Source organism: uncultured Paraglaciecola sp., assembly GCF_913058035.1.
In the GTDB taxonomy this organism is placed as follows: Bacteria; Pseudomonadota; Gammaproteobacteria; order Enterobacterales; family Alteromonadaceae; genus Paraglaciecola.
This window is the reverse complement of the sequence record NZ_CAJXPA010000002.1, coordinates 1-57,671: the sequence shown is the minus strand read 5'-3', so window position 1 is coordinate 57,671 and position 57,671 is coordinate 1. Positions and strand designations below refer to the sequence as shown.

Here is a 57,671-nt window from a genome sequence, read left to right as displayed (position 1 = left end):
GAACACAAGACCAACGATACTGTCTGATAACGAGCGATATAACATCAAACTGATAAATCCATTGGGGCACAAAAACAATTGTTCGAGGTAACCTTTTTGAGTATCTTCAACCACACTTTTTGTGATTGAGCCGTAAGCACCTGCTGCAAATGTCCAAAGTAAATAACCAAACAATAATCCATCTAAAGATTGGCCGTCGCCTTGTTCCAGCACAAAACTTTTGATGCCATAAAAAAGCCCTAAGAAGACACCAGTGATAAAAATTAATCCACTTAGTGTTTCAAACCAGTATTGGCGCATTTCGTAGCACTGTAACCGCATTTCATTAACGAATAGGTGGGTGTTCATTTCACGTCCTTTTGTTGCACTAAGGTCTGATAGGCTTTTTCCATTGATAAACTATCAATTTGTAGCTGTAGCGGCTGAATATTATGTTCGTGCAAGTAGTGCAGCATCACCAAACTTTGCTCAGGGGATCCATAATTCACTTTGATGGTTTGCTGATCTAGTTGCAGATCAAAGCGACCAGCCCAGAGGTTATTCAATATAGACAGCTCTATTGGCTGTTTGAGCTCGATAGTAAGTTCATACTTAAACAAGCGTGCTTTAAGAGTATCTAGTGAGCCTTCAAACAATAACTTTCCGTGATCTAACACTACCACTCGGTCACAAATTTTGTCGATAAAGCCTAGGTCGTGACTGGTCACTAAAAACCCCTGCTCTGCAACCTCCACTCGATCTTTGATGATACGCTGCAGATCGTTAACCGTATTAAAATCCAAGCCAAGAGTGGGTTCGTCTAACAACACAAAGTCAGGTGAGTAACTTAACGCGCACAGTAACGCCGCTTTTTGTTTATTACCTGTGGAAAGCTTCATCACTTCTTTTTTAGCGTGTTCATCAAGCCCAAGCGCGGTGTGAAGTTTTTCGATGTTTTTTCGAATGGATGAACCTGAGAAGCCCCGTAACCGGGCAAAATAATCAGCGTTTTGTTTGGCTGTCAGACGCCAGTTAGTATTTCTACATCCCCCCAATACCGCCCCTATCTGTTTTAGAAAAGATGTCGACGTTCGGGTATCGATATTATCAATGAAAATCTCCCCTTGGTCCCATTCAATCAAACGACAAATCGATTGCACTGTTGTGGTTTTACCAGAGCCATTGGCACCCAATAGTGCAACCACTTCACCGCGATTCAAGCTAAACGATACATTCGAAAGTGCAGGTTCTGCTGCATAGGATTTGCTGAGTTCTTTCACTGCCAGCATACATCTGTCCCTAAAAATAAAGTGATTGTATGAGTAGTCCTTTAAAAATAATTTTTATTACAGATTATTTTTAAAGGACTATCAGCCCAAATTTAATCCAATATCATTCAATTCGTAAAAAGTTTTTAATACCAAAGAAGTTTTTTATGGTCATTTTTTGGGGATCCATTGCTGAGTCAAAATTGGCATTTAAAAACTCACCTTCTTGATAAAACTGCAGTTCAGCACTAGCAAAAAGTGGATGTTTTTTGCCATCAAATTGAATATGAAGTTGCCCTTTTTCCAGCAGTACCTTAGCTAAGGTATTAGATTGGCTGCCTCGGTACTGTCCAACAAACTGTAAAAGCTGTTCGTTGCTAATAGCCACCTTGGGCCTGGAAAAAACATAATGTAATCCCCACGTATTCCCGGCACTTTTTAAACTGGCATGACCTAAACCTGCAAGGCGTTCGAATTTGAAAGACAAACCTTTGAAAGACTGTTCTTCAAAAAAATCTGACAGTGCATCAAAGGCTGGCATAAAGTCATCGAATTCCCCTATTGCGGAATACAGCCTGATTGGATGAGTCAGTTTCTTCTCGGTGTAAACCTTGGCGTAAGAATAAAGATGATTAGCATCCCATCCTGATGCTGATGACGTTGGGATATAACCATGAAACAAATTAGGTTCATTGAACAGCGCATACAAAGTAAATAAGCCACCATATGAACTGCCCATTAATAATCGATTGTCATTGCTTTGATATTCACTGCCTATAAAAGGAATAAGCTCTTGTTTGATAAATTGCAAAAACTTCGCCGCACCACCAGAGTGGGGGACTCCAGTCATATTACTTGGGGTGAAGTCTCTAGCGCGTAATACATTTGGGTCGGGATTTTCACCGCCCCACTGAATACCGACTAAAATGGCTTCTGGTATAAAACCATCATAATAAGATTGCCCATAGGTAGAGACCATCAAAGGGAAATCCCATTGAGCGTCGAGAAAATAGATGACGGGATAAGTTTTATCTGATTGCCCATAACTGGCGGGTGTTTTAATCAGCAGTTGGTATTCTTGTTTGACAATATCAGATTGTAAAAGCCGCACGTGTGAATCAGCAATAGTCATTTCTGCATCATTCTCTGTGGCCTGTGCAGTGATGATATTCAGTAACATTAAGATAAAACCTAGGCAACACGTTCTCATATGTGATTCCAAATAAGGGGAGTGACGTATAAGTCTACCTTTGAAGACCAGGGTTTGTCAGTTCGATTTTATAGTTCGATATTATAGTTCGATTGTGTGTGACATAACGGTATTGCCAGACACATCTTTAATGCTCATGGTTAATTGTTTACCTGATAGTTCAATCACACCATAGTTTGCCTTGGCATAACTCTCCCCTACCCTATGTTGATTGGGGCTGACATTTTTCCATTCTTCAGTAAGGCCAGAGGCTGTCATTTCCCACAATAACTTTTGGTTATTTCGGGTTATTTGGCTGAATTCACTCCAATGAGTATCGCCACTAACAATCACCAAGTTATCTATTTGATATTTATCAAGCAAGGCTAAAAATCGTTGTCTTTCATGGGGTAAGTTTGCCCACGATTCCCATCCAGAAAACTCAGGTAGAAATTGTAAACTAGTCGCTAAAACACGCACATCTGCAGGTTGTTGTAATTGTTGTTCTAACCACTGCCATTGGGTTTCGCCAAGCATAGTGGTCGCTTCATCTTTGCTGGGTATATAAGGTCCTAAATCATTAGGTGCTTTGCTGAGCATATATTTAAGCCTGCCCACTGATTCAAGAGGGCTTCGATTCCAACGAAGGTCGGGCAATATGATCTGCACTGTTATATCGGCTTGAGTTAATACATGACTGGTATAAATACCATCGACTCTAGTGCGTCTTGGGCTATCTTTAGGCACATTAAAATAATCAAGCATAATCTGCCGAGACGCTTCTTTTTGTGGGTATTCTGAACCAGCATCATTTTCACCAAAGTCATGGTCATCCCATATACCAATAGTCAGAGTATTCGCCAACATGGTTTGCATTCCTGACGTTGCCCACTGTTTGGCATATTTGGCTTTTAACTCCTGCATATCTTCAGTATCGCCATAAACATTATCCCCAAGTAATACAAACAAATCGGCTCGCTCTTGGTTCATCGCTTGCCAGATAGGTTGAGGCTTATCCTGGTGTAAACATGAGCCAAATAGAATTTTAATCGGCACATCAGATACCTGCTTAGTCGCCACTGTTGAACTAATTGTGATCAAAAAGAAAATACAGATAGTGATACATTTCATGATGATTTACCTTTGTTTGATTATCGGCAAGGGTTGGCCAATGTCCGTTGCAAATTGCTGATAGTCGAATCCAAGCAACTGCACGGCAGTCGCCGCGACTTGATCCAAGGAGAAGTCTGAGGTCTGCTGGCTTTCAACTGATCCTTTCACATCTGGCCCCATGGCGGCTAGCCAAATCTGATCTGCACCGGGTATGCCATCCTGATATTGTTTTAATCCGTTTAAATAACCTTTCACAGCCTTTGGGCTGGCATGGTGTTGCCATGACTGTGCTGAGTCCCCACGACCGTGATCCACTGTAATAATCAGATTGGTATTGTTTTGGTACTGCTCCATTGATTGCAACAATGTCCACAACTGAGCAATAAATTTATCGGCTCGGTTAGCACCCCGCAAGTATTCAGGGTAATTACCTTGATGAGCAAAGTCATCTGTTTCACCTAGTGACACATACATCACTTTTGGCTGATGTGCCAAGATATATTCTTTAGTAAAACCCAAGGTAAAGGCATCTAAACGCACATTATGCCAAGGACTGGGGATCTGAGTTTGCAACGTATTTAACCATTGAGCTTTATCTGATAAACCTGCCCAATCGGCAGATTCAAAACCCGCATTAATAGGTAAACCACTGCGTGTCCGATTAATAATAGCAGGAAACACATCCCAACTGCCAAAAGCAGCGACTTTCCCTTGGTATTGTGATTGTTTGTTTAGCCATTCCAATATAGTGACATTGGGATTGTCGATGGCTTTATTTGAATCAATGTTCGGGTCAGCTTTTCCTGTTAACAACTCATTGTAACCTGGATACGAAAACCAATAACCATTGGTGACTTGCATCTGTGAACCAAGTTTACGATTACCTATTAAGACCCCTTCTTTTGCCAATACATTCCATAAAAAAGGCATCAACTTCTGACGTTTACTCTCAGCATTTGTGCCTGAAAACTGTTTAACTAATCCCGCTTTTTGTTCCTTAAATGTTTCTAAATCAAGCACATCATCCTGATACCCCTGAAATACTTCTTGCCAACGCAGTCCGTCAATACTGACCAGTATTAAATTATCGGCAGCTTTACTCGTTAAGACAAAACAACATAAACCAAAAAAAAAGATTAATTTCATTTCAAATTCACTCTTATTAGGCAAAAAAAAAGGACGAGCATAAGCTCGTCCCAAAAGGGCACACAGGAAAAATTTATTTAAAACGCGGCTTTTAGATTTAGGGCAACTGTACGAGGAGCTCCTATCCATGCTGCATTAGTGGCAATGGTACCAAGGTAACTTTCATCAAACAGGTTGTTGATGGTGAAGTTAATGTCAATCGACTCAACACTGCTGCCTAAGTCATCAATGGAAGTACCAAAGTAAAAATCACTGACGGTATACGCTTCTACAGCAGCAGTATTCGCTTGATTTATCCAACGTTCGCCAACATATTTGGTGCTTAGGCCAGCAGAATGGTTACCGCGTACCCAATCGATGCTGACTACACCCATTTGTTCAGCGGCACCGATTACGCCGTTACCTAAATACTCTGCGTCGGTATATTCTGAATCATTGTTGGTATATGACCCATACACGCTGAAGTTTTCAGAAAGTTGGTAGCTTAACGATGCTTCAAAGCCAGTCGACTCTATGCCACCGTCATTGATATAACCACCAGCAGCGGACTCTAAAAAGTCGATACCTGTTACAGTTTCATTACTCACAAAATTGATCCGGTCGTCAAATTTAGTGGCGTAATAAGTCAAGCTAGCGCTTACGTCTCTCGAAGAATAACGCAGACCCAGGTCGAAGTTGTCCGCAGTTTCTGGTTTAACCAAACTTAAATCAGAATCATCACGCTCTAGCACCGCATCTTTGATTGAAGCATAGTTTTGTGCAAAACCAGCGAACAACTCAAGACCGTTAACAGGTAAGGGTGCCACAAAACCGGCTGAGAAGAGTAAGTCTGAATCCGAAGATACGCCCTGATCGTTGCTTGCATTAAATCTGTCATTTTTCGACACATCAACAAAAAACTGCTTAATACCAAGGTGAGCTTTAGCAAAACCTAAATCAAGTTGGTCTTCAAGGTAAAACATCGTGGTTTCTACTGGGAATTCGCGATCATACTGAACCCAATAAGGGGTTTCATCAAAACGGTAACTAGTCGCCGAATCAATGATTTTCTGCCAGCTACGATTTTCATCACGCGTGTAATCTTCGTACCAGAAACCACCGCGTAGCGTATTGTCCATATCGGCTATACGCGCATCCCATATAAAGTCACCATTGATACCAATACGTGATTTTTCATAATTAGTCGTGCGATATGAACCGACTGGAATAGCGCCATCTGCAAAACAGTTTGGATCATAATTTAGATTTCTAGATTCGTCGACATCTGGCGTACTAGGATCATCGTTGCGACTTCCCCCATAAGGAAACGTCAATGATGCACAACTAGTCTTGTCACCAATAGGCAACGATACACCTCCCCTATCTACAAAGGTAATTTGGCCTAAAGCACCGCCACCATAAACAGTATTTCCTGATACCAATTCTGAATGTCCATTGCCTTCACCATCATCAACTAGATCAACTACATATTGTGGCACCCAATCACCACGACCTTCGTTATTGTGATAATAAACATTGGTACTAAAAGCTACTTCACCAACAGTAAAGTCAGCCTTCAGGTACGTAAAAAAGTTTTCTCTTAACGTAGACCAACCACGACGATAAGCTTGGTCTTGGTAAGGGATACCTGTCCACTCGCTAGTCAGTTGATCCCAGCTAGAATTTTGTTCAAATTGCGACAAACCATAGATACGTTGGTAATTGTCTTCATGGGTATCGTCGTAAGATGCATAAGCAGTCAAATTAACGTCACCGATTGTGCTAATCACTTTTGCAGCAAAATGGTCACGTACATTTTCAGCAGTTTGATCCATCCAGTCACTACTTTCTTGATTAGACAGACTGAACCATGCAAAAGTATCTTTTGCTATTTCGCCTGTTTCATAACGTGCAAAGAATTTTCTACCATCAAACTCGGCAAACGTAGTACTAACTATCAAACGCTCATTTACACCAGGCATTATAGTAACAAAATCAAGGGTGCCACCTAATGCTTCATGTGAACGAGAAGCAATATCTGCAGTACCTTGCGACACATCGACTCTGGCTAAGTTTTCGGTATCAATATAACGATTAGCTTTGGCGCCGCCACCATAATTGGAATTACCATTGGCAATGCCATCTACAGTCATGCCAATCTGCTGTTGAGATAAATCAACTTGGAAACCACGAATAGAAATACTGGTGGACCAATCGTCTGCACCAAAAGTATCACCTTCGTTTATTAATACCCCTGGCAAATTATCAATGGCAGCCAATACACTGGTCATGGATGTTTGCTGCTTCATCATTTCATCTGATGTTTGGTTGTTAGCATAAGATACGCTTCTACCAACAACTGTGATCGATTCCATATTTTCTTCTGATTCTTCTGCCGCTTGGACAGGCGCCATCAGTGCGCAGGTACCCAGTGCAACGGATATAGATAAAGCTAGGTTGGATAGTGTTTTTTTGCTCATTATGTATTGACCCATTTAATGTTTTTTCTGGGTCGTAATATGAATGGGTAATGTGAACCTGAGATGAACTTTTATTGACGCTTTGATGATAGTTTTACTGTATTTTTTAGGCAAACTAATGACATTTTTGTGTCATTAGTTTGTTTTTCAACCGAATGAATAATCACTATTTTTCAATAAAAAACGTGCCCCAGCCGTCATAATCTACATCATGTTTGATGGCAATAGCAAAAAGCTTGTCTGTATCTTGGTTGATTAATTTTGCATCCAGCATACGTTCGACCACGGCATCAAAACAAAAAACTTCTTCACCGTCTTCCAACTCTAACTCTTCGGCATCACCCACCTCGAAGCCGGCTTTAAAAGCATCAACAGCCGCTTTTTCTAATACGTCAAAGTCAGCGCTAGCAAAGTGATACTCAATGGTATGTGCTTGACTGGCATCACTCCCATCTTCAATCAATGCTTCGATAGTTTCTTGGTTAAACTCATGCCATTCTGCTAGTTCGGATGTGTCTTCTGAATTCATAATATATTCCTATGAGCTAACCGGATTACCCGATTTTGTTGTCTAATTCTGCGTCTACTTTTATAATCTGCTGTTGCATCTTTTGATGAAAGTACTCAGCGTTTTGTTTGATAGATTTATTTTCGTCCATAAACTCTGGCTCTGACAGTTCGATTAATAACGTGCCATTATCCCATCTATTAAGTTTAACTTTATCGTATAAGCGGCTAGCAGTAATGGTCACTATGGGTTCATTGGTGGCCTCAGCTATACGGAACGCACCTGTTTTAAAAGGTAACAATCCGCGCCCATAACTGCGTGTACCCTCAGGAAAAAACCACACAGACAAACGTTTTTTTTGAATTTTCTGCACAGTACCCTGTAAGGTATCATGGGCGCGACCCGAATTTTTACGGTCAATCATGATATTACCTGTTAACCAATATATCTGACCAACCACAGGGATCCACTTAAGGCTCTTTTTACCTACAGTTACTGTCCCTTTTTGCGTAGCGCCGCAGATAGTCAGTAAATCATAACTATTTTGGTGATTAGCAATGTAAACATATGGACCACCTTTTTTAACAGTATCAGGTACCCGGATTTCGATTTTTAATCCTAGTAAGCGTGAAACAGAACTATACAAAGCACCCGCAGCATGGACGTTGTCGCGATGAAAAGGCCTAACCAAACAAATCAATATAAGTAATAGGTTGATAAACAAAAAATAAAAGAATATCGCAATTATGCGTAACAGCGCTAACAATGCATAGCCTCATCGATTAAAAGGATGCAAAGTATACGCATATAATCCACTACCTAAAACACTTATACTATTTGATTTGCTAATGTGTATTTTAATATTTTTTGTAACAACACAAATATATGAATTAAATTCTTAATTAGCCGATACTAAAAAGGTAATTAAACACTTTTAATCCTTAAGGCTATTCATTCAATGCAAATGTTTAAACATGAAGATCTCGATGAAGATATTCTCACCGACCTGTTGGAAGAAATTAACGAACTTTATGAAGCCACTGAACAAACCTTAATTGAACTAGAGTTGAAGCCAGAAGATAACGAATTACAGCGTGCTCTATTTCGCTCAATCCATACAATTAAAGGTGACTTAGGCTTAGTCAATTTTTCTCCACTTATTCCACTTCTGCAATATGCCGAAGATCTTCTTGATTACTTACGTAAGGGGCAAATTAAATACACCAGTAATATGAGTGACTTGGTATTATTGATCATGGATAAGGTCAAAGTATTTGTGCAAAGCTGTATTCAAACCGGGCAAGCAGAATATGATAAGCAAATGTTTGAAAGACTTGTTGAGGCAATCAAACGCATTTCGCCTGAAAATGGTGTTGATCATGAACAACTATTAGCCAATGCGGTATTGATACTGGATCCTAGCCTTGACCTAGGCTCTGAACAAGACAATACAGCTGAAACCCTAACACCGAATGGACCTTCAAGCATAGCAACAACAGGTATACCAAAAACAATCACTGCTGAAGAACGTGAAGATCTGGTTTTCTTTCGTGAATTGATGAAACCGATAGAAAAACGCTCTATGTACTGGGAAGGTAGGGGCGATAGGATCGCCAAGCTTGCTGGCTATGTCAATAAAATTGCAGGTTCACCGATTAACGAAGTCCAACTTGCCGTTGCCTGTTATATGCACGATTTTGGTATGGCCTTTATGCCCGTTGCTGTTTTGCACAAACAAGAAAAACTGGAGGAAGTCGAATTTAATCTCATGCGCTCCCATGTTTACAAAAGTGCTCGCTTACTGGAAAACCTTAATCAATGGAATGAAGCGCGTAAAATTGTCATGCAGCATCACGAGCGCATTGATGGCAGTGGTTATCCGCTAGGAGTAAAGGAAGACGATATTTGCGAAGGTGCAAAACTGTTAGCTATTTTAGACACCTTTGACGCCATAACACATGCGCGAGCTTACGAGGCACATCTACGGATGCCTAAGAAAAAAGCAGTCATTGAAATTAACCGAATTGCTAAAGGACAGTTTTCTAGCAAGTGGATGCAAGTATTTAATAGCGGAATGGCTTCGTTGTTGACAAATTAAAGGGTAAAATAAAGGGCAAGATAAAGGGGAAATAGTTGTATTTTTTAGTCATAAGAGTCAATAAAAGCAATGTTGCAAGTTCTGACATGCTTAAGTTATTAATGACTCAACAAAATTTTATAACACTTTCCAAGTGATATTTTTTGTAACCTTTGCAACATCAGAGGCCACATTACTTAGGCCAAGAGGTTTCTTGTACTTTTTCGGCGAAGGTTTTTCTGCTGTTGTAAAAACTACCTGAGGTCTTTTTAAGATTAGAATATTGATCTCTACCAATATTTTCGCAACTAATGATGTCTTTAACTCGAATGACAACCAGATAATGACTCTGGTTGTCACAGTTAATTCACATATCCAATTCTTTTAGTTTTCTAGTCAGAGTATTTCTGCCCCACCCCAATCTCTTGGCTGCATCTTGTTTATGCCCATGGGTATAGTGTAAAGCGCGCTCTAACAATATACGCTCAAAGCTGGCGATAGCTTCATCCAAAATATTATTTTGACCAGATTGTAGTTGAACGTCAGCCCAATTGGCCAACAATGTTCGCCAATCCCCAGACTGAGTTGTTTTTTCTATAGACGTGGGTTGTTGATTTATCTCTGGTGGAAGATCATGAGGCAGCACGTCTTGTCCGCTAGCCATCACCGTTAACCAACGACACATATTTTCAAGCTGACGAACATTGCCGGGCCAAGGTAAGTTGGCAAGGATCTTTTTAGTCTCTTTATTAAGTGATTTTACCTCAACGGCTAGTTCTGCAGCCGCTTTTTGTAAGAAGTGTGCTGCCAATATGGGAATATCTTCACGTCTTTCACTTAGTGTTGGGATATGAATACGTATGACATTTAATCTGTGATATAAATCTTCTCGAAATTTACCTTCAGACACGCGTTGTTCCAAGTTTTGGTGAGTAGCAGCAATAATTCTGACATCTACCGTAACGGGGTTATGGCCTCCAACACGGTAGAATTGTCCATCTGCTAAGACACGCAATAGTCTGGTTTGCACGTCTAATGGCATGTCACCTATTTCATCTAAAAATAAGGTTCCTCCGTTGGCTTGTTCGAAACGCCCTTGTCTGGCTGCTTGGGCACCAGTGAATGCACCTTTTTCATGTCCAAATAATTCAGATTCAATCAAGTCGGCCGGTATTGCCGCCATGTTCAGAGCTATAAAAGTATTATCTGAACGAGGGCTATGACGATGAAGTGCGTGAGCGACTAACTCTTTACCTGTACCTGACTGGCCATTTATTAGCACACTAATACTTGAACGAGACAAGCGCCCTACTGCTCTGAACACCTCTTGCATAGCTGGTGCCTCACCAATTATCTCTGTCGCTTTTACCAGTTCAGGAGGCTGATTTTTAGTTGACTGTTCGCGAACATGCGTCAACGCACGTCGCACCAAGTTCACTGCTTCATCTATGTCGAAGGGTTTAGGTAGGTATTCAAATGCACCACTTTGGTAGGCATTCACTGCGCTATCTAGATCAGAATGGGCAGTCATAATAATTACTGGGATATTCTCAAAACGTTTATGCACTTCGCGTAATAAAACGATTCCATCCATTTGTGGCATACGAATATCTGACACAATAACTTCTGGAGGTTGTTCTGTTTCCAATTGCAGTAATAAGTCCTGAGGATTTTCAAAACTGAAACAAGGAATATTTGCTGCTTCCAACGCTTTTTGTAATACCCAACGAATCGAGCTGTCGTCATCGACTATCCATACTGGTTCTGCACTCATGTCTAGGGGTCCTTTTTATCAATGGGTATATATAAAATAAATTCTGTTCTACCCGGCCAACTATCCACTTCAATTTTCCCCCGGTGATGACCGATCAGAGTTTGGGATATAGATAGACCTAAACCGTTGCCTTCTTTTTTACTGGTCACCATAGGATAAAATAGTGTATTTTTTAGTTCTACAGGTATGCCTGGTCCGTTGTCGATAATTTGGATTTTCACGCACAATGGAAAACAAGCACCATGAATAATCACTTGGCGTTCAATTCTGGTAATTATTTGTATTTTGCCAACTACATTTTGTTGTTCCGACAACACTTGCACACTATTACGCACTATATTTAATGTGGCTTGTTGCATCATATCTTGATCAAGGTAGACGTCAGGAATACTCGGATCATAGTCCCTTGTAATCGCAATATTATGGCTAGGATCGAGTCGCACCAAAGTACATACTTTTTCAAGTACTTGATGCACGTTGTACCAGCCGAAACTTGGACGCAAGTTTGGTCCTAGTAATCGGTCCACTAAATTGGTAAGCCTGTCTGATTGCTCGATAATAACTTGAGTAAATTCTTCTAATTCATCGCTATGTAGCTGTTTAGCTAACAGTTGTGCAGCCCCTCTAATACCACCTAATGGATTTTTAATTTCGTGTGCCAAACCGCGGACTAACTCACTAGCAGCCTGCTGTTGGGCCCATTGTCGATTTTCTTGGCTAATTTTTTTCTGTTGTTCGACAAGTCTGATTTCGACTAATAGTTGGTTGTCCAGTATGCTAGTAATAGACACATCAGCTTGGGTATGTCGGCCGTCATTAAATTTAAAGGTGACTTCACTATCAGAGTAAACAACACCAAATTCCATTGAATTTTGAAATCGCTCAAAATCGAGACTTGATGAAGCAATAAAGTGATTAAGTGAACAACCAATTAACAAATTTAAGCTGCGTTCAAATACATCCTGTGCAGCATGATTGGCATATTGAACAATTAATTCACTGTTTAATACAACTACAGCAGTTGATAGGTTATCTAATAAATTTGTAGTAGTGATGGATTCAGACATAAACTCAACTTTCATGCATCTTTTTACGCATTTTTTTATGCACCTATAAAGTGCAAAGTATTATTTAGCTGCTGTGATATAGATACTATTTTTTATAAAATATCTTTATTTCATTAATTTGCATTGATCAGAGCAGAAGCTTTTTGCAGATAAAAGGTCTGCTGCTTTGACGATGCAAGGATCTTGCCTGAGTTGTCGAGAAAATTAACTTTAATTGTATGGGCGCCTCTATCCACACTTTCTAGTTGAAACTGACTTTTTGATTGAGTTTTAAATATCTGACCATCAAAAATTAATTGAAACTTTCCAGATTTTTTTGGTAAAACACTTACACTAATTTTTACCCCACCAGCATTATCACGTAATGTTTGTTCAGCCTCTGGTGAACGTATAAACACTGTGTATTGCACTTCGGGTCTGACTTTTTTTATACGGATATTTTGGGTCGCCGTTTGGCTTGAAGCATTATTTAAAGCTGGTATAACAACCGTATTTATTGAGGATAGATTGACTGGCACAGATCCTGGATTTTTAACATCGCTGTAAACCACACTGCCATCAGCCTTCACCGTTTTATACAGCACTTTTGCAGATACACTGATACATAGTAATAATAAACAAAAAATGTAAAATACACGCACAATCATATTCCTCCATACTAATGACTAAGTCGAAACCAAAATCATAAGCCTCATTGCTCGTAGTTCGAAGATAAGTGTAGCTTTATTATAGATAAAAAAAAGCCCGCAAAAGCGAGCTTGTTATTTATTTTAATAACTATCGAAGATAGGGGAATGACACTCCGTATCTATACGCTGTAGTACATGTCAAACTCAACTGGATGAGTTGTCATATTAAGAGTCTGTACTTCAGCCATCTTAAGTTCGATATAAGCATCAATCGATTCGTCAGACATAACACCACCGGTAGTTAAAAATTCACGGTCATTATTAAGGGCTTCCAAAGCTTGTTCAAATGAACTACAAACTTGAGGAATGGCAGCTGCCTCTTCTGCAGGCAAGTCATACAGATCTTTATCCATTGAATCACCAGGATGAATTTTGTTTTTGATACCATCAAGGCCAGCCATCAACATAGCAGTGAATGCTAGGTAAGGATTACCAGTTGGGTCAGGGAAACGCACTTCAATACGACGAGCCCTATCGCTAGTAACAAAAGGAATACGGATAGAAGCAGAACGGTTGCGTGCAGAATAAGCTAGCATAACAGGTGCTTCGAATCCTGGTACCAAACGCTTGTAAGAGTTGGTTGAAGCGTTAGTAAATGCGTTAATTGCGCGAGCATGTTTAATAATGCCGCCAATATAAAACAATGCCTCTTCAGACATTCCAGCGTATTTATCACCAGCAAAGATGTTTTTACCGTTTTTAGAAATAGACTGATGAACATGCATACCAGACCCATTATCTCCAACAAGGGGTTTTGGCATAAAGGTAGCGGTTTGTCCGTAAGCATGTGCAACGTTGTGTACCACATATTTGTATATTTGGACTTCATCAGCTTTCTTAACTAACGTGTTAAAAAGACATGCAATTTCGTTTTGACCTGCAGTCGCTACCTCATGGTGATGCGCTTCAACAGTTAATCCCATTTCTTCCATAACCATGCACATAGCAGCACGAGTATCGTGAGACGAGTCAACCGGTGGAACGGGGAAATATCCGCCTTTTACACCGGGGCGATGAGCCATATTACCTTCTTCAAACTCAGCACCTGAATTCCATTTGGCTTCACTAGAATCGATCTTGAAAAATGAACCTGACATATCAGTGTGAAAACGTACGTCATCGAACAAGAAAAATTCTGGCTCAGGTCCAAATAATGCAGTATCACCGATGCCAGTTGATATTAAATACTCTTCTGCGCGGCGAGCAACAGAACGTGGGTCACGGTCGTAACCTTGCATTGTCATAGGTTCTAAAATATCGCAACGGATGTTAATTTGTGTCTCTTCAGCGAACGGGTCAAGTACAGCAGTTTCGCCATCAGGCATTAAAATCATATCTGATTCATTAATGCCCTTCCAACCAAGGATAGAAGAACCATCAAACATTTTGCCTTCTTCGAAGAATTCTTCAGTCACTTGATGAGTAGGGATAGAAACGTGCTGTTCCTTACCCTTTGTATCGGTAAAACGTAAATCGACAAATTTAGCTTCGGTTTCTTTAATAAGGTCTAAGGCCTTTTGTGCTGACATGGTGTCCTCCAGATTAAAAGTGTAAATATATTATTGAGGGGTCAAACAACCCGGGTAAGTAAGCGTTCATTAACAAAGCGATTATCATGCCACATACCTAAGTGATTGGAATGCCTTTTGTTTATGTTTTTTTAGCATAGCGTAAACGAAAAAAAAAGCATGCTATGCACCATAATAAAGCATGAGTGCACCAAAGAAATGCCCACGCACCTAAACACTTCATTTTATTGCAATAATGTTAATAATAAGTTGACCAGTTGAGTGTGTTTTCTTTATTTAAAGCAATATGCATTTGAAGTTCGCTAAATGTTGGATAAAACTGTACAATCCGCGCCCATAAAATTTCAGTAATTTAGCTATATATAACTTTAAAAAGTTGAGCGTCTTAACTGACGGATATGTGGCCCTAAAAGAGAAAAAACAATGAGTTCATCAAATACCTCAGTCGAAAACTTGAGGAATATAGCTATTATAGCCCACGTTGACCACGGCAAAACCACCCTAGTTGATAAGTTATTACAACAGTCTGGCACTTTAGAAGAAAGCCGCGGCGTAGCCGAAGAGCGTGTGATGGACTCTAACGATATTGAAAAAGAGCGGGGGATTACTATTCTTGCGAAAAACACCGCAATTAAGTGGAACGAATACCGCATTAATATTGTAGATACACCTGGTCATGCTGATTTTGGTGGCGAAGTAGAACGTGTTATGTCTATGGCCGATTCAGTATTGTTACTAGTCGATGCGCAAGAAGGCCCTATGCCACAAACGCGTTTTGTAACACAAAAGGCGTTCGCTCAGGGTTTAAAGCCAATCGTTGTTATCAACAAAATTGATAAGCCAGGTGCACGTCCTGATTGGGTATTGGATCAAGTGTTTGATTTGTTTGACAACTTAGGCGCAACTGACGACCAACTAGATTTTCAAGTAGTATACGCATCAGCCATAAATGGTTGGGCTACCAACGATTTGGATGTCGCTAGTGATAATATGACGCCTTTGTTTGAAACGATTGTCAAACACGTTAAGGCACCTGATGCCGATGCTAACGGTCCACTTCAAATGCAAATGTCGCAACTTGATCACAACTCCTATGTAGGTGTAATCGGTATAGGTCGTATTACTCGTGGTTCAGTAAAGCCTAACCAACAGGTCACTATTATTAGTGCCGATGGCAAAACGCGCAACGGTAAAATTGGTCAGGTACAAGGTTACTTAGGCCTTCAACGTAACGAAGTGGATTCTGCTTACGCAGGTGACATTGTTGCAGTGACAGGCGTGGGCGAACTTAAGATTTCTGACACTATTTGCGATCCAAATACAGTCGAAGCGTTGCCACCTCTTTCTGTTGATGAGCCAACAGTGACCATGACGTTCCAAGTCAACAATTCTCCTTTTGCCGGTAAAGAAGGTAAGTTTGTTACTTCTCGTAATATTCTTGAGCGTTTGCAACACGAGTTAATCCATAACGTAGCATTAAAAGTTGAAGAAATGCCAGATGACCCGGATAAATTTCGTGTTTCAGGGCGTGGTGAACTTCACCTGGGTATACTGATTGAAAACATGCGTCGTGAGGGCTACGAATTAGCCGTTTCTCGTCCAGAAGTTATATTGAAACAAGTTGATGGTGCGACTCATGAACCTTATGAATCAGTCACCATAGATGTTGAAGAACAACATCAAGGTACGATCATGGAACAGTTGGGTACACGTAAAGGCGAACTAACCAACATGACAACGGATGGCAAAGGCCGCACCCGTATGGACTTTATGATCCCTAGCCGTGGTTTAATTGGTTTCCAAACTGACTTTATGACGATGACGTCTGGTTCTGGCTTGATGTACCACACGTTTGATCATTATGGACCTCATAAAGGCGGCATAATTGGTCAGCGCAAGAGTGGTGTATTGATTGCCAATGCAACAGGTAAAGCATTAACTAACGCATTGTTTAATTTACAAAGTCGCGGACGTTTATTTATCGGCCATGGTCTTGAAGTATATGAAGGTATGGTTATTGGTATTCACGCTCGTGAAAATGATCTAACGGTTAACGCCCTGAAAGGTAAGCAGTTAACTAACGTACGCTCATCAGGTACAGACGAAGCACAAAGTTTGGTTCCACCGATTGTGATGTCGTTAGAGCAAGCACTTGAGTTCATCGATAATGATGAGTTGGTTGAAGTGACGCCTATCAGCACGCGCATCCGTAAGAAATTATTGACTGAAAATTTGCGAAAGCAGGCTGGTCGTCCAGCTAAAGGTTAGGTCAGTTACGATTTAACATTAGCGCTACAATCTTTTATCAGATTAAATTGAAACCGGCATAGCCGGTTTTTTTTTGGCTGCACTGAATATAATATTGAAATCAAAGGCATACGCCGACACTCAAAGCCAATCAGCGAGCGTATGGCTTTTTTCAAATAGCTTTCATGCCATACAACTTATTTTTACTATCAGCAGTGTAGATGTAGTAAATGTAACGTTCTGCAACAATACCTTTTAAACACGTGTTTAATCATCTTAGAGGTCATGATGCTCAATTACCGACAAGCCATTACTTAGTTGATTATCTCGCGCACCATATACTCCGACTAATAGTTTTAGGTCAATTCACTGTTCATTAACACGGGTGATGAAATAATGAATGACTAAACAATCACATGTGCTCAAAATTCAACTTCGAATGCAGTTTCGTCCTGCTTTTTTACCTTTATATAACGCGTTATCTGCTCGTTTAAAAAGTACTTCAAAGGTTTCATCTCTTCTAAATTCCGATACTCCACCGGTCACAGTAATTTCCACAGAAACATTATTGGGGATTTCGTCTGCGAGTTGCTCGCTGATCGCACGCCGTAATTTATTACCGATATACTCAGCGCCATTAAGCTCGGTATCTGGAAGCAAAACCAAAAACTCCTCACCTCCCCATCTGATGAGTTTATCCTGTTCCCTTATAAAATTCTGAATAACCTTTGCTCCAGATACAAGGATTTTATCCCCTGCATCATGACCAAAAGTATCGTTAATACGTTTAAAATGATCAAAATCGAACAATATAATAGAACTCGGTTCATGAGAGCGCCGCAAACGTTCATAAGCTGATTTAAGATGTTGTTGGAGTCCTTCACGATTCAATACACCTGTCAGGCTATCAATGTTGACTAGGTTTTTAAGTTCTTTGTTAACCAATTTAAGCTGCGTCGTTCGCTGTTCAACTTTTATTTCTAATTGAGCACCCAAGGCCTCTAAATCTGCATTATGCTGTTGCAACTGCTCAGTCAAACTTTCATTATCAGTAATAATGTTATTAAAACGTTTATTGATAATGTAGCTTTGACAAATAATAAGAGCCACAATACCTATATTGATTAAACGTCCGGTGTTAATAATACCATTGGCATGTAACATGTCGTTTATCGCGAAGACAATAACGAACATGCCACCCAGTATCATCATATTTGCGCCAAGCTGTTTAGCTCGAGCGGCCATAATTAGACCATTTAATATATAAATGAAGGTTAAAAGCGCAAAAATCTGGTAGCTGGTCAAAGATAGGCCAATATAACGTGTCGGACTAAAGAGGACGAACAACGAGTATATGATTGAAACCCCGTATAACACTCTCAACAGCTTGCTATTGAATGAATGCCTAAAACATAACTGCATAAAATATATCACCGCGGGTAAGGCAATATAAAAAGAAAGATAATTTAGCTTAACAACTAATGCATGCCCAAACCCTAAAAACGCCAATGCAAAATGCATATGCTCAGCTGTGAACTCGCGTAAAAATAAAATAAAACAGAAGCAGGCAAAAGCCAGAGGTATTTTGTCACTAGGCCTCAGGTAATACTGAATAAGATAAAAAGCAACCGTCACCGCCAACACACCAATAATAAAAACACTCAATGCGACTAGAGCCTGCCTCTCTGAGTAAATTGCATCGACTTCACCGACCACAAACGGTAACCAAATTCCCCCCCAAGCAGAATGATAATTAGATACTTGCAAGGTAATAGTGAATGCATCAACATTTTGGGGCAGGGTAATAATACTGGAATTAAAACCAGGCTCAGCTCCATTAACTGATGCTGACACTACTCCCCCACTGGCGACTAAACGGTTATCAATATAAAGATTATAGGCTGTTTCAATGTAGGGTATTTGCATAGCCAAGTTTATATCTTGAGTATCCAAATTAACCTTCAAATAATAGGTCCCATAACCCTCAACTTGTTTTTGCATATCTTGACTATCAAATTTCCATCCGCCAGATCCTTTAATAGTTGTCGCTCCTTTCAGTAAACCCTCAACGTTTTGTGGATCCACTAGCTGACTCGGGAAAAAATACCATTGCCCATCGAGCCCAATCGTTTTTTGTTGCAAAAAATCATCGCTATGCAACAAAATCTGACCATCGTCAGCTTGCTTAAGTGTAGATTGAAGGGTCACTGCAAAATGGAATGCAAATAAGAAAAAAGCCAACATAGCGATACAAAAGAACGCAGCAGGAAAGCATCTCTGGAGCAAATTGGTGGGGCTAAATTTACTGAGGGTCATCAATTGATTATTTATCGATACTTACAAAGCACATGGAAACCTTTACTACTTTCAAACGGATAACATGACAATCTTAGCTTGAAACACAACACAAACATAGTTTTTGATAAGCTTATCTGTGACACCTTTTAACAGAAAAATAAAACAGCTCCGATTAAAACTTAATGTTAAATTAAAATCACTTTAGTCAATTCTTTTGCTCGATAGCATTGCGTTTAAATCACGTTTTTAGCACTATATCTCTCATATAACTATTCATTTTTTGTCTAAACTCTCCAAATACTATTATCACTGGATAGACTGAATTTTACACATTGGCGATACGCACTTTACGTTTTAAAATACACAACAACTTGCATAAACCAACTTACATGGATAGCAATGATGATTTTTGGGAGTTTCCGAAGGATGTGTCAGTTAATTAGCATTTTTGTAGTTTTAATGCTCAAAAGTCTTGACCGTTTCGTACTTTTAAATTATATAATCCGCGCTTTGAAATTTCAGCAATTTTGCTACGGATGACTTTAATCAGTCACAGTCTCAATTGACACCTCCATGGCCCTAACAGAGAAAAAACAATGAGTTCATCAAACACCTCAATCGAATATTTGAGGAACATAGCTATTATAGCCCACGTTGACCACGGCAAAACCACCCTAGTTGATAAGTTATTACAACAATCCGGCACATTAGAAAGCCGCGGCGTAGTCGAAGAACGTGTGATGGACTCAAACGACATTGAAAAAGAACGCGGCATTACCATTCTTGCAAAAAACACTGCGATTAAATGGAACGAATATCGCATCAATATAGTAGATACGCCTGGCCATGCCGATTTTGGTGGTGAGGTGGAGCGAGTCATGTCTATGGCCGATTCAGTATTATTATTGGTTGATGCACAAGAAGGCCCCATGCCACAAACGCGTTTTGTAACACAAAAAGCATTTGCACAAGGTCTCAAACCAATTGTTGTTATTAACAAAATTGATAAGCCTGGCGCTCGTCCGAGTTGGGTAATAGATCAGGTATTTGATTTGTTCGACAACTTAGGTGCAACTGACGACCAATTAGATTTTCAAGTGGTATACGCATCAGCTATAAATGGTTGGGCTACCAACGATTTAGAGGTGCCTAGCGATAACATGACGCCTTTGTTTGAAACTATCGTCAAACATGTTAAGCCGCCTGTTGCCGATATCAACGGCCCATTACAAATGCAAATGTCGCAACTTGATTACAACTCTTATGTGGGTGTAATTGGTATAGGTCGTATTACCCGCGGTTCGGTTAGGCCTAATCAACAAGTAACCATTATTGGTGCTGACGGCAAAACCCGCAATGCTAAAATTGGTCAGGTACAGGGTTATTTAGGACTACAGCGTCTCGATGTCAGTTCTGGTGACGCAGGTGACATTGTTGCAGTAACAGGTGTAGGCGAACTTAAAATCTCAGATACTATATGCGATCCAAATGCAGTTGACGCATTACCGCCTCTGTCTGTAGATGAGCCAACTGTGACCATGACTTTCCAAGTCAATAATTCACCGTTCTGTGGTAAAGAAGGCAAATACGTCACATCACGTAACATCCATGAACGTTTGCAAACAGAATTGATCCACAATGTGGCACTAAAAGTGGAAGAAACCCAAGATCCAGACAAGTTCCGCGTATCAGGTCGTGGTGAACTTCACTTGGGCATATTGATTGAAAACATGCGACGTGAAGGTTATGAGCTAGCCGTTTCTCGTCCTGAAGTTATTTTGAAACAAGTTGATGGCGTGACCCACGAACCTTTCGAAACAGTGACCATAGATGTTGAAGAAAAACATCAAGGAGCTATTATGGAACAAATTGGTACACGTAAAGGTGAATTAACCAATATGTCACCCGATGGTAAAGGCCGTGTTCGTATGGACTTCATGATACCTAGCCGTGGTTTGATTGGTTTTCAAACTGATTTTATGACTATGACATCAGGCTCTGGTTTGATTTACCACACGTTCGATCATTACGGCCCTCATAAAGGTGGAGTAATCGGTCAGCGTAAGAGTGGTGTACTGATTGCCAACGCAACAGGTAAAGCACTGACTAACGCATTGTTTAACTTACAAAGTCGCGGACGATTATTTATCGGCCACGGTGTTGAAGTTTACGAAGGTATGGTGATTGGTATTCATGCGCGTGAAAATGACCTGACGGTTAATGCCCTTAAAGGTAAGCAGTTAACGAACGTACGTGCATCAGGTACAGACGAAGCGCAAAGTTTAGTTCCGCCTATTGTGATGTCGCTAGAGCAAGCGCTTGAATTTATCGATAACGATGAATTGGTTGAAGTGACGCCTTTAAGTACACGTATTCGTAAAAAGTTATTGACTGAGAATTTACGGAAACAAGCTGGACGTCCGGCTAAGGCTTAAGCGACACACTTTTAAAAGCATCAATGTGAAACCGGCAAAAGCCGGTTTTTTTTATTAGCTACGCCCTATCTGTGGTGTAGGCTTATTGAAACGTCCTATAAGAGCTGCTTCGATACATCTAAAACCTCACCTTCAAAAACTTATCCATATAAGGTTTAATCACTGCATGTAGATCGCAGGTTTCATCAAACTGAGTCTCCTTAGCCTGTGCATTAATCAGCGCTAATTCGTGTAGCAATTGTCTGGCGATATTGTCTCGTACTAAACCTCTTGAATAGATGGATAGCTGTTGAGTGGTGGTGGTATATTCCACTGGTTTTACAAGCTTAGTTTTCTTAAATATCTTTGAACTCAATACCACACTGGATACATGTTTTGCCCACTCGTCAGGCACTATTTTTAATAACAAACTGACTTCTTTTTTTGATAACGCATGAAAAGGCTCACGGCTAAATTTCCCCATCACAATTTTCATATTGGTTCCTTTGGTCTGACTACTAACTAGGTTAAACTAAAAGGCTGATTGTGACTTAACTTCAGTTATTCACTGAAATAGATTTACACTTCATCCAAAATCTAAATTATGTTTGATTTATATTAGGACAAAAAGAGATTTAATTCGATATTGATTAAACAGTTAGAATATAATTAATATTCCTTTATTCAACAAGATCACGTTTGTGTATCATCATTATTAAGGAGTGGTGAATATCAAAATCGAAGTCACTTTTCGCCTGTTAAATCTAGATAAATTCCAAGCCATCACACTTTTCAGAGAAGTCGATGGGGTCACTTACGAGCATCATCCCGAAAAAAGCTGTTTTGTTGGTTCTGTTAGTTTAAATCAAAGTTTAGATAATTTAGACGACTTAAATATCTTCTATGTTCGTCAACAAATACCTATACAAGACTGCGACATTCTTATTGCTGTGACATCAGCAAATAACGAAAGGACAATGGCCACACCGATGTTCGTCAATACAATACTCAAACATATTGATTGCCAATTAACCTTTTCTTTTCATCTATCTAAAACAACGGACACACTATGACTTTGAATAAATTGACGACGATAAACGATTTGATCACCCAGTTACACCAAGCCCCAGACACCATCCAGTTTACAACTGTTATGCAGGTGATTAGTCAATTTTATAATTACACACCAGCAGGTTTTAGTAATGGAACGTTGCTCAATGCAGCAGGCAGCAATGAAGGTTCTTGCAAGATTTTCCACTTTGCTCAATTACATGAATTAACTGAACTTGAAACCCTCAACTTGTTTGGAAACTTTTATCGTAATGATGTATTAGCAAACCCAGCGGGAACAGACCATGGCAATATCCGTAACTTCATACTGACAGGCTGGTCAGGGGTAAAATTTGATAGTTTAGCGTTAACTCGATTAAGCTAAAGGGCAAATACATTGATGCCATAAAAAAACAACTTAAATGCGAAATAATATCTTGGATTATACATTTATAGAAATATGTTTCGCCTGGCTCAAGAGCATACGCAACTATTTTGACCGTATGATCACGACTATTCTGGGTGTTGAATATTTCAAAGGCAACCATGTGATTAAAAGCTGCATCGGTCACAACAAACCAATCCACTTTTATAGGTATTGCTAAGCCGCGGGGCCACGTCCACACTACCACACAGCTTTGATCTGGTCTGGATCACCGCTTGCAACACCGCACCCAAAAACAACTTTATCACCTTGAGCAGACCGAATAGCAATACGTGCAAATGAAAACAAATGAAAACAAATGAAAACAAAAGAGTACCAGAAACTATTTTAATGGCTTGTCTACGAGTTAATTTTTTATGCATTAACTCTTCTCGTTGTTGTGCTATTGGACTTTTGGTGGACTCTTGGTGAACTTTTGGTCCAAATCTTAATTTAGAATGCCTTTTCCTAAGCGTTTTCCAAAAACTCCATTAAAAAGTACATAACAACAAACAGCACAAAAATTGAAAATGGCAACATATATACAGACACATAAGCTTCAGCTAAACCGAAGGCTAGCAATGTCAGTAGTCCAATAACCCCTACTTATCTGGCTTGGGTAGTAACATGACCCAGATGATCGCATTCAGCCCCACAGAGGCGAGTACTGTGGTATCTGATATAAGAGAGACATGATCGCAAAATTAACCACCACTGAGAACAACAGCACTACATAAATACATTCAACTCAGCCCTAACGGAAATGGCGATAGACATAAGTATTGCGAAGATCACATTAGATGAACCGGTTGATAATGATATCAGTGTGCCTAGATTAAACACCCGCATTGGGAAATACATGAGATCGATACGACCACATATAACAAACGCTCAAAGATTCACTGTATGGTATTGATTGATGACGCATCATTTCCATGTAGGTTAATGACGCGGTTAAATATGCAATGTGGATCTGATATGAAAACTCGACAAACCGCTATGTGTTGCATTTCGAGTAATTAGTCCACCGACCAATAGCAATATAATACCCAGAGGATACAAAAATAAACTGATCCTAGTTTCTTTAACATCTTTAGGAACGGTCTGCACTGGCAGTGACTCCTTTGGAACCAAAATTTCATTTTGTGCTATTTTTGCTAATTTCAATGATGAGCCCAGAACTGTGCTCTCAACTGAGCCTTTTTTGAAAAATGTTATGCCTCTTTCATTAGGCCATAGTCCTTTCCCAGCACAATCAAAATTGGCACCGTAGCTAGGGCAAGAAATGTACAAAACTAGTAAGAAATAACATTTATTAATACCATGAAAGCATTTTCTTCCAAACCAATTTATGTATAAAGACAATTTTTCTGTATCTAGCTAGAACAGCTTAAAACAGCTACTCTGAATTAAAACTAAAACAGCTTGTTTATTGTTTGGCAGATTCAAGTTTTAAATTAACGCTTTATTTAGGCTCTTTAATTTTTGGAGCTTTAATTTTTCTTAGTCAGTAATTATTTAGAAGAGTTGGTCTCGTTTATCCATTGACTAATTAGGTGGGCAATTCGCTTATTGTCATTTTCTGCGTAAGTTAATAATAATTTCGCCATGCCCTGCTTAGCTTTTACTTTAGGTTGCTGGCGAGCAAACAGTTTGCCAAGTGGTGACTGATATGCCCCTGATTTAGCAGAATGCACCATAGGTTCAGTTGTCCTTAATATCAGCCTTTTTATCTTTGGCAAATAATAATAAAAATACACCGAGCATGATAGCCATATCGGCAACATTAAAAATGCCAGTTCTTAGAGAGCCAATGCCGACATTTAAAAAGTCGATCACTGCGCCATTGTTTAAAGCCCTGTCATAAAAATTACTGATACCGCCAGAAAAAATAAAAGTTAGCGAAGTCAATCCATATATTGTTTGAGTCTTAGTTTTTAGGATATAAATCAATAGAGCAGACAAGACCAAACCTACCGCACAAACAAATATCCAAAATTTAGCTGAATCCGACATATTGCTACCTAAACCTAAAAAAGCCCCGGTATTTTCTGCGTATCCAATACGTAACATATCGCCCCAGTAGCTGCTCATTTCAAACCTAGGCAAATACTCCGAGGCATACCACTTGGTGCTCTGGTCAATTCCAACACTAATCAGACAAATCACCAATATCATTTGTATGCGTTTTAATATGCTCATGTGTGTGTATTCAACCGTTATTGTTTAAGTTTAAATATTTTAAGAGATTATTCCATGCTCCACCATCGCCCGTCCATTAAGAGCTGTCATAAATTTGTACTTTTTATAAAAACAATCAATCAAAACAAAATTCTCAAAACGATTACTTAAAACAAACACTTAAAACAAATACATAAAATAACTTTATAAACCTGATCTTTTAACCTGAACTATAAAAGTGCTTCACAAAATAAAGTTAACAACTAATTAACGCTCGGTTATTAACACTTTATTTTGAGTCTAAAAGCGACACTCAATTTATTGGCTAGCTATTGTATTATTTTACAAATAATTTAAAAAGTGAGAACAATAAGTGAAAAAAACAAGTGAAAAAAATAAGTGAGAAAAATAGAAGTCATAATCAGACCTTTTAAGCTTGAAGATGTGCGAGAAGCATTAACTGAAGTCGGTATATAAGGATTGACCGTGACAGAAGTAAAAGGTTATGGACGTCAAAAAGGTCATACCTAAGCCTATCGAGGGGCAAAATACAAAATAGACATTTTTACCCAAAGTTAAGCTTGAAATTGTACTCGTAGATGATCAAGTAGAACGTTTTATCGAAGTAATTATCGCTAAAACTGGAAAAATTGGTGACGGAAAAATATTTGTATCTGAAGTTGAACGCGCTATCCGTATTCGTACTTCTGAAGAGGGAGATGAAGCGATATAGGGATGGGGGGATGTAGGGATGTAAGGATCTATAAAACGCACAACATATTGCGGTTGTTCTTATAACAAACTGAACCGCGAATACAAAAAATAATGTCATATTTCAACTTTAAAATTTTTAACTGATCGGTAAATATCTTACGATATCAGTGGTTAACTCAAAATATATTCTATTACTCACTTTGTTTTACCATATGGCTTTGCGCTAGTTATTGGTTTTTTGGTTTCTGTTTAGTTTCAGGTACACATCCAAACCACTCCACTTTGAACGATATTATTGGAGTATAAAGATCATATAAGTGATATCGAACAAGCTAATTTTTGTAGTTATTTTCAACCCGGTAGCAAAACATTCTAGCTATTGATAGACAAAAGCTAGATAGAGTAGAGCAAAGCTGACTGATTCGTTTGGTGAGCCTACTGTTGATCAAACATGTTCAATTGAAAATTTTTCACCAGCAGAATGAGCTTAGAGAAGCTGACAAAATTTTTTGGGTGCTGACTTCAATACTAGATAACAAAATTAAAAACCAACCAAAAGGCTGCAGTTATTTGTGGTTTTTCTTTTTTTCATATTTAGTATTTAGTTCTAGACCCTTCTCATACAGTCTGTTCATCTTTGTGTCAGAGCGATTAAAATAATATAACCATTTCAAATACTGATTTTTTAACGCTTGCTGATAAATTCCCTGCACCTGAAAACGTACCGCTGAAGTTTGACTGATAAAGGGTAATCTAATCGGCTTACCCTGTTTTTTTAATCTTAAACATATTTCAGTATCCTCAAAAATATCTATATCAGGTAATAATCCCACATCAAGTAGCAGTTGTTTTTGTGCAAATATACAGTGGTCTAAATAATATATACTGCGCAGTCCCCCCCTTATATAATTTGAATACCACGACGTGAAATCAAGTAGAGGATGAGATATTGAAAACTGATGTGTAAAAGCTCCCCAGCGATTATCTGTCGATAGATTAGCAAGGGCCATAATGCCTTCAATATCGACAAGACTCCGTGGATGGTGAAGCAGCACCATCTCGAATTTAGATTGTGCAATACCGGCGTTTAAACGACCCGCACGCGAGCTTACATCGGTGGCTATCAACCTAGCAGTAGATTGCTTGATTAAAGAAATTGTATTATCGGTGCTGCCGCCATCCACGCAAATAATCTCGATACCTGGCACCTCATGATAGGCATCAAATATCTTAGGCAGATAACCAGTTTGAGATTCATTTAATGTAGGGATTATAATACTAAGCAAAGTAATTGACTCTTTAGATTTTAACTAAGCTAAATGTTTAATATTAACCGAGGCGTATAATAGTCGTTGACATAACATTTTAAGTAACGAGTTTATAAAAATCATTGATGCGTAATATAACATTCGGTTCTGGCGTGTGTACTCTAAAAGCTATTTTTTTTGTGCTGAATGTTGATACTTTTGCGCTTTAAAGTTGAAGCTAAAAGTATAATGAGTCTGTTTTATATTAATGAGTCACAGTTTATTAAAAGGTAAGTTGATATCACTGCAGTAGCGTAAAGTAAAAGTGACAATCACAATTAGGTAACCTAACCAAAATATTTGGGCAGAAGATTTAACGGAATACAAACATGAAAAAAGTGAGCGGCTGCTCGGCGGTCCATACTATGGTGATATATTCCAGTCTTAATAAAATAACAAAATAAATAGGATATTCTAATAGGTATTAAACATAGTTGGCCGATACCACTGCCCTTTCTAAAACAGTGAATGCAAACACTGCCAATAACAATTAACCCGCTCCTCAGGTCGGCTCGGGTTGGGTTGGCTCGGCTCGGGTTGGGCTGACTCGGCTCGGGTCGAGACAAATAAAACTGAATATTTTGAAAGACAAAAAATACGACGACATGGAAACCCCTCGCGACTAAAGCCAATATGAATCTAGATCAATGAAACCGAAATTTGCCTAAACCAACTTAAGGCTTCGTCATGCTCAGTGTTTTTGTGCCAGTAGAGATGCGTCTCAATGTTAGTCAAGCGAACAGGCATAGGGACCTGTGATAAACAACCGTCATGCCTCGTACCTTCCATTAACTCTTTACCTAATAAATAGGGCACAGTTAACAAAAAATCAGACTCAATAAGCATTGTTTTTGCTGCATAGTAATTCTGACATCGGATACTAATTTGCCGCGCGAGCCCTTGCTGTTGAAATAAAATATCCTCGGCCCCAGCTCCACTTGGGCGATTAGATACACCAATATGTTTTGCGTTAAAATACGTTGACCGAGTTAAATGATACTCCAGAGGGTGGCCTTTGCGCATCATCACACAAAACTCATCATCAATAAGTTTGGTGTGTAATACAGGAGGCTTGATGGGCAAAGCCACATCAAACGCCATATCAATATGCCCTGCTCCTAACTCTCGAGTTAAGTTCTCCCTGTCTACTTTGACACTGGCAAAAGTAATGTTAGGCGCAAACTCGGCCAATTTTTTCGCTAGCTTAGGCAAAATAGAAGGTTCGAGGGCGTAATGAATACCCAAACGAAAATGATGTTGACTGCTGTGCGGTTGAAACTCACCCCAGTGCTGCAATATTTGCATTAGGCGGGTCAGGTTATCAATTATCTGCGGAGCCATACGCTGACACGCAGGTGTAGGTAACATCCGATTATTACTGCGCTGAAATAGTGGATCACCCAAATATTCTCGCAACCTTTTTAATGCATGGCTAACTGCTGAAGGAGTAATATGCAGCACTTCTGCTGCCCGCGACATATTTTGTTCTTGATAAATACTTTCAAACACTTTGAGTAAATTAAGATCAAGTTGCTGGACTTTTGTGACATCGGTCATCGAACACCACCTAATGAATAAGATTCACAGTAACCATATAGTATTTTTCATTTCATTCAATTTAATAAAGCGACTATTCTATACGCAGTTACATACACCTAAACTTTTGGAGCCACTATTATGGATTTTAACCACAGCGAAAAAACACAGGGTTATATCGAACGTATTAAAGCCTTTATGGACGAACATATTTATCCAGTCGAAGAACAGATTTATACTGAAACCCATGAATTAAATCCCGGTGGTGATTGGAAAAATTGGCAAGTCCATCCATTAATTGAGCCACTCAAGAAAAAAGCGCAACAGGCTGGGTTATGGAATCTGTTTATGCCCGACGCAGAGTTAGGCCAGGGTTTAACTACATTAGAATATGCGCCATTAGCAGAACAAATGGGCAGAGTGTTATTTGCCTCTGAAATATTTAACTGTAACGCACCTGACACTGGCAACATGGAAGTGTTGTACCACTTCGGTAACGAATACCAACAACAAAAATGGCTTAAACCGTTACTAGCTGGTGAAATACGCTCAGTGTTTGGTATGACAGAACCCGATGTTGCCTCGTCTGATGCCACTAATATGCAAGCTACCGTAGAAGTAGACGGTGACGAATTAGTGCTCAATGGCAAAAAATGGTGGACCACAGGTTTAGGTCATCCCAACGCAAAAATGGCTATTTTTATGGCGCTGTCTAATCCAGAAAACGACAAACACAGTCAGCACAGCATGGTAGTAGTCCCTCTGGATTCTGCGGGTATTGAAATCAAACGTATGTTGCAAGCTTTTGGTGATTACGATGCCCCTTTTGGTCATGGCGAAATGCACTTTACCAATGTACGGGTACCCAAAGAAAACTTGCTTGTTGGCATGGGTAAAGGTTTTGCCATTGCTCAGGGACGCCTTGGACCAGGTCGAATTCATCATTGCATGCGATCGATTGGCGGTGCTGAAAAAGCTTTAGAACTGGCAATGCAGCGTGGTATGTCACGTACCGCTTTTGGTAAGCCTTTGATGATGCTTGGTGGCAACAGAGAACGCGTCGCCGAAGCACGTATTGCTATCGAACAAGCTCGTTTACTGACACTGCAAGCCGCTTGGAAAATTGACAACTTAGGCGTTAAAAATGCCATGGTGGATATATCAGCGATTAAAGTAGCCGTACCCAAAATGCTTGAAGAAGTGGTAGATATGGCTATCCAGATTCATGGTGGTGGCGGTATGTGTAACGACTTCCCATTAGCGCGGTTTGCTGCTGGTGCCAGAGCCTTGCGTTTAGCAGATGGCCCAGATGAAGTGCATAAAGGCATGGTTGCCCGTTTAGAACTGAAGAAGTATCAATAAATGAAAACAGTATTAATAACCGGTGGCGCTTCAGGTTTAGGTGAAGCGCTGGCGTTACATTATGCCAAGCAAGGTTGTGAAGTGTGTATTGCTGATCTCAACTCACAGCGAGGCTGTAAAGTGGTTGATAGCATCACTAAGGCAGGTGGTGCAGCCTTCTTTTTGCCTTGTGATATCACCAACGAAGCTGATATTGAAACACTGAAACAACAACTTCAATCCCGTTGGCAAAAAGTAGATGTATTAGTCAACAATGCCGGTGTCGCCACAGGCGGCGCATTGGAATTTGAAGATATTGAGCAATGGAACTGGGTACTAAATATTAATGTGTTAGGCATGGTAAGGATGTGCCGTGCTTTTGTCCCTTTAATGAAGCAACACGGCGGCGGTAAAATAGTGAATGTTGCGTCACAAGCAGGGATCACCCCTGCTCCACTAATGGGTAGTTATAACGCCAGTAAAGCTGCAGTGGTTAGCTTTTCAGAAACCATGCACCTAGAGCTCACTCACGACAATATTCATGTCAGTGTGGCTTGTCCGGGCTTCTTTTCCACTAACTTAGATGAGTCACTACGCAGTAAACAACCCGGTGTGGCAAAACTCGTGAGTAAAATGCTGCATACCTATTCCGATATCACCGCGGCTCAAGTAGCCGAAACCATCTATCAAGACAGTGAAAATTTCAAATTTATGACTATCACTCATAAAGACGGGCGCACCGCCTTTCGCATCAAACGTTGGTTTCCAGCTATGCGTTATTTGGCTATGATGAAAAAACAACTGAAAAACTTTAAACCTAAAGCCTAATACTTTGAAAAAGCTGGCTTTAAAGCCGACTACTTTCCCCTTTATGAAGTCTATGGTTTATTCAGATTAGCGGCGATTGTTCAGCAAATATAACGCTTCACCCCATAGGATAAAGAGCAATGCAAACAACAATAATAAAAGAGCAAACGAAATGATCAGACAAAATATTTTAATTACGGGTGCTAGCTCAGGTTTGGGTAAAGGCATGGCGATTGAGTTTGCCAAGATGGGGCGTAACTTAGCTTTATGCGCACGCAGAATGGACAACTTAGAGGCACTTAAACAAGAATTATTGACCATCAACCCCGATATTAAGGTATTTATTCGCTCCTTAGATGTGAATGATCACGACCAAGTATTTGAGGTGGTCAAAGCCTTTGCTGAAGATTTGGGTAATCTTGACCGCGTGATAGTCAATGCAGGAATGGGCAAAGGTGCGTCTATAGGCACAGGATATTTTAAAGCTAATAAACAAACTGCCGTCACTAACTTTGTTTCAGCCTTAGCCCAATGTGAAGCAGCCATGGAAATTTTTCGAAGCCAAAACGCAGGGCATTTAGTCACCATATCCTCAGTCAGCGCGGTGCGTGGGGCCCGCAGAGCCATGACAGTGTATGCTGCCACAAAAGCTGCGTTAACCTCGCTTAGTGAGGGAATTCGTATCGATGTGCTGGACACACCGATTAAAGTCACCACTATTCATCCAGGCTTTATTCGTACTGAGATAAATGAAAAAGTAAAAACGGTACCTTTTATTGTAGACTTAGAAACAGGCTGTAAAGCCATAGTTAAAGATATCGAAAAAGAAGTGGCGAGCAGTTTTGTGCCAAAATGGCCTTGGACTTTATTTAGGTACATTGCGCGAATTGCGCCATTAAGTCTGTTAGCTAAAATGAGTTAACGAAAAGGGTTATCTACTGCAAACAATATACGGTGGGCCGAAGTGAGGCCTGAAAGATGTCGCTTGCTCTTTCTCTTTCTCTTTCACTTTCTCTGTGAATTCGATGCGCAGCGCCAAGTGACCTTTGCCGTTTGAAACGTTAAATTTTAGCTAGGAACAGTTCACCAATGAGCGATTCGATTTTAACCCAAGTTATTCTGCCTTTAGTGTTGGCACTTATCATGTTTGGTATGGGTTTAAGCTTAACCAAACAAGACTTTTTAGAGCTTGGTAAAGAGCCCAAGCCAGTCGCGATAGGTTTATTTGGGCAACTATTAATCTTACCTCTACTGGCATTCGGCATCGCAAAATTTTTTAACTTATCTGAACACTTAGCGGTAGGTATAATGATACTGGCTGCGTGCCCTGGTGGTACTAGCTCGAATATTCTTAGCCAGTTAGCCAGAGCAAACTTAGCGCTGTCGGTTAGTCTAACTGCAGTCACCACATTGATCTGTGTTGTCACCACGCCACTTATTATTCGCTTTGCTATTGAAGAATTTAACGACACCCCAGTTGAATCATTTTCATTATTAAGTACCACCTTAGGTCTTATTTTTATTACCTTGATACCGGTACTTGTCGGCATCTTAATTAGGCACAACTTTGCTGATTTTGCGATACGCAGCGAGGTGTTTTTTAGGCGGCTTTCTACTGGTTTTTTAATATTTATGATAGTGGCCATTACCTACCAAGAACGAACAACGTTTTTAACCTCCTTTGTATCACTGGCAGAGACTGTTATCTCATTAAATCTATTGGCTATAGGAACGGGATTGTTGTTAGGGTTAATGTTTAAACTGGTTAAACGAGATACGGTGACATTGGGCATTGAAGTCGGCGTTCAAAATAGCGCAATGGCGATGCTGATCGCCATCACTTTTTTAGACAGACCCGATTATGCCATTGCAGCTGGGGTATACGGACTAGCCATGTACTTAGGTGCAGCAATGTTAATTTTTGGCGCAAAACGTTGGCCTAAATAAGGCCAACTCATAACGGCTATTGATTAAACACGCTTCATAGCACAGATTTTATTGCCAGCAGGATCTCGCAAATACGCTAAATATAGCTTCATAGAGCCGCCATCACGCACACCTGGTGCGTCTTCACAAGCTACGCCACCGTTAGCCAAACCAGCTGCATGCCATGCCAAGCCTTGTTCTTCGTTTTCAATAGCAAAACCCAAAGTACTACCATTGCCGTGACTGGCAGGTTCACCATCAATGGGCACACTTAAGCCAAACACACCGGTTTTAGTGAAATAGAAACAACGACCTTTAGGATCAACAGTGCCTTCTCCATAGCCTAACGCACCTAGTATGGCATCATAAAATTTCTTAGACTCTTGTATATCGTTGGCACCTAACATGACATGACTAAACATTTAACTCTCCTGAATTGAAAAAAGATAAAACAACAATAAGCATTCTACCCATAGCCTGACCTGACCTCACTTTTTTGCAGTGATAATCAACTGTTAGTTGCATGAAGGTTATGTTGACATTTATGCAGCCAATTCTTTGTCATAGCGATACCAATACAACCCAAGCAAATTGTGAGGGCTAATCCTATCGCTACGCGACTACCCAGTATTGTTTTTAATGAAAACTAAAAAACCTATCAACAAGCCCACATGTTTGACCATTATTGAAACCAATAACAAATAATTCATTTTTAACAACGGATTAAGTACAACGAGATTTATAGCTATAATATCGCCCACTAGTAAACCTTTTACACCCTAAAAAATAGTTACCAGGAGTAAAGATGCAGTATAAGAAAGTAAGCTGACCTGGCCAATGTGCTCAGCGAATAAGCATGCGGCTTTCAGCATATAGTTAGCAAGATTTCGATCACATCCGACAACCATAAATAAGAGATACTTTTACGATTGGCTTTACATTCAAGTCTAATGGCAGCGTAAAGAACAATCAAACAAAACAACATAAAAATACAAATTGAAATAAGATTAATTGATTTAAAAAATTTTAATAGAAGTAAAAAAAGCAGTAGTAAAGTCCCAATGTCGGCATTGGCTTTTTCATTAATATGTCAGACGAAGGTGAGATCTTGGGTTCCGGCCATGGTGGTGCCGACGAAGGTTTTATGTCGCAATTATATCTCGAATTAGATTCAGGTAACGGCTACGCCATTATGACTAACGGCAACAACGGCACTCAACTAATAGGTGAACTCGAAATACGCATAAAAGAAGCTTAAGATGTTGGTTATGCAAAGCCCGAGATAAAGACCTTAGTGGACATTAACAAAAATAAGCTGCAAGGGTATCTTGGTAATTACACAGTCAAAAATCCAGTGAAAATCGAAGTAATGCTAGAGGCAGCTGAAAATGGATTCCTGCTTACCGCATCCCAGTATGTGGAAAATGAAATGCATTAGTACCAAGGCAAAGGAGAATTCTTTGCCTTAGACGGAAGTAAGGTCACGTTTGATAGGGATGAAAGTGGCGTAATTACCACCCTTATTACAAGCAATGGTATACACGGGAAAAGAAAAGACTGATAAGGTTTAATCAGTCACCCAGAGTAATACAATACAAAAAATCTATGCAGATATGGAGAAATAGCGTATCAAAACAACAAATAATCTGAGCACTGGATCCCCTGATATTTTTGAATTTAGCGGCGTTGATAAAATTCAGTTGCACTGCGCTTACTGGTTACCCGATGGAGACATCAAAGCTGTTATCCAAATAGCCCATGGCATGGCCGAACATGGCGCTCGTTATGCCCGTTTGGCTGCTTGCTTAAACGCCGCAGGTTTTGCTGTGTATGCCAATGATCATCGGGGTCATGGGAAATCCATACCAAAGGGGCATACTCCAGGACATATGGCTGACGAGGATGGCTGGAACAAGGCGGTTGATGATCTAGACTTACTGAATGCTGAGATCCGCAGACGCCATCCAGATACGCCCATTATTTTACTTGGCCATTCTATGGGCTCCTTCCTGACTCAATCCTATCTCAGTAAATACGGAGAAAATATCACGGCAGCGGCTCTATCGGCTAGTAATGGACCACCGGGGTTTGTTGGAAAAGTAGCGCAATTGATTATCCGAATTGAGAAGTTAAGGCTGGGGAAAGAAGGACACAGCGCACTGATGGCAGCTATGACCTTTAAAGCATTTAACAAAAAATTTAAGCCCAACCGTACCGAGTTTGACTGGTTAAGCCGAGATATTGCCGAAGTGGATAAATATATTGCTGATCCTCTGTGTGGATTTGAATGCTCAGTGGCGACTTGGCAAAGCATGCTGGATGCTTTGACCATCATTGCCTCGGACGAGACGCTTAATAAAAGGGATAAAGCAAAACCCATTTATATCATTAGCGGTACAGACGATCCCGTTGGCGAAAACAGCAAAGGAGTAAAACGCCTACTCACGACATACGAAAGACACGGTTTCAAAAATATTACTAACAGATTTTATCCCAGTGCGCGCCACGAACTCTTCAACGAAACCGATCGTGATGAAGTCACAAGTGACTTTATCACCTGGGTAAAAAATATATTGTGACACCGATAATCCAACTAGCCGAGACTACTCTTTCGTGCAATATTGGCTCCAGCCATTGTGGCATCCGTAATATCAGGGAAGATGGTGTTAAACCCACTTTATGTTTCGATCACAAACAAACTCATGTTAAATTTTGTATGCATCTTAAAATTTGAATACAAAAATGAAAATTAAAAACTTTATATCAGATCTTAGCCTATCCGCCGTAAGTGCTGGTTTTATTGCCGTTTTAGTAGGCTATGCCAGTGCTTGGGTGATTGTATATCAAGCTGCGATTGCCGCGGGTGCTAGCCAAGAGATGATTGATTCTTGGATATGGGCTTTGGGTATGAGTATGGGGCTGGGCTGTTTAGGCTTATCGCTTTATTACAAACGCCCCATCATCATTGCTTGGTCAACGCCAGGTGCAGCATTACTGGCCAGCACACTAAGCGATAATAGTATTAGTGAAGCCATCGGCATTTTTATATTTGTTGGCACATTAACACTATTAACAGGTCTATCTGGTTGGTTCGACGCTTTAACCAAACGTATCCCCTTACCTTTAGCTTCTGCTGTGTTGGCTGGCATATTATTCCAGTTTGGACTCAATATATTTACATCATTACAAAGCGACCCGCTTATGGTGGGGATCATGCTAATCACTTTTTTATTTGCCAAAAGATGTTTACCTCGATATGCGACCGTTGCAGTCCTGTTTGTAGGATTTATTTGTGGCTACTACTTTGATTTAATAAACCTAGAGCAAGTGAGATGGTCGCTCGCAACACCAGTGTGGACATGGCCAGAATTTAACTTGAGTTTATTAATAGGAGTAGGTTTACCATTATTTATTGTGACGATGACATCACAAAATATACCAGGCATCGCTATATTGCGGGCTACTGGGCATAGCCAGGCTCCGGTATCGTCCATACTAAGTTGGACCGGAGTGTTGAATATATTGTTCGCGCCTTTTGGTGCTTTCACTTTAAATTTAGCGGCAATCACAGCGGCCATATGTGCCAGTGAAGAGGCTCACCCTGATCCAGATAAACGTTATATTGCCGGGGTATTCGCAGGGGCATTTAATATACTGGCGGGTATTTGTGGCGCCACGGTAGTGAGTTTATTTGCCGCTTTCCCTGCAGCAATGATTACAGCGTTAGCAGGCTTGGCTTTGTTGGGTATTATTGGCGCAAGTTTACAATCGACCTTTGAACAGCCCGACTATCGTGATGCCGCCTTAATCACCTTTATAGTCACGGCCTCTGGGGTATCTTTCTTTGATATAGCTTCAGCGTTTTGGGGTATTACAATTGGTCTTAGCACATTATACATCAGCCGTTTTACGAGGACATAACCGATGACTAAAAACCAGTCAGTAATAGTATTAACGACTATTAGACGCGACTAGGGCCAAACAACTAAGCACATCCAAAACCATTTAGAGCAACACATGACTAGAGCAGGTGGGACGTTAGTCGCTTATTTGAGTTAACAACATACACTTTGAAATTAACAAATACTGCGTTAAATATGACCGTCAAACTCGGATTTCTCTTACGAATGTTCAAATACCACCATACCTGCTGGTAAATCTAGTTTTTGACTCGAGCTATTAAAGCTTGCGCCAAGCACGTGTGAAATATAAAACGAGCTATAGGCTCGGCATGGCTCTTTCATTTAACGAATACTTACAATATTGGCAGCAAACGAGTTGGATATTTCAACTTTATAACGCTTAGACATGTTGTAGAACAATTGTTTACCTTCGACCCACCAGGCAGGCTTATTCCCACAACAGAATTTAGACAGCGGCAGGTTTAGTATGTAGTGACAGCCCCATAGTTTCGATACCTGCTTGAAGTGTTTGCGAACGATGCAAATGGCAGGTAAACCTTACCTGCAGCGTTTTTGCCTATACCAATCCCAAATTTTTATGTGTTGCTAATATAGAAGAAACTGGTGCGGTGTAACGATATGCTTTTTTGTATTAGAACCGGTCAGCCAACTTGATGTTTAACAGTTATGTTCTTTTGCAGCTGTCACGATAGTAGCTAAATTATTGTTGCAACAGTACTTGAGATTTCTCCCTGCACTATGAACAATACTTGTGGATGCTGTTGTGCAATCAATATGTTCGACCACTGCATCTGGATCTGTGTTTTTTTTCCTTCGAATTTCAAACGCACTACGCTGGCTTCAACACGTTTGGCCATTTCAGCTAAACGATGACTAAAAGACCATGGCATAGACTGAGCGTTTTACTGCCCAGTAAAACCAAGTTTGCAACTGCCATCTCCATTACCGTAGTTCTTGGATACGCTCATCAAAAATAGGTACCGTTTCAGTTTGGAACACATAACGCTACATTAACTTAAGTTACTCAATAATCTGCGCCATAATGCCGTCCAAATACTTAATCACGGTACTATTTGTCGCTGCCACTCTAATTGGAATGGGCATTGGCCTCCATCACCAACAATAGTTATCAGCAAAAATATCGTCTATCAACAAAATACCTTGGGCGAATTAATACGCTCATTTGTTACTTATTTTTTATAGCTTGAATAGATAATATAAAAAAAAATAAATAAGCGGCGGGTATTTACATAATCCGCCGAGGACTATTTAAGTGATAGATGTACCTATTAGCGTACAAGATGCAGAAAATGCTGATGTTTATGATACTGGTCAATCATGTCATTGATAACTGCTTGCTTCGACCAACCCATAATATCGTAATCTTGCCCACCCTCAGCCAAGTGTACCTCTGCACGATAATAAGTATGCTCATCTGAACTTTCTAGTGATTCTTCATTATCTGGAGAAAAACTCGGTTGAAGGTATTTTTCACACTTAACCCCGTATACAAATGAATGCTCCCCACCATATTGTACATTCAAACTCAACATGCCTGATTTATTTATTAACTGCGACTCAACCTGATTATTACTTAATTCTAGACTCACTTTATCCATGGCTGGTTGCACGTTAGTCGCAATAAACTGGGTTACAGCTGTTTTATTGGGAAATTGTATAATAGTCGAAAGCCGCTTCTCCCAACCGCTATCCGTGGTAGACGGATGAGGGTGCAGATTCATTGCCAGACTGGCTTTTTTATGGGTTTCAATACGTAACGCTTTTACTAACCCAACCAGTGAAAGTAGCAGGATGATAGAAAAGGGTAAAGCCGTCGCAATGGTCATTGTCTGTAATGCATTTAAGCCACCTGCAGTTAACAATATTGCAGAAACAAGACCCACACCTACAGCCCAGTAAATACGTTGCCAAACAGGTGTATCGTTTCTACCATGTGAGCAAAGCATATCAACTACCATTGCACCTGAGTCACACGACGTGACAAAGAACACTATGACCATCAAGGTGGCAATAAAACTCAGGAATCCTTGGAATGGAAAGTTTTCTAAAAACACAAACAATGCAACAGGCGCGTTAGTACTGACCATTTCTCCCAATTTGTCCACACCCTGAGTATAAATAAGATCAATCGCAGAGTTGCCAAACACCGTCATCCAAAACAATGTAAAAGCAGTGGGGATCACCAGAACACCAATAATAAACTCGCGGATTGTTCTACCACGTGAAATTCGCGCAATAAAAAGTCCAACAAAAGGAGCCCAAGCTAACCACCAACCCCAATAGAAAATAGTCCAGCCACCAATCCAATCAGTTTTATCATAAGCGAATAAATTAAAGGTGTTGCGTACAATGTCAGATAAGTAGGCGCCAGTATTTTGTACATAGGCGGCAAGCAAAAAGACTGTGGGTCCTAAAATCAGAATAAACAACAACAAAGCAATAGCTAGGATCATATTTAGTTCTGATAAGCGGCGTATACCTTTATCTAAACCAGTTGCTACTGAAACAATAGCAATAGCAATAATACCTATCATCAAGTAAATTTGTACGGGTATAGACTCTTCTAAACCGAACAGGTAACTCAGGCCTGAGTTAATTTGTGCTGCACCTAAACCTAGCGATGTAGCGATACCAAAAACAGTACTTACAACGGCAAAAATATCGACGGTATGACCTGCCCATCCATAAATTCGGTCGCCTATCATCGGATACAAAGCAGAACGTAGTGTGAGGGGTAAATTTAGCCTAAAACTAAAATAAGCTAATATCAAACCCACTACTGCGTAGATCGCCCAAGCATGTAAACCCCAATGAAAAAAGGTCATTTTCATTGCTTCTCGCACTGCTTCAATCGTGCCTTCAGTTGCGGTAGGGGGTGACAAAAAATGCATCACAGGTTCGGCTACACCAAAAAACATGAGCCCAATTCCCATGCCAGCGGCAAACAACATTGAGAGCCAGCTAGGAAAAGAGAAGTCAGGTTTACAATGATCAGGGCCCAAGCGTATTTCGCCAAAGCTAGAAAAGCCTATATAGATGACGGTGAGAAGAATGATTGCTACCGACACTACGTAAAACCAGCTACCGTTTGTAATAATGACGCTTTGCAAGTCAGTGAAAAGAGTATTAGCGGTCTGTGGCGCTATTAATGCAAATAAAACTAAGAGTAAAATTAACAATGAAGAGAGATAAAAAACGGGGCGATTAAGGTGTTGGTCTATTCGGGTTAGAGCCACTTGGTTAGCCTGTAAATCTATTTAATATTCTTCAATATACCCTATTTGAGATTTATTTTAAACTTGCAATATAATCAAACTAAAACACCTTTATACAAACAATATAATTAGAGTGCTACGCATTAAATTTTCATCTCACTTTTGACACCTCTAGGCACCGTATTAGAAATGAGCATCGAAGTATGGTATACTTTCCTTCGCCATGTCTAAAAAAAATCGTATTCAAACTAAATACTGTAAGCATTGGGTCCAACAAAAATATAATCCCTTGGCAGTGCAAACATAATACATAGAGGCTTTGACTATATGAACAAAACTAAAATCAGCTGTGCCATCGTCACAGCGCTTGCACTTAATCCTGCAATAGCCCAACAAGATAAATCAGCAAAAGCACAAATAGAAACCATCCAAGTTACCGCCACCAAAAGAACAGAATCAATTCAGGATGTCCCTGTTTCTGTTTCCGCCTTAAATGGTGAAGCCCTAGAAAGTCTAGGTGTTGAAAGCTTCAACGACTACGTAGAATTTTTACCAAACGTAGTTTTCCAAGGTACTGGCCCAGGCCAAAACGAAATTTATATTCGAGGCGCAGCAACCACACAAACCAATATTTCAGTATCTTCAGTGCAGGCATTACAGCCGTCTGTTGCGTTTTATCTCGACGAACAACCCGTATCTATGCAAGGTAGAAACTTGGACGTTTATGCTGCAGATATTCAACGAATCGAAGTGCTGCCTGGTCCACAGGGTACTCTCTTCGGTGCGAGTTCACAGTCAGGTACCGTTCGAATGATCAGTAAAAAACCTGACCATTCTGGCTTTTCTGCTGGCATGGATGTAAACATTGGCAGTACTAAAGGCGGCGAGATGAGTAATTCCGTCGAAGCTTTTATGAACTTTACGCCTACCGATGAACTGGCACTTCGGGTCGTCGCTTATAATGACAAACAAGGTGGATGGATTGACAATATCCTGAATAAACCTGGCGAAGGCGGCTACATTGGCAGCCCTGTTGTTATCGACAGAATATCAGGCGGTCCCCTAAGCGATCCGCAAAACACGCCTATTGTGTCACCTAAAAACGGCAGTTTAGTAGAAGACGATACCAACGATGCAATTTATGCGGGTGTTAGATTTGGCGTATCATATTTGATCAATAATGATTGGTCATTATTAGTGCAACACACTGCTCAGTCTCTTGAAACGGAAGGGGTATTCTCTTACGATCCTAACCTTGAAGGTGAAAGCTCTGTTAACCGTTTTGTTCCTGAAGACAATGACGACGAGTTTGGACTCACCACTTGGACGTTAAAAGGGCGTTTAGACAAGCTTGATGTGGTGTACACCGGGGGGTATCTTGACCGTGAAATCAGTTCAACTATCGATTATACCGGTTATACCAACGGCGGTTTGTTCTCAGCTTATTATGTGTGTAGTTATGGTAGCTATAATGATGGCATCGTTGCCCCAGAAGATGAAGCCTGCCTAGACCCAACTAAGTATTATAAAGAAAAAACAGACACGTCGCGTATAACGCACGAGCTTAGATTCAATACCGACGTAGACAACGCATGGCGTGTAACTGCTGGTATTTTCTATGATGACCAGGAGCTTGGAACCGTTGGCCAATTCAAAATTGCCAACACAGAATTAGGTGCGTTCACCAATTTAGGTAAATCGCTACCAGGCTCTGAAGGAATTAACAGCAACGGTGGACCGTTCGAGTCAGGCATTAGTTTTGTCAATGACGTGACTCATACCATCGAGCAGGTCGCAGTATTTGGTCAGGCTGAATATGATATTACTGATAAACTGACCGCTACCTTGGGCGCACGTTGGTATCAAATTGATGACGTATTTAAAGGCTCAACAACCAGTACTGATGTTAGCCGAAGAATTCGTGCGTTTGGTACTCAAGACCCAGCAGAGTTAGACTTGGCAACAGGTGATGCTTCAGGAGTACTTCAATCGGCTATTGCAAGCGGCCAGTTGGACGTCAGCTTATTAGACGATAGCGGCACATTATCAGTCGACGATACTATCTTTAAAGCCTCGTTAGATTACAAAATGTATGATGATATACTGCTATTTACTTCTTACTCAGAAGGATTTAGACCACCAGTAACCAATCGTCAAGGTGGTGACCTTGCGAGTAATCAAAGTGGTGCATTTGATGGCTTCAGAATACCCGTTTATTCCACCACTGATAGCCTTGATAACTTCGAGATAGGTATGAAAGGTGACTTTTTCGATGGTATTTTTCGCGTAAATGCCACTGCTTTTTATTCTGAAATCACCGATTTACAAACATCGCGTTATGACCCAACCAACATCAGCTTTTTAGTATTCACCGATAATGTAGGTGATGCCGAAATAAAAGGTATCGATGCTGATATTACGTGGTTAGCAACAGACAACTTAGTCATTAACGCTGCTTTTAGTGTTCTAGACACAGAATTAACCCGTGTTAATGCTGAACTAGCAGGTATTGCTCCCGGTGTAGGAGCACGTCTGCCTTATTCAGCCGAGTTTTCGGGTAATATTCGCGCACAATACTATTTTGAACTTGATGGCGGCTATGATGGTTACGTTAACGCATCGGTAAGCTACACGGGTGACCGTTTAGCTGGAATGTCTATGGATGCTTATGTGACCGAAGACGCTACCCGATTGATTTACGGTACTGGCTCAGGCTTACCTATTCAAAATGAAGCAGCCACTTATGACGGTACATCATTTCAAGACTCAAATGGTGACGTTTTCCAAGGTGGGCGTTACATTCAAGAAAGCTATGCGATTGCCAATGTCTCTGTTGGTATTACCAAAGACGACTGGAAAGCTGAGCTGTATATAAATAACATTGCTGATGAAAGCGGTGTGTTATATATCGATACACAACAATTTACGCCAAAAGTTGTGACTAACCGTCCTCGCACAGTAGGATTAAGACTGTCTTACGATTTTTATTAAGCTAGACAGTTTTTAACAAAGAAAGGCAAGCGTTTAGCTTGCCTTTCTTTTATGTATTGAAAAAAGCGCGAAGTAATTACAATTTGATCGTAATATAAGATTTAATCATCTGGAGGTAGTACGTGGAAAAAAGCGTCAATGAACAAAGCAGTAAAAGCCACATCAAGATTGACGATATCAAACGTGCATTACAATCAGGCGATATCAACAAAACCATATTACTATCGAAGCAAGTACTGGACACTCAAGATAATAATCAAAACAACCTTCAAGAAAAAAATGAAGTGTTATATCTTTTAGCCGTTTCCCAGCGCACTAAAGGTTTGATTAATGAAGCAAATGAAACAGTCAAAACACTTATCGCTGCAGATCCCAATCACGCACGTGCTCATCAAGAAAATGGCTACTTATCACTGAGTGAGGGCAATAAGTCCAATGCAGCAACAGCATTTGCCAAAGCCACTAGACTTAATCCCGCATTATTATCTAGTTGGCAAAAATTAGCTCCTCTTTACCATGATTTAAATCATATCGAAGGACAGAAATTTGCAACGCAACGGATAGAGTACCTGATGCAGTTACCTGCAGAAATTCGTGGTGCTCAAGATCTTATGTATGAGGGCAAATTAGGCCTAGCAGACATCATTTGTCGACGTTTTTTGCAAAAACATAAACATAATGTTGAAGCCATGATGCTACTGGCTGAGGTTGGTATCAAATTAAAACTTTTCCATGAAGCCGAATTCATATTAGAAAGCTGTGTTGAAATACACCCAAAACATGGAGCCGCAAGAGCTGAATTTGTGAAGTTACTATCTAAGCTAGGTAAATTTAGTCAAGCTAAAATACAAGCTGAAATTTTACTAAACGAGTATCCAAATAATCATCAATATCTAGCAGCAAAGGCGAGTGCAATGGTAGGTATTGGTGAAGTTGAAGAAGCTATTAATCTATATCAACAAATTATCAGTAAACGCGATGAGCGACCCGGTATACAACTGCTACTTGGACACGCCTACAAGGCAAATGGCAACATTGATCAAGCGATAGCAGCTTATCAGCAAGCTTACAAAATACGTGCTGATTTTGGTGATGCTTACTGGAGCTTAGCCAATACTAAAACATACCGGTTTACAGATAAAGAATTAGTCCTGATGAAAGCCCAACTGGATAGAGTCGAAATCGATCAAGATGATAAGGTTCATCTTGAGTTTGCGCTCGCTAAAGCCTATGAAGATCGCAAACAATTCGACACAGCCTTTAGTTATTATAAAAATGGTAATGCTTTAAAAAACCAAAGCAGTCATTATTCACAGACTAATGTAAGCGAACAAGTTGCAGCTCATAAAGCAGTGTTCACTAAAGATTTTTTCACCACGCATCAAAATATAGGCGACCAAGCTGCGGACCCAATTTTTATAGTTGGGCTTCCTAGAGCTGGCTCGACATTATTAGAACAAATACTTGCATCTCATTCGCAAGTAGACGGTACCATGGAGTTGCATGATGTCCTGGGGTTGGCAGCAAAACTGAGTGGTAACAAAAGCGGTTATCCCAATGTTGTCAATGAAATAGACCCGACATATTTCGCTCGTTTTGGTAAAAAGTTTATTGAAGACACCCGCTCCTATCGTCAAGGTGCAGCATTTTTCATTGATAAGATGCCAAATAATTTTATGCATATTGGCCTAATTAAATCCATATTACCCAATGCCAAAATAATTGACGCCAGACGTGACCCTATTGCTTGCTGTTTCAGTGGTTATAAGCAGTTATTTGGTGAGGGGCAAGAGTTTTCGTATGACTTAGATAATCTTATCCACTACTATCAAGCATACCAATCCCTAATGACACATTGGGATACCGTGTTGCCGGGATATGTATTAAAGGTTCAACACGAGGACGTGATAGACGACCTAGAGACCCAGGTCAGACGTATTTTAAATTTTTGTCAATTACCTTTTGAGTCATCTTGTTTGCATTTTTATAAAACAAAACGCACTATAAAAACGCCTAGCTCAGAACAGGTCCGTCAACCTATTAATTCTGCAGCAAGAGAACAATGGAAAAACTTTGAAGCACATCTCTCTGTACTGACCAGTACTTTTTCAACCAACTAGAACACTCGAGTTTTGGTCTTTGACTAAACATGCAAATTGAGTATTCATGAATAGAAGCTTGTACCTTGGCCTACCCATTGTTTTTGTGTTGATAATAGCATTAACGTGATCGGCCATCGCATTCCATTTCACTCGAGAAAACCTCAAATAGAGCATCATTGCTCACTCATTGTTAGTCTAACAATAATGCTTTCAAGAGTTGACTGTTTTTTAAACTAGACCAGGGTCTGGCCAATTATAGTGAGAATTAAATAGGATAATTTATAGGGCATAGTCCTTACTATTGGAAACATACATGGCTGTGCTGAGGAGTGTTTACCGATATTAAGGCCAGGCTTGTGTCAATTCTATGTATCAAAATGATTACACTTACGTATCAAAATAATTACATTTACCTGTTTTAATCACAATCACTACTTACTCTTAAAAATGCCTTTCTCGAAGATTTTTTATTAAAATGCAGAAAACTTAGTGGTATCCGATTTGGCGGATTGTCCGCTTGAAAGATTAATTTATTAACATTGTCTAACAACATAAATTAGAGCTCCTAAAAAAGGTCTACCTGTATTAGATTTTAGACATGACTAAAGAGAGTAAATAATGGCAGACTTATTTGAAAATCCAGCGGGCTTAGATGGATTTGAATTCATTGAATTTTCTTCCCCAGAAAAAGGACAATTAGAAAAAGTATTTACTGTAATGGGATTTACTCAAATTGCTAACCACCGTACCAAAGATGCTCAATTATGGCGTCAAGGTGGTATTAACTTAATTGCTAACTACGAGCCAAAATCAGCGGCGTGGTATTTTGCCCGTGAACATGGACCGTCTGCATGTGGAATGGGATTTAGAGTAAAAAATGCAGTGCAATCTTATAACCATTTATTAGCACAAGGTGCAGAACCTGTTGTTGTTGAAACAGGTCCTATGGAACTTCGCTTACCCGCCATTCGCGGAATTGGTAACGCTATTATCTATCTGATTGACCGCTATGGTGATGAACTTTCTATTTATGACATAGACTTTGACTACATCGATGGTGTTGACCGCAACCCAGTAGGCGCCGGTTTTAACGTGATTGACCATTTGACACATAATGTTTATGGCGGTCGTATGGAATATTGGGCTGACTTTTACCAAACACTATTCAATTTTCAAGAAGTGCGTTTCTTCGATATTAAAGGTGAATATACGGGGTTGACGTCTAAAGCATTATCCGCGCCTGATGGCAAAATTCGTATTCCTTTGAATGAAGAAGGTGAAGGTGGTAAGGGGCAAATTGAAGAGTTTTTGCGTGCCTTCAACGGTGAGGGTATTCAACACATTGCATTCAGTTGCGACGATTTAGTTGCTTGTTGGGATCGATTGAAAGATATGGGCATGCCATTTATGACCGCACCTCCTGCAACATATTATGAATTACTTGACGGTCGATTACCGAATCACGGCGAACCTGTGGAGGAGCTGCAAACACGCGGAATCTTGATGGATGGCACCACAGAAGATGGCCCAAGATTACTGCTTCAGATATTTTCTGAAACCCAATTAGGTCCGGTATTTTTTGAGTTCATTCAACGAAAAGGTGATGATGGCTTTGGCGAAGGTAATTTCAAAGCATTATTTGAATCGATTGAACGCGACCAAGTTAACCGTGGCGTTTTGAATACAAGTAAAAAAACTGAAGAAAAAGAGGGCGCATAAGTCCACGATACCCATGGAATCATCTTTAGCATACAACCTATCTGTAATGCTAAAGATGTACTGGGTGCGCATTTTCAAAGACCATTAGCAAAATATCACGTATCTTTTACTCCTCTTTGTGTTACGTACATTTATAGATGAGAAATGCATAATTGTTTGGGCAGTCCTGAAACATTGTCTAGTGGCGACTCGATATTATGGAAAGTCGGGGCTCACTCACATAGCCGCACAGCTCGCCCAAGAACATGGGTTTAGCGACATCGACGGCAAGCAACCACGCTCATTGTCAGCAGCAATATAAAATCTGAGTTGACTTACACACTCGTCATAATCTAACACCTAACATCTAAAAATGTATTTGAAAAATAATACAAAGTGTAGAATTAATATCACCACTAGCTTCGAGTTCTTAAAAATATACTCCGTGTGTCGATATCCCACGAGACGAAGACTTAGTCATGTTTCATTGGTCCTAATCATTGACTTGTAACCCTCAACCGCAACAGTTGACACAACATATCTTTGAAGATATTAAAGATAATCCGTAGTGGGAAACACACAGGTTTATTTCATGAGAACTGGTTTGAAGAAACTCGTGTCAAAAACTAACAAGCGGACGCTGCGTTGGATATCAGCATGCAAAGAATTACTCTCCATGCCTCAAGTCATAAAAATTAAAACTCGTAGCTCGCCACTCGAAGCTGTATTTATTCGAACAAAGCACTATGCAACGCACAAACAACATCCTTACTGTCAGTATCATTTACTAACAAAGAAAGATTATGCGGGTTTGCTCCGTAACAAATCATCCGTAAATTGTAGTCAGCCACCGCAGCAAAAATCTTACTGGAAACCCCGGCAGCGCTGTGCATATTATTACCAACAACAGTCACTAGGTCATAGTTTTCTTCGATTAACACATCACAAAACTGGGTCAACTCTTCAATTGTCTCTTGATTGAGACGTTTCAGAACAGAATTAGCGGGGTTATCAAGAGTAAACGATACGGAAATTTCTGATGTTGTGATGAGATCAACACTGAGTTTATGTTCGGCAATAATAGTAAACACTTTTTGTAGGAAACCTTGGGCATACATCATCTTAGGGGTCTTAACTGTGACCATAACTTGTTCTTTACGACGAGTAATAGCGCGATAAGAAGGTTCAGTTTCACAGTCTCTGATAATCCAAGTACCACCCTTTTCAGGCTCTTTACTGGAGCCAACAAACACTTTGATATTTTGTCTAAGTGCAGGCTCCATAGTAGCAGGATGTAATACCTTGGCACCAAAGGTGGCCATTTCAGCAGCTTCTTCAAAGCTGAGTTCTGGAAGGGGACGCGCTGCATCACTGATCCTTGGATCGGTAGTATATACACCAATTACGTCTGTCCATATTTCGCAAGTCTGAGCACCTAATCCCTCAGCCAATAAGGCAGCAGTAAAGTCTGATCCACCTCGTCCAAGAGTAGTGGTATTACCTTGCGAGTCTGAGCCAACGAAACCTTGGGTAACGAGCACTGTGTCTTCTAATGAAGGTAACATGAGTTGTTTGGCCGCTATGCTTATCTGTTCTAAATTAGGTACAGCTTGACCAAAGGTACTATCAGTCTTAAGCACATTACGCACATCAAAGTTTTCAGCTTTTACGTCAAATTGCTTTAATACTGCACTGAACAGCAATGAAGACATTCTTTCACCATGAGATAACAAAGCGTCTTTTAAATCAGCTCGATGCAGCATTTCTTCGTGTAACGCTAAATCTGATAATGAGCTTTGTAATTGTTGTAATTTTGGCTCTACTTCATCGACGTTTTCTAATGCCCGTAAAATAGCTTTTTGAATACTGTCAATTTCAGATAACTTTTCTTTGATCTGTTGTTTTGACATGGCAGTGTGAGCAATATCGACTAACAGATTGGTTACACCAGCTGATGCGCTGACAACCACCACTTTTGTATTTGGGTTATTTTTAATGATTTTGGCGCAGTTTTGCATGGTGGCAAAATTTGCCACACTGGTACCACCAAATTTAGCTACATTAAGATTATTCAATACAATGTTACTCACTATTTTTTTAATTATTGATCTAAATTCTAATACTCACAAAAATAGCAGTTTTTGTTTATACTTTAAAAGTAAAAGTACACGCATGGGTCAGTTTTTTTGGAATAGTATATTCGTCTTGCTTTGGAAAATTTAGGAAAAAGCGCAGTCAAATTTGAACCACTGTTCAGTCTAGAGATTGCGAAACAGGTTAACTATGGCTTGTTATTGAACGGAATAATCACAGTATCCCCTACTTTAATACTAGTTCGGGCAAACCAACCTTGATTCATTTCCCAAGCAAAAAGTACCTGCTCTGATGAACTTGTGGTCGTTAAGTCATGAGGCTGCATAGCTTTGATATCAGTAATTTTTCCATCTGCACGAATAAAAGCGACATCAAGGGGAATAATAGTGTTTTTCATCCACATCCCGGCGCGTTGTATTTTCTTAAAGTGGAATAACATGCCACAGCTGTTACACATTTCTTCTCTATTCATCAAACCTTGAGCACGTAACTCAAACGTGTCGGCATACTCCAAGGTGTATACCTGTTGTTTAACCTTTACTTGAATTTGGGGAAATATGGTGTCTGCTTGTTCAGCAAAAACTAGATTAGAAACGATGGCAAGTATAAATACTACTGAGAGAGAACGAATTTTAAACATGTCTTTTGATTATGTAATAAGAATAATTCGTCAAGAATACCGTTTTTTGTATGAACAGCCTATTTCTTTATCGCTAATTTGACACGCCTGAAAACCTTCTTAGACATATCTAAGCTGAAAACCTGTATCCTTGAGCATTAAATTTTACCTAGGTATCGGCATCGTTAACTATCGCACTGCTCGCTACTTATATTAAATTACTTTCATTTCGTCCATTAAATAAGCAAGCAATATAATATTAATTGAACATTTCATTATTCATTCTGAACAAAGCTGTTAATCCGCTTAAGAATAAAACACATAAAAAACCGTCACACCTACAAGAAGGACGAAGGCAAACTAAAGATATGTTCTATTTGAATAAAATGTAAATACTGAACACTTGTAAGTCTTTATTAATATTTTAGCTCACTAAACGGCGTAACGAGCCTTAATAAAAAGGATGAAAAAATTAAGGTGGGCTGTTTTAATTAAAACAAGCCTTAAGGCTTGTTTTAATTAAGTGTGTTAAATAGACAAACCTAGATTGGATCAGCAATTTTAACTGGCACAGCCTTAGCAGGCGGTGTAGTAAGTTGCTCAAGTGGAGGAGCAAAATCAGTTAAATTGATGCCTTCAACCGCTTTTATATATTCCTCTAAAGTAGGTGTACGACCTAAGATACTAGACAAAACAACCACTGGTGTTGAAGCCAGTAATGACTCACCTTTCTTTTCTGTAGAATCTTCAACAACACGACCTTGAAATAAACGCGTTGAAGTAGCTAGTACGGTATCGCCTTTTTCAGCTTTCTCCTGGTTTCCCATACATAGATTGCAACCAGGACGTTCTAGATACATGATGTTTTCGTATTTTGTACGCGCTGAGTTTTTAGGTATAGCGTCATCAAATTCGAAACCTGCATATTTTTTAAGCACGTCCCAATCACCCTCAGCTTTAAGCTCATCAACAATATTATACGTTGGCGGTGCAATCACTAGCGGTGCTTTAAACTCAACTCTGCCATTTTGCTTTTCTATATTTCTCAACATTTGAGAAATAATTTGCATATCACCTTTGTGGACCATACATGAGCCAACAAACGCTAAATCAACTTTTTTGCTCCCCTTATAATGCGAAACAGGTCTGATGGCATCGTGAGTGTAACGTTTTGAAACATCAGGATTGTCAACGTCGGGATCAGCAATCATAGGTTCGATAATTTGGTCGAGGTCTACGACTAATTCCGCAAAATATTCTGCATTATCATCTGGTCTTAGGGCTGGTATTTCCCCTGATTTAATATCAGCAATTCGTTTGTCTGCTACATTAATCAGTCTCTGAAGCACTTGAAGTTCATTGTCCATGCCTTTATCGATCATGATTTTAATGCGGCTCTTAGCTATTTCTAGTGATGCAATTAAGGTGTCATCTTGAGAAATGCAGATGGAGGCTTTCGCCTTCATTTCAGCTGTCCAATCGGTAAAGGTGAAGGCTTGGTCTGCTAATAAAGTACCAATGTGGACTTCGATTATTCTTCCTTGAAAAACATTATCACCAAATTTTTTCAACATTTGAGATTGTGTAGCGTGCACTACATCACGAAAATCCATGTAGCTTTTCATATTACCTTTGAACGTCACTTTTACAGACTCTGGAATAGGCATGTTCGCTTCGCCAGTGGCCAGAGCCAATGCAACCGTTCCAGAATCAGCACCAAACGCAACACCCTTTGACATTCTAGTGTGAGAGTCACCACCAATAATGAGCGCCCATTCATCAACAGTAATGTCATTCAGTACTTTATGAATAACATCTGTCATAGGTTGATAAACGCCTTTAGGATCGCGAGCTGTAATGAGACCAAACTTATTCATAAAACTCATCAGCTTAGGAATATTAGCTTGCGCTTTGGAATCCCATACCGAAGCAGTATGGCAACCCGATTGATAAGCACCAACAACAATAGGAGAGATCACCGTTGCGGCCATAGACTCTAATTCTTGAGATGTCATTAAGCCGGTTGTATCTTGAGAACCTACAATATTCACAGTGACTCGAACGTCAGAGCCAGCATGAAGAGCTGTTTTTGAAGTAACGCCTACTGCATTTTTGTTAAATATTTTTTCAACGGCAGTTAAACCTTGGCCTGCATGAGAAACTTCTTTAGAAGGTGCATATACTGACTGCAACGTTACGCCAAGAGTTTGAGCCGCGAAGGTTTGTAACTTTTTACCAAATACAATGGCGTAAGATCCACCTGCTTTCATAAACTCAACTGATTGGGGTGTGAATGCTGAAGCTATATCAACCAGTTCTTTATCACCGTTGTATAACTTTTTCTCTTTAGTATTGATGGTAAGCACAGTACCGGTTTCTACCGAGTAAGTTTGCTCAAGAACAGGATCCCCTGATTCATTAAGTATCGGCTTGCCGTCAGCATCAAGTTTTTTAACCCAGTTTTTAAGATCCAAACCAATACCGCCAGTCACACCAACGGTGGTTAAAAAGATAGGTGAAATACCGTTTGTACCTGCAACAACGGGGGCAAAATTCACGAAGGGAATATATGGACTCGCTTGTTTACCGGCCCACAAAGCAACGTTGTTAATACCAGACATTCTAGAGGAACCTACACCCATCGTCCCTTTTTCAGCAATTAACATCACTTTTTTACCAGGATGTAGTTTTTGGAGTGCTTGGATTTCATCTTGAGCAGCAGGGGAAATAAGACACTTACCATGCAACTCCCTGTCTGAACGAGAGTGGGCTTGATTACCAGGCGATAATAAATCCGTAGAAATATCACCTTCACCGGCGATGTACGTAACCACATCAATTTCTTCATCTATTTCAGGAAGTGATGTGAAAAAGTCAGCTCTAGCATAACTTTCTAAAATATCTTTAGCGAAGGTATTACCGGCTTTAAAGGCATTTTCAAGACGGCTCATATCTGCTTCGTATAAATATACTTGATCCTTTAATACTTCTGCTGCGTGTTTTGCCAATACCTCGTCGTCAGATAACGCTAAATCCAGAAGTACCGCGACTGAAGGTCCACCTTTCATGTGAGATAACAACTCAAAAGCAAACGTTACTGTGATTTCTTCAACAACGACTTCACCTAGAATGATTTCTTTTAAAAATTTAGTTTTTACACCTGCTGCGCTCGTTGTTCCAGGCAAAGTGTTATAGATGAAAAAATGAAGCGAATCTTCTCTATGCTCATGGTCCGAGTCTTTAATTTGCTCGATAATTTCCGCTAATAACTCAGCACCATCAATCGGCTTAGGCGCCAATCCTAGATCTTTCTTACGGCTTTCAATTTCTTTAACGTATTCTAGATACAAACTCATATTCAACTCCCAAGGGCAATTACATGCTAATAATATGATGATTAGCAGGGTGAAACTTTATCGATAGTTTACCTAATTTTTTATTCATTAAGCATCTTTTGGTAAAATAAGCGCTATACATACAAGCATTCTTTAAGTAAGCAGTTTATTTTCCAACGGGTGATGTTTTAATTTAGCTCAGCTAAGCTGGCGACTTACACAGCGAACAACTCAGACGGTATACTTTTAGCGGCACGTTTTGCAACGTGTTAATGAGAGGATCCTGTCACAACTTATGGCCTCAAGTTGACTCCAAAAACAACAAAAATACTGGATCACAGAATACATAACAAACATTATAAAGGTTATTACCCAAAAGTGAAATTGACCAAACCTTCTGTTTATTTATACTCGGTATTTATTTAATTGATAAGTAGAGTCATTTCCTGAAGGAAATTCTATTTTTCATGTATCAACACCCAATTTTTTTTATTCATTTTCACTTGGGATAATGCGAAGAACCTTACCGTTTTCACTGTCAGTTAATATATAAATTGAACCATCAGGATGCACACGCACATCACGAATTCTTTGCTCGAGTTCTTTAAATAATGATGTTTGACCGACTACTTTAACCCCGTTCATTTGTAGCCATCTCACTTCTTTAAACTTTAAAACGCTAACCAACAGATCACCATTTAACTCACTAAACAGATTACCTTGGTGAACTGCCATACCCGAAGGAGCAATAGAAGGCGTCCAATCTAGTCTGGGCTGCTGCATATTAGCATATTCGGTAAAAGGGCTAATGCGAGAGCCGATATAATCTAGTCCTCTAGTGATAACGGGCCATCCATAATTGACCCCTGCTTGAATAATGTTCAGTTCATCGCCACCATCTGGTCCGTGTTCGTTTGAAAAAATCACATTACGTTGAGCATCGTAAAGTATTCCTTGGTGGTTTCGATGCCCATAGCTAAAAACATAATTATTTGGCGAATCAGGATTTTCAGTCACAAAAGGATTATTGGTTGGCGCGCTGCCATCGTCATTAATTCGAATTGTTTTGCCAAGCAAACTATTTAATCGCTGAGCATCTTCACGGTAATCAAAACCATCGCCACTGGTAATAAGCAAGGTTTTGTCAGGTAAAAAAGCCATTCGTCCAGCAAAGTGGACAGGCGTCGACTTAAAAGGTGTCACAGTGAACACAACCTTTTTTTCCGTAAGCTTATTATCTATTAGTTTTGCTCGCACAACTTGTAAAGCATTTTTGTCATCATCACCCACGGCATAGGAAAAATACAGCCATCTATTTATTGAAAAATCGGGATGTAGAACGACTTCTAACAATCCACCCTGCCCTTCAACATAAATGTCAGTTGGCAAACCAGTAATAAGTTTGGAAACATCGCTGTCCGTTATTTTTATTAGCTGCCCAGTTCGCTCAGTTACCAATAAACCTCCGTCAGGTAAGAAGGCTAACGACCAAGGATAATTTAAACCGCTAGCGACTTCCTGTATTTTATAACTGGGAAATGGTGGCGGTTGCGCCGCAAAGCTATAGAAATGGGTGCTTAAAAATATAATTAGCCCAAAAATAAAAACCCGATATTGCATAGGTGTATCGTCTCCAAATTAAATTAAGATAAGGATAACGGATGTTAGTTCTATTGATATTAACATTCAGTTCCCTCATTATCGCCGTATTCTATATCTCGCATCAAGATTAAAATAAGTAATTCATTATGAAATTAAATTTTTACCTTAGGCTTTGCACGCATTTTCTGGTTGCAGTGATTTTTGCATTTGTTGCAGCAAGCTTGTTCCATAGCCAATTTGTGATGGCTGAATTAAGCAAGGTAGGAGTGGAGATTTTGTTCAAAGATCGCCTGAGCATGAGTATAGATGACTTATTAGGCCTGTATCCTACTTATGGGATAGTAATAGCGGTTAGCTATTTTATCTCTTTTATTTTGGCAGGCCTACTAATCAAACGGTTCAAGTTATCTCCTTACATTTTGTATTGTTTGGCGGGAGGATTCTCAGTGACGGTGGCACTCCTAGCTATGCACCCTATTCTAGAAATCACCTTATTAGCTGGAGCTCGCAGCACTTTTGGCTTTGTATGCCAGAGTATAGCAGGAGCGATGGGGGGAGCTTTATTTGCAACTTTCAGGAGAGAGCAGCACGTTATTATTCAGTAAAATTGCATAACTTGGATGGTGTCTGATGGCATGGTCAGACAGTTTAAATTGTTTGTTTGTTTGATTGTTTGATTGATTGTTTGATTGATTGTTTGATTGTTTGATTGTTTGATTGTTTGATTGTTTGATTGGCAAATAATACCTTGGCTTTATTCCGGCTTTGCTATGAATTTACAAAATTTTTAGGATATTACTTCGGGTAATATAACATTTTAAAAAGATACGTTGGGTTTCATAGCAACGAAATAATAAAAAAGACATGTTAAAACTCCTCTCGCAACGCTCGCCTAGATGCTTTATCAACCAAACTGAACAGTCTATTAATATCATCTTTATTGCCAGATTTCTGATGGCCAGCTACCTTCACTAATTCACACTTTATACTAGAAATTAATCGGTAAAACTCTTGATACAATTCATGGTTATTTAGTTTCTTATTTTTAACAGAACAATAATCATTGCGTTCTAGACCACTACGCCTGCCTGGCAAACCAATAATGTTTTGGGAGTCACTATAAATGGTTATCGTGATATCACTTTGCTCATCCAAAACAATCATTTCGTCCAATGCCCATAATAAGGTTTGCAATTCCAACTTAGTCGAACTCGTTTGTTCAAAACGTTTGGTTTTCACCTTATCTTTAAGTGTTTCTATAAGCTTGCACTCTTCATTCACAACAAGATAAGCACCGTATCCCACTTTTAATCGAGTATTGACACTAGCGTCTGTAAAAAGCTGCAAGTGGGGCATTGTTTCTCCTTTCAAAAATACACTTAATTTTGATTTTTATAACATATTACGTGCATTATTGAGAGGAACGATTCGACTTCGTTTGCAGTGAAAATAGCCGATAACTTGGCGTTTGAGCAAGTTTTACATTGAATAAATAGAAACGTGAGTGCTAATAATGGCAACAAAATTTATTTTTATTAAAAAACTATGAGTGAACTAAAATTTTAGTCTTGGATGTGTTTACTCATTAAAGAAAATCATGGGCTTAATGGTAACCCTGAGGTTTAATGACGTTTTATCTGCTTCCACGTCCCTCCGTATTGATACAGCGTTTGGGTTTTTACTTTAGTTTGACAGTCAGAGCAGACAAGTAGCCAGGGCTCTGATTGTTGCAGTCGGACCCTGTAGAGTACAGCTTCAAGTTTTTCACAATAATCGCACTGTTTTGGTTGACGCTTTCTTTGTGACTTTCCCATAGATGCAATTTTAAAGTAATTTAGCGACAGCAACAGCGTATTGTGAGCCTGTGCCCACCAAATTACCCCAAATGCGCATGGCTAAACCAGGTTTATTTGTCATCCCATTAAGTGCTTCATCTCTGTGGGACTGCTCATCCAAATTACACATTTTCATCATTGATATGATTTCGTCTTTTTCGAGAAACTCAAGTTTTGACAAAGCATCTATTTGTTGTCTGTAATGAACATCAACGAATGACTCGACTTTGTAAATGGTGTAATAAACCCAATTTTTTCCAAGCAACATCGACATTACACCCATCATAAATCCAGCAAACATCCACAAAATTAACAGAGCACTTCCTCTGAAACGATGAATAAGATTTTCGAATTGAATCAGATGGTCTTTTTCAGTTGCTAAATGATGCTTCGCAAACGTATCGATTTCGGCGTCTCGTTTAAAACGATTGACAAGCAATATGCCGCGATATATCCACACTGCTCCGGTTTCTCCTGCATGGCTTGCGCGAAGTTCAGCACAAATTGAATGCGCGTATCGTGTTTTGTCTAAAGCGCTCACGCTATTCATCTTCTTTTGTCCCCTGGCTGGGCAAATTCACAACGATTTTTTTGTTTGTTAAAGAAATGATGCCAATACTAAGGACGGCTATCATCGATATTGCTAAACCCACGACTATATACGCAACCCACGGTGAACCCATACTCTTCCCTTAAAAACATTACCAACAATGTACAAACTTACGTTTTATGAAAGAAGAGGATCATTCAAAGATTTATGTTTGTATGATTGTTTGATTGCTAAACAAAATATTGGCACAGAGGTTTGCATTAGGTATCAGTTGCAGTAGTGAGAGTCGCATACTGCTCACCATTTTCTCGAAATGATGGTGCTGATGATGGTGCTGATAATGTTGATGTTAGAAAGTTAATGACTGATAAGATGTCCAAGTACCTGTTGATTAATCTTAATGTAGCAAAAAATATTAAAAGCATGGATAACAGATAGATAGTTACTATAAAGCGATTGGCAAACGTTCTGTATAAAAAAGTCGGATAAATATCAGCCATTGTCGATTCTTCAACAGATACCTCAATCGACCTAAGTATTGAGATGTGTATCAAATAACTTAAAAAACCTCAAAAAATAATAATTTTAAAGACACTTTTTGACTTATCTTAGAATAAGGCAGCCAAAATAAACCTTATAATTG

At 39.7% G+C, this 57,671-nt stretch carries 44 protein-coding genes and 2 pseudogenes (1 of these 46 running past the window's edge); 17 read left to right on the top strand and 29 right to left on the bottom strand.

The window, feature by feature from the left end; genetic code table 11:
- The 8 genes from QZ562_RS00630 to QZ562_RS00595 all read right to left on the bottom strand — a co-directional run.
- On the bottom strand, window positions 1-348 hold the start of the coding sequence (locus QZ562_RS00630) for an ABC transporter permease (RefSeq protein WP_293755505.1). 414 nt of this gene lie to the left of the window's left edge; 348 of the gene's 762 nt are visible here — the first part of the coding sequence; its start codon is at window positions 346-348; the stop codon falls past the left edge of the window.
- The gene (locus tag QZ562_RS00625; RefSeq protein WP_293755502.1) at window positions 345-1,268 is read right to left on the bottom strand and encodes an ABC transporter ATP-binding protein; all 924 of its coding nucleotides are present in this window, start codon (window positions 1,266-1,268) and stop codon (window positions 345-347) included. Before QZ562_RS00625 ends, QZ562_RS00630 begins: the two co-directional genes overlap by 4 nt.
- A 103-nt stretch (window positions 1,269-1,371) precedes the next feature.
- On the bottom strand, window positions 1,372-2,427 hold the full coding sequence (locus QZ562_RS00620; protein ID WP_293755500.1) for an alpha/beta hydrolase-fold protein: 1,056 nt from the start codon (window positions 2,425-2,427) through the stop codon (window positions 1,372-1,374).
- Window positions 2,428-2,538: 111 nt separating this feature from the next.
- A complete protein-coding gene (locus QZ562_RS00615; protein WP_293755497.1) occupies window positions 2,539-3,567 on the bottom strand; it encodes an alkaline phosphatase D family protein in 1,029 nt (342 codons plus the stop codon).
- 6 nt (window positions 3,568-3,573) lie between these two features.
- Window positions 3,574-4,695 carry an alkaline phosphatase family protein gene (locus tag QZ562_RS00610; protein ID WP_293755494.1) on the bottom strand — a complete coding sequence of 374 codons (1,122 nt, stop codon included), beginning with the start codon at window positions 4,693-4,695 and terminating at the stop codon, window positions 3,574-3,576.
- Between the two features lie 77 nt (window positions 4,696-4,772).
- Window positions 4,773-7,169 (bottom strand): TonB-dependent receptor, encoded by a 2,397-nt coding sequence (locus tag QZ562_RS00605; protein ID WP_293755492.1) that lies wholly within the window; start codon window positions 7,167-7,169, stop codon window positions 4,773-4,775.
- 151 nt (window positions 7,170-7,320) lie between these two features.
- A complete protein-coding gene (gene rraB, locus QZ562_RS00600; RefSeq protein ID WP_293755490.1) occupies window positions 7,321-7,683 on the bottom strand; it encodes a ribonuclease E inhibitor RraB in 363 nt (120 codons plus the stop codon).
- Between the two features lie 25 nt (window positions 7,684-7,708).
- Window positions 7,709-8,428 carry a 1-acylglycerol-3-phosphate O-acyltransferase gene (locus tag QZ562_RS00595; protein ID WP_293755488.1) on the bottom strand — a complete coding sequence of 240 codons (720 nt, stop codon included), beginning with the start codon at window positions 8,426-8,428 and terminating at the stop codon, window positions 7,709-7,711.
- 192 nt (window positions 8,429-8,620) lie between these two features.
- Here QZ562_RS00595 and QZ562_RS00590 point away from each other — a divergent pair, with 192 nt between their 5' ends.
- Window positions 8,621-9,760 carry an HD domain-containing phosphohydrolase gene (locus QZ562_RS00590; protein WP_293755486.1) on the top strand — a complete coding sequence of 380 codons (1,140 nt, stop codon included), beginning with the start codon at window positions 8,621-8,623 and terminating at the stop codon, window positions 9,758-9,760.
- A gap of 346 nt (window positions 9,761-10,106) precedes the next feature.
- Here QZ562_RS00590 and glnG read toward each other — a convergent pair whose 3' ends face one another.
- From glnG to glnA, 4 genes are all read right to left on the bottom strand, one after another.
- Entirely contained in the window at window positions 10,107-11,513 is a 1,407-nt protein-coding gene (gene glnG, locus QZ562_RS00585) for a nitrogen regulation protein NR(I) (protein WP_293755483.1), read from the bottom strand.
- Window positions 11,514-11,515: 2 nt separating this feature from the next.
- On the bottom strand, window positions 11,516-12,580 hold the full coding sequence (gene glnL, locus QZ562_RS00580) for a nitrogen regulation protein NR(II) (RefSeq protein WP_293755481.1): 1,065 nt from the start codon (window positions 12,578-12,580) through the stop codon (window positions 11,516-11,518).
- A gap of 113 nt (window positions 12,581-12,693) precedes the next feature.
- On the bottom strand, window positions 12,694-13,227 hold the full coding sequence (locus QZ562_RS00575) for a DUF4124 domain-containing protein (RefSeq protein WP_293755479.1): 534 nt from the start codon (window positions 13,225-13,227) through the stop codon (window positions 12,694-12,696).
- A gap of 161 nt (window positions 13,228-13,388) precedes the next feature.
- A complete protein-coding gene (glnA, locus tag QZ562_RS00570) occupies window positions 13,389-14,798 on the bottom strand; it encodes a glutamate--ammonia ligase (RefSeq protein ID WP_293755477.1) in 1,410 nt (469 codons plus the stop codon).
- A gap of 423 nt (window positions 14,799-15,221) precedes the next feature.
- Here glnA and typA (QZ562_RS00565) point away from each other — a divergent pair, with 423 nt between their 5' ends.
- Window positions 15,222-17,066, top strand: a complete 1,845-nt coding sequence (gene typA / locus QZ562_RS00565) for a translational GTPase TypA (RefSeq protein WP_293755475.1) — start codon at window positions 15,222-15,224, stop codon at window positions 17,064-17,066.
- 408 nt (window positions 17,067-17,474) lie between these two features.
- On the opposite strand, the gene QZ562_RS00560 is transcribed toward typA (QZ562_RS00565), so the two are convergent.
- Entirely contained in the window at window positions 17,475-19,289 is a 1,815-nt protein-coding gene (locus QZ562_RS00560; RefSeq protein ID WP_293755473.1) for a diguanylate cyclase, read from the bottom strand.
- A 650-nt stretch (window positions 19,290-19,939) separates the two neighbouring features.
- Between QZ562_RS00560 and typA (QZ562_RS00555) the strand changes: the two genes are divergently transcribed.
- Window positions 19,940-21,778 (top strand): translational GTPase TypA, encoded by a 1,839-nt coding sequence (typA, locus tag QZ562_RS00555; protein ID WP_293755471.1) that lies wholly within the window; start codon window positions 19,940-19,942, stop codon window positions 21,776-21,778.
- A 118-nt stretch (window positions 21,779-21,896) separates the two neighbouring features.
- On the opposite strand, the gene QZ562_RS00550 is transcribed toward typA (QZ562_RS00555), so the two are convergent.
- Window positions 21,897-22,253, bottom strand: a complete 357-nt coding sequence (locus QZ562_RS00550) for a hypothetical protein (RefSeq protein ID WP_293755469.1) — start codon at window positions 22,251-22,253, stop codon at window positions 21,897-21,899.
- Window positions 22,254-22,482: 229 nt separating this feature from the next.
- Here QZ562_RS00550 and QZ562_RS00545 point away from each other — a divergent pair, with 229 nt between their 5' ends.
- Window positions 22,483-22,830 (top strand): hypothetical protein, encoded by a 348-nt coding sequence (locus QZ562_RS00545; RefSeq protein WP_293755467.1) that lies wholly within the window; start codon window positions 22,483-22,485, stop codon window positions 22,828-22,830.
- Complete coding sequence (locus QZ562_RS00540; RefSeq protein WP_293755465.1) at window positions 22,827-23,192, top strand: HopJ type III effector protein; 366 nt, start codon at window positions 22,827-22,829, stop codon at window positions 23,190-23,192. Before QZ562_RS00545 ends, QZ562_RS00540 begins: the two co-directional genes overlap by 4 nt.
- Here the strand turns inward: QZ562_RS00540 and QZ562_RS21185 are convergent.
- The 4 genes and pseudogenes from QZ562_RS21185 to lspA form a co-directional block, all read right to left on the bottom strand.
- Window positions 23,131-23,442 (bottom strand): annotated as a pseudogene (locus QZ562_RS21185) (PhoD-like phosphatase N-terminal domain-containing protein); the annotation flags it as partial. The gene QZ562_RS00540 and the pseudogene QZ562_RS21185 overlap by 62 nt on opposite strands.
- 743 nt (window positions 23,443-24,185) lie before the next feature.
- Entirely contained in the window at window positions 24,186-24,398 is a 213-nt protein-coding gene (locus tag QZ562_RS00535) for a hypothetical protein (protein ID WP_293755463.1), read from the bottom strand.
- Between the two features lie 347 nt (window positions 24,399-24,745).
- A complete protein-coding gene (locus QZ562_RS00530) occupies window positions 24,746-24,931 on the bottom strand; it encodes a hypothetical protein (RefSeq protein ID WP_293755461.1) in 186 nt (61 codons plus the stop codon).
- Window positions 24,932-24,935: 4 nt separating this feature from the next.
- The gene (lspA, locus tag QZ562_RS00525; RefSeq protein WP_293755459.1) at window positions 24,936-25,433 is read right to left on the bottom strand and encodes a signal peptidase II; all 498 of its coding nucleotides are present in this window, start codon (window positions 25,431-25,433) and stop codon (window positions 24,936-24,938) included.
- A gap of 378 nt (window positions 25,434-25,811) precedes the next feature.
- Here lspA and QZ562_RS00520 point away from each other — a divergent pair.
- Window positions 25,812-26,145: pseudogene (locus QZ562_RS00520) on the top strand (P-II family nitrogen regulator).
- A 547-nt stretch (window positions 26,146-26,692) separates the two neighbouring features.
- Here the strand turns inward: QZ562_RS00520 and QZ562_RS00515 are convergent.
- Together QZ562_RS00515 and QZ562_RS00510 are read right to left on the bottom strand one after the other, a co-directional pair.
- A complete protein-coding gene (locus QZ562_RS00515; RefSeq protein ID WP_293755457.1) occupies window positions 26,693-27,412 on the bottom strand; it encodes a glycosyltransferase in 720 nt (239 codons plus the stop codon).
- 660 nt (window positions 27,413-28,072) lie between these two features.
- Entirely contained in the window at window positions 28,073-28,990 is a 918-nt protein-coding gene (locus QZ562_RS00510; protein ID WP_293755455.1) for a LysR family transcriptional regulator, read from the bottom strand.
- 120 nt (window positions 28,991-29,110) lie between these two features.
- Between QZ562_RS00510 and QZ562_RS00505 the strand changes: the two genes are divergently transcribed.
- The 4 genes from QZ562_RS00505 (at window position 29,111) to QZ562_RS00490 (ending at window position 33,064) form a co-directional block, all read left to right on the top strand.
- Window positions 29,111-30,331: an acyl-CoA dehydrogenase family protein gene (locus QZ562_RS00505; protein ID WP_293755453.1), complete on the top strand. Its 1,221-nt coding sequence runs from the start codon at window positions 29,111-29,113 to the stop codon at window positions 30,329-30,331.
- Window positions 30,332-31,138, top strand: coding sequence for an SDR family oxidoreductase (locus QZ562_RS00500; RefSeq protein ID WP_293755451.1), 807 nt, complete (start codon window positions 30,332-30,334; stop codon window positions 31,136-31,138).
- Window positions 31,139-31,289: 151 nt separating this feature from the next.
- Entirely contained in the window at window positions 31,290-32,039 is a 750-nt protein-coding gene (locus QZ562_RS00495) for an SDR family oxidoreductase (protein WP_293755449.1), read from the top strand.
- Window positions 32,040-32,206: 167 nt separating this feature from the next.
- Entirely contained in the window at window positions 32,207-33,064 is an 858-nt protein-coding gene (locus QZ562_RS00490; RefSeq protein ID WP_293755447.1) for a bile acid:sodium symporter family protein, read from the top strand.
- Between the two features lie 23 nt (window positions 33,065-33,087).
- On the opposite strand, the gene QZ562_RS00485 is transcribed toward QZ562_RS00490, so the two are convergent.
- Window positions 33,088-33,465, bottom strand: a complete 378-nt coding sequence (locus QZ562_RS00485) for a VOC family protein (protein WP_293755444.1) — start codon at window positions 33,463-33,465, stop codon at window positions 33,088-33,090.
- 665 nt (window positions 33,466-34,130) lie between these two features.
- Here QZ562_RS00485 and QZ562_RS00480 point away from each other — a divergent pair.
- From QZ562_RS00480 to QZ562_RS00470, 3 genes are all read left to right on the top strand, one after another.
- A complete protein-coding gene (locus tag QZ562_RS00480) occupies window positions 34,131-34,301 on the top strand; it encodes a hypothetical protein (RefSeq protein ID WP_293755442.1) in 171 nt (56 codons plus the stop codon).
- A gap of 442 nt (window positions 34,302-34,743) precedes the next feature.
- Window positions 34,744-35,622 (top strand): alpha/beta hydrolase, encoded by an 879-nt coding sequence (locus QZ562_RS00475; RefSeq protein WP_293755440.1) that lies wholly within the window; start codon window positions 34,744-34,746, stop codon window positions 35,620-35,622.
- Window positions 35,623-35,785: 163 nt separating this feature from the next.
- Window positions 35,786-36,964, top strand: coding sequence for a benzoate/H(+) symporter BenE family transporter (locus QZ562_RS00470; protein WP_293755438.1), 1,179 nt, complete (start codon window positions 35,786-35,788; stop codon window positions 36,962-36,964).
- A 697-nt stretch (window positions 36,965-37,661) separates the two neighbouring features.
- Here QZ562_RS00470 and QZ562_RS00465 read toward each other — a convergent pair.
- Together QZ562_RS00465 and betT are read right to left on the bottom strand one after the other, a co-directional pair.
- On the bottom strand, window positions 37,662-37,856 hold the full coding sequence (locus QZ562_RS00465; protein WP_293755436.1) for a hypothetical protein: 195 nt from the start codon (window positions 37,854-37,856) through the stop codon (window positions 37,662-37,664).
- Between the two features lie 399 nt (window positions 37,857-38,255).
- Window positions 38,256-40,223 (bottom strand): choline BCCT transporter BetT, encoded by a 1,968-nt coding sequence (gene betT, locus QZ562_RS00460; RefSeq protein ID WP_293755434.1) that lies wholly within the window; start codon window positions 40,221-40,223, stop codon window positions 38,256-38,258.
- A gap of 306 nt (window positions 40,224-40,529) precedes the next feature.
- On the opposite strand from betT, the gene QZ562_RS00455 reads away from it, so the two are divergent.
- From QZ562_RS00455 to hppD, 3 genes are all read left to right on the top strand, one after another.
- Entirely contained in the window at window positions 40,530-43,193 is a 2,664-nt protein-coding gene (locus tag QZ562_RS00455) for a TonB-dependent receptor (RefSeq protein WP_293755432.1), read from the top strand.
- Between the two features lie 122 nt (window positions 43,194-43,315).
- Window positions 43,316-45,313 (top strand): tetratricopeptide repeat-containing sulfotransferase family protein, encoded by a 1,998-nt coding sequence (locus tag QZ562_RS00450; protein WP_293755430.1) that lies wholly within the window; start codon window positions 43,316-43,318, stop codon window positions 45,311-45,313.
- Window positions 45,314-45,913: 600 nt separating this feature from the next.
- Window positions 45,914-47,014 carry a 4-hydroxyphenylpyruvate dioxygenase gene (gene hppD / locus QZ562_RS00445; protein WP_293755428.1) on the top strand — a complete coding sequence of 367 codons (1,101 nt, stop codon included), beginning with the start codon at window positions 45,914-45,916 and terminating at the stop codon, window positions 47,012-47,014.
- Between the two features lie 707 nt (window positions 47,015-47,721).
- On the opposite strand, the gene lysC is transcribed toward hppD, so the two are convergent.
- The 4 genes from lysC to QZ562_RS00425 all read right to left on the bottom strand — a co-directional run bounded on the left by lysC (window position 47,722) and on the right by QZ562_RS00425 (window position 54,661).
- Window positions 47,722-49,074, bottom strand: coding sequence for a lysine-sensitive aspartokinase 3 (gene lysC / locus QZ562_RS00440; RefSeq protein WP_293755566.1), 1,353 nt, complete (start codon window positions 49,072-49,074; stop codon window positions 47,722-47,724).
- 200 nt (window positions 49,075-49,274) lie between these two features.
- On the bottom strand, window positions 49,275-49,727 hold the full coding sequence (locus QZ562_RS00435; RefSeq protein ID WP_293755426.1) for a DUF192 domain-containing protein: 453 nt from the start codon (window positions 49,725-49,727) through the stop codon (window positions 49,275-49,277).
- 521 nt (window positions 49,728-50,248) lie between these two features.
- On the bottom strand, window positions 50,249-53,062 hold the full coding sequence (locus QZ562_RS00430) for a bifunctional aconitate hydratase 2/2-methylisocitrate dehydratase (protein ID WP_293755424.1): 2,814 nt from the start codon (window positions 53,060-53,062) through the stop codon (window positions 50,249-50,251).
- Window positions 53,063-53,530: 468 nt separating this feature from the next.
- Window positions 53,531-54,661: a PQQ-dependent sugar dehydrogenase gene (locus QZ562_RS00425; RefSeq protein WP_293755422.1), complete on the bottom strand. Its 1,131-nt coding sequence runs from the start codon at window positions 54,659-54,661 to the stop codon at window positions 53,531-53,533.
- A gap of 128 nt (window positions 54,662-54,789) precedes the next feature.
- Here QZ562_RS00425 and QZ562_RS00420 point away from each other — a divergent pair, with 128 nt between their 5' ends.
- Window positions 54,790-55,248 carry a hypothetical protein gene (locus tag QZ562_RS00420; protein ID WP_293755421.1) on the top strand — a complete coding sequence of 153 codons (459 nt, stop codon included), beginning with the start codon at window positions 54,790-54,792 and terminating at the stop codon, window positions 55,246-55,248.
- Between the two features lie 262 nt (window positions 55,249-55,510).
- On the opposite strand, the gene QZ562_RS00415 is transcribed toward QZ562_RS00420, so the two are convergent.
- Together QZ562_RS00415 and QZ562_RS00410 are read right to left on the bottom strand one after the other, a co-directional pair.
- The gene (locus QZ562_RS00415) at window positions 55,511-55,999 is read right to left on the bottom strand and encodes an RNase H family protein (RefSeq protein WP_293755419.1); all 489 of its coding nucleotides are present in this window, start codon (window positions 55,997-55,999) and stop codon (window positions 55,511-55,513) included.
- A 468-nt stretch (window positions 56,000-56,467) separates the two neighbouring features.
- Window positions 56,468-57,028 (bottom strand): demethoxyubiquinone hydroxylase family protein, encoded by a 561-nt coding sequence (locus tag QZ562_RS00410; RefSeq protein ID WP_293755417.1) that lies wholly within the window; start codon window positions 57,026-57,028, stop codon window positions 56,468-56,470.
- Between the last annotated feature and the right edge of the window lie 643 nt (window positions 57,029-57,671).

What these genes read in the sequence shown, in the direction of transcription:
- QZ562_RS00625 (WP_293755502.1), bottom strand. Translation starts at nt 1,268, where the DNA reads ATGCTGGCAGTGAAAGAACTCAGCAAATCCTATGCAGCAGAACCTGCA.
- QZ562_RS00620 (WP_293755500.1), bottom strand. Translation starts at nt 2,427, where the DNA reads ATGTTACTGAATATCATCACTGCACAGGCCACAGAGAATGATGCAGAA.
- QZ562_RS00615 (WP_293755497.1), bottom strand. Translation starts at nt 3,567, where the DNA reads ATGAAATGTATCACTATCTGTATTTTCTTTTTGATCACAATTAGTTCA.
- QZ562_RS00610 (WP_293755494.1), bottom strand. Translation starts at nt 4,695, where the DNA reads ATGAAATTAATCTTTTTTTTTGGTTTATGTTGTTTTGTCTTAACGAGT.
- QZ562_RS00605 (WP_293755492.1), bottom strand. Translation starts at nt 7,169, where the DNA reads ATGGGTCAATACATAATGAGCAAAAAAACACTATCCAACCTAGCTTTA.
- rraB (WP_293755490.1), bottom strand. Translation starts at nt 7,683, where the DNA reads ATGAATTCAGAAGACACATCCGAACTAGCAGAATGGCATGAGTTTAAC.
- QZ562_RS00590 (WP_293755486.1), top strand. Translation starts at nt 8,621, where the DNA reads ATGCAAATGTTTAAACATGAAGATCTCGATGAAGATATTCTCACCGAC.
- glnG (WP_293755483.1), bottom strand. Translation starts at nt 11,513, where the DNA reads ATGAGTGCAGAACCAGTATGGATAGTCGATGACGACAGCTCGATTCGT.
- glnL (WP_293755481.1), bottom strand. Translation starts at nt 12,580, where the DNA reads ATGTCTGAATCCATCACTACTACAAATTTATTAGATAACCTATCAACT.
- QZ562_RS00575 (WP_293755479.1), bottom strand. Translation starts at nt 13,227, where the DNA reads ATGATTGTGCGTGTATTTTACATTTTTTGTTTATTATTACTATGTATC.
- glnA (WP_293755477.1), bottom strand. Translation starts at nt 14,798, where the DNA reads ATGTCAGCACAAAAGGCCTTAGACCTTATTAAAGAAACCGAAGCTAAA.
- typA (WP_293755475.1), top strand. Translation starts at nt 15,222, where the DNA reads ATGAGTTCATCAAATACCTCAGTCGAAAACTTGAGGAATATAGCTATT.
- QZ562_RS00560 (WP_293755473.1), bottom strand. Translation starts at nt 19,289, where the DNA reads ATGTTGGCTTTTTTCTTATTTGCATTCCATTTTGCAGTGACCCTTCAA.
- typA (WP_293755471.1), top strand. Translation starts at nt 19,940, where the DNA reads ATGAGTTCATCAAACACCTCAATCGAATATTTGAGGAACATAGCTATT.
- QZ562_RS00550 (WP_293755469.1), bottom strand. Translation starts at nt 22,253, where the DNA reads ATGAAAATTGTGATGGGGAAATTTAGCCGTGAGCCTTTTCATGCGTTA.
- QZ562_RS00540 (WP_293755465.1), top strand. Translation starts at nt 22,827, where the DNA reads ATGACTTTGAATAAATTGACGACGATAAACGATTTGATCACCCAGTTA.
- QZ562_RS00530 (WP_293755461.1), bottom strand. Translation starts at nt 24,931, where the DNA reads ATGGTGCATTCTGCTAAATCAGGGGCATATCAGTCACCACTTGGCAAA.
- lspA (WP_293755459.1), bottom strand. Translation starts at nt 25,433, where the DNA reads ATGAGCATATTAAAACGCATACAAATGATATTGGTGATTTGTCTGATT.
- QZ562_RS00510 (WP_293755455.1), bottom strand. Translation starts at nt 28,990, where the DNA reads ATGACCGATGTCACAAAAGTCCAGCAACTTGATCTTAATTTACTCAAA.
- QZ562_RS00505 (WP_293755453.1), top strand. Translation starts at nt 29,111, where the DNA reads ATGGATTTTAACCACAGCGAAAAAACACAGGGTTATATCGAACGTATT.
- QZ562_RS00500 (WP_293755451.1), top strand. Translation starts at nt 30,332, where the DNA reads ATGAAAACAGTATTAATAACCGGTGGCGCTTCAGGTTTAGGTGAAGCG.
- QZ562_RS00495 (WP_293755449.1), top strand. Translation starts at nt 31,290, where the DNA reads ATGATCAGACAAAATATTTTAATTACGGGTGCTAGCTCAGGTTTGGGT.
- QZ562_RS00490 (WP_293755447.1), top strand. Translation starts at nt 32,207, where the DNA reads ATGAGCGATTCGATTTTAACCCAAGTTATTCTGCCTTTAGTGTTGGCA.
- QZ562_RS00485 (WP_293755444.1), bottom strand. Translation starts at nt 33,465, where the DNA reads ATGTTTAGTCATGTCATGTTAGGTGCCAACGATATACAAGAGTCTAAG.
- QZ562_RS00480 (WP_293755442.1), top strand. Translation starts at nt 34,131, where the DNA reads ATGTCAGACGAAGGTGAGATCTTGGGTTCCGGCCATGGTGGTGCCGAC.
- QZ562_RS00470 (WP_293755438.1), top strand. Translation starts at nt 35,786, where the DNA reads ATGAAAATTAAAAACTTTATATCAGATCTTAGCCTATCCGCCGTAAGT.
- QZ562_RS00465 (WP_293755436.1), bottom strand. Translation starts at nt 37,856, where the DNA reads ATGCCATGGTCTTTTAGTCATCGTTTAGCTGAAATGGCCAAACGTGTT.
- QZ562_RS00455 (WP_293755432.1), top strand. Translation starts at nt 40,530, where the DNA reads ATGAACAAAACTAAAATCAGCTGTGCCATCGTCACAGCGCTTGCACTT.
- hppD (WP_293755428.1), top strand. Translation starts at nt 45,914, where the DNA reads ATGGCAGACTTATTTGAAAATCCAGCGGGCTTAGATGGATTTGAATTC.
- QZ562_RS00435 (WP_293755426.1), bottom strand. Translation starts at nt 49,727, where the DNA reads ATGTTTAAAATTCGTTCTCTCTCAGTAGTATTTATACTTGCCATCGTT.
- QZ562_RS00430 (WP_293755424.1), bottom strand. Translation starts at nt 53,062, where the DNA reads ATGAGTTTGTATCTAGAATACGTTAAAGAAATTGAAAGCCGTAAGAAA.
- QZ562_RS00425 (WP_293755422.1), bottom strand. Translation starts at nt 54,661, where the DNA reads ATGCAATATCGGGTTTTTATTTTTGGGCTAATTATATTTTTAAGCACC.
- QZ562_RS00420 (WP_293755421.1), top strand. Translation starts at nt 54,790, where the DNA reads ATGAAATTAAATTTTTACCTTAGGCTTTGCACGCATTTTCTGGTTGCA.
- QZ562_RS00415 (WP_293755419.1), bottom strand. Translation starts at nt 55,999, where the DNA reads ATGCCCCACTTGCAGCTTTTTACAGACGCTAGTGTCAATACTCGATTA.
- QZ562_RS00410 (WP_293755417.1), bottom strand. Translation starts at nt 57,028, where the DNA reads ATGAATAGCGTGAGCGCTTTAGACAAAACACGATACGCGCATTCAATT.